The 53,595-nt window shown below is 59.8% G+C and carries 58 protein-coding genes and 1 tRNA gene (2 of these 59 cut by a window edge); 35 read left to right on the top strand and 24 right to left on the bottom strand.

The genetic code is table 11. From position 1 onward, the window contains the following. The 8 genes in view from ACIQ3A_RS00550 to ACIQ3A_RS00515 are tightly spaced (at most 5 nt apart) and all read left to right on the top strand, a layout consistent with a single transcriptional unit that may run on beyond the window. Positions 1-451, top strand: the end of a protein-coding gene (locus ACIQ3A_RS00550) for a 3-isopropylmalate dehydratase large subunit (protein WP_396429791.1). The gene continues 836 nt to the left of window position 1, outside the view; only the last 451 of its 1,287 coding nucleotides appear in the window; the start codon falls outside the window, past its left edge; its stop codon occupies positions 449-451. Next, complete coding sequence (locus tag ACIQ3A_RS00545) at positions 448-951, top strand: 3-isopropylmalate dehydratase (protein WP_396429790.1); 504 nt, start codon at positions 448-450, stop codon at positions 949-951. Before ACIQ3A_RS00550 ends, ACIQ3A_RS00545 begins: the two co-directional genes overlap by 4 nt. A gap of 5 nt (positions 952-956) precedes the next feature. Continuing rightward, positions 957-2,639 (top strand): hydantoinase B/oxoprolinase family protein, encoded by a 1,683-nt coding sequence (locus ACIQ3A_RS00540; RefSeq protein ID WP_396429789.1) that lies wholly within the window; start codon positions 957-959, stop codon positions 2,637-2,639. Beyond that, positions 2,636-4,720, top strand: a complete 2,085-nt coding sequence (locus tag ACIQ3A_RS00535) for a hydantoinase/oxoprolinase family protein (RefSeq protein ID WP_396429788.1) — start codon at positions 2,636-2,638, stop codon at positions 4,718-4,720. The genes ACIQ3A_RS00540 and ACIQ3A_RS00535 overlap by 4 nt, the downstream gene beginning before the upstream one ends. Next, complete coding sequence (locus ACIQ3A_RS00530) at positions 4,717-5,319, top strand: cysteine hydrolase family protein (RefSeq protein ID WP_396429787.1); 603 nt, start codon at positions 4,717-4,719, stop codon at positions 5,317-5,319. Before ACIQ3A_RS00535 ends, ACIQ3A_RS00530 begins: the two co-directional genes overlap by 4 nt. 4 nt (positions 5,320-5,323) lie before the next feature. Further along, positions 5,324-6,727 (top strand): FAD-dependent oxidoreductase, encoded by a 1,404-nt coding sequence (locus tag ACIQ3A_RS00525; RefSeq protein WP_396429785.1) that lies wholly within the window; start codon positions 5,324-5,326, stop codon positions 6,725-6,727. Continuing rightward, positions 6,724-7,605, top strand: a complete 882-nt coding sequence (locus ACIQ3A_RS00520) for an oxaloacetate decarboxylase (RefSeq protein WP_396429784.1) — start codon at positions 6,724-6,726, stop codon at positions 7,603-7,605. The genes ACIQ3A_RS00525 and ACIQ3A_RS00520 overlap by 4 nt, the downstream gene beginning before the upstream one ends. Continuing rightward, positions 7,602-8,093, top strand: a complete 492-nt coding sequence (locus tag ACIQ3A_RS00515) for a GNAT family N-acetyltransferase (RefSeq protein WP_396429783.1) — start codon at positions 7,602-7,604, stop codon at positions 8,091-8,093. The genes ACIQ3A_RS00520 and ACIQ3A_RS00515 overlap by 4 nt, the downstream gene beginning before the upstream one ends. Positions 8,094-8,176: 83 nt before the next feature. Here the strand turns inward: ACIQ3A_RS00515 and ACIQ3A_RS00510 are convergent, their stop codons facing one another. Genes ACIQ3A_RS00510 through ACIQ3A_RS00490 form a run of 5 tightly spaced genes read right to left on the bottom strand, consistent with a single transcriptional unit; the run spans position 8,177 to position 13,101 of the window. Then, the gene (locus ACIQ3A_RS00510) at positions 8,177-8,884 is read right to left on the bottom strand and encodes a hypothetical protein (protein ID WP_396429782.1); all 708 of its coding nucleotides are present in this window, start codon (positions 8,882-8,884) and stop codon (positions 8,177-8,179) included. A 53-nt stretch (positions 8,885-8,937) separates the two neighbouring features. After that, positions 8,938-10,035 carry a VWA domain-containing protein gene (locus ACIQ3A_RS00505; RefSeq protein ID WP_396429781.1) on the bottom strand — a complete coding sequence of 366 codons (1,098 nt, stop codon included), beginning with the start codon at positions 10,033-10,035 and terminating at the stop codon, positions 8,938-8,940. Continuing rightward, positions 10,028-11,095, bottom strand: a complete 1,068-nt coding sequence (locus tag ACIQ3A_RS00500; RefSeq protein ID WP_396429780.1) for a DUF58 domain-containing protein — start codon at positions 11,093-11,095, stop codon at positions 10,028-10,030. Before ACIQ3A_RS00500 ends, ACIQ3A_RS00505 begins: the two co-directional genes overlap by 8 nt. Then, positions 11,076-12,113 (bottom strand): AAA family ATPase, encoded by a 1,038-nt coding sequence (locus tag ACIQ3A_RS00495; protein WP_396429779.1) that lies wholly within the window; start codon positions 12,111-12,113, stop codon positions 11,076-11,078. Before ACIQ3A_RS00495 ends, ACIQ3A_RS00500 begins: the two co-directional genes overlap by 20 nt. A 37-nt stretch (positions 12,114-12,150) precedes the next feature. Continuing rightward, positions 12,151-13,101 carry a S1C family serine protease gene (locus tag ACIQ3A_RS00490; protein ID WP_396429778.1) on the bottom strand — a complete coding sequence of 317 codons (951 nt, stop codon included), beginning with the start codon at positions 13,099-13,101 and terminating at the stop codon, positions 12,151-12,153. A gap of 57 nt (positions 13,102-13,158) precedes the next feature. On the opposite strand from ACIQ3A_RS00490, the gene ACIQ3A_RS00485 reads away from it, so the two are divergent. Genes ACIQ3A_RS00485 through ACIQ3A_RS00470 form a run of 4 tightly spaced genes read left to right on the top strand, consistent with a single transcriptional unit; the run spans position 13,159 to position 17,140 of the window. Continuing rightward, positions 13,159-14,232 carry a VWA domain-containing protein gene (locus ACIQ3A_RS00485; protein ID WP_396429777.1) on the top strand — a complete coding sequence of 358 codons (1,074 nt, stop codon included), beginning with the start codon at positions 13,159-13,161 and terminating at the stop codon, positions 14,230-14,232. Between the two features lie 54 nt (positions 14,233-14,286). Beyond that, a complete protein-coding gene (locus tag ACIQ3A_RS00480) occupies positions 14,287-14,898 on the top strand; it encodes a carboxymuconolactone decarboxylase family protein (RefSeq protein WP_396429776.1) in 612 nt (203 codons plus the stop codon). A gap of 13 nt (positions 14,899-14,911) precedes the next feature. Next, positions 14,912-15,889: a Bug family tripartite tricarboxylate transporter substrate binding protein gene (locus ACIQ3A_RS00475; RefSeq protein WP_396429775.1), complete on the top strand. Its 978-nt coding sequence runs from the start codon at positions 14,912-14,914 to the stop codon at positions 15,887-15,889. A gap of 60 nt (positions 15,890-15,949) precedes the next feature. Next, positions 15,950-17,140 (top strand): MFS transporter, encoded by a 1,191-nt coding sequence (locus ACIQ3A_RS00470; protein WP_396429774.1) that lies wholly within the window; start codon positions 15,950-15,952, stop codon positions 17,138-17,140. A 99-nt stretch (positions 17,141-17,239) separates the two neighbouring features. Here the strand turns inward: ACIQ3A_RS00470 and ACIQ3A_RS00465 are convergent, their stop codons facing one another. Beyond that, the gene (locus tag ACIQ3A_RS00465) at positions 17,240-18,052 is read right to left on the bottom strand and encodes a 2-keto-4-pentenoate hydratase (RefSeq protein WP_396429773.1); all 813 of its coding nucleotides are present in this window, start codon (positions 18,050-18,052) and stop codon (positions 17,240-17,242) included. 121 nt (positions 18,053-18,173) lie between these two features. Here ACIQ3A_RS00465 and ACIQ3A_RS00460 point away from each other — a divergent pair. Beyond that, a tRNA-Met gene (locus ACIQ3A_RS00460) sits at positions 18,174-18,250 on the top strand. Positions 18,251-18,311: 61 nt separating this feature from the next. On the opposite strand, the gene ACIQ3A_RS00455 is transcribed toward ACIQ3A_RS00460, so the two are convergent. Beyond that, the gene (locus ACIQ3A_RS00455) at positions 18,312-19,091 is read right to left on the bottom strand and encodes an enoyl-CoA hydratase (RefSeq protein ID WP_396429772.1); all 780 of its coding nucleotides are present in this window, start codon (positions 19,089-19,091) and stop codon (positions 18,312-18,314) included. Positions 19,092-19,239: 148 nt separating this feature from the next. On the opposite strand from ACIQ3A_RS00455, the gene ACIQ3A_RS00450 reads away from it, so the two are divergent. From ACIQ3A_RS00450 to paaK, 3 genes are all read left to right on the top strand, one after another. Continuing rightward, on the top strand, positions 19,240-20,040 hold the full coding sequence (locus ACIQ3A_RS00450; protein ID WP_396429771.1) for an enoyl-CoA hydratase-related protein: 801 nt from the start codon (positions 19,240-19,242) through the stop codon (positions 20,038-20,040). After that, on the top strand, positions 20,037-20,471 hold the full coding sequence (gene paaI, locus ACIQ3A_RS00445; protein ID WP_396429770.1) for a hydroxyphenylacetyl-CoA thioesterase PaaI: 435 nt from the start codon (positions 20,037-20,039) through the stop codon (positions 20,469-20,471). Before ACIQ3A_RS00450 ends, paaI begins: the two co-directional genes overlap by 4 nt. A 62-nt stretch (positions 20,472-20,533) precedes the next feature. Further along, complete coding sequence (paaK, locus tag ACIQ3A_RS00440) at positions 20,534-21,835, top strand: phenylacetate--CoA ligase PaaK (protein ID WP_396429769.1); 1,302 nt, start codon at positions 20,534-20,536, stop codon at positions 21,833-21,835. Position 21,836: 1 nt separating this feature from the next. Here the strand turns inward: paaK and ACIQ3A_RS00435 are convergent, their stop codons facing one another. Genes ACIQ3A_RS00435 through ACIQ3A_RS00420 form a run of 4 tightly spaced genes read right to left on the bottom strand, consistent with a single transcriptional unit; the run spans position 21,837 to position 26,003 of the window. Continuing rightward, on the bottom strand, positions 21,837-23,597 hold the full coding sequence (locus ACIQ3A_RS00435; protein ID WP_396429768.1) for a M61 family metallopeptidase: 1,761 nt from the start codon (positions 23,595-23,597) through the stop codon (positions 21,837-21,839). 29 nt (positions 23,598-23,626) lie between these two features. After that, positions 23,627-24,082: a DUF3429 domain-containing protein gene (locus ACIQ3A_RS00430; protein ID WP_396429767.1), complete on the bottom strand. Its 456-nt coding sequence runs from the start codon at positions 24,080-24,082 to the stop codon at positions 23,627-23,629. Then, positions 24,079-24,795, bottom strand: a complete 717-nt coding sequence (locus ACIQ3A_RS00425; RefSeq protein WP_396429766.1) for a DsbC family protein — start codon at positions 24,793-24,795, stop codon at positions 24,079-24,081. Before ACIQ3A_RS00425 ends, ACIQ3A_RS00430 begins: the two co-directional genes overlap by 4 nt. 41 nt (positions 24,796-24,836) lie before the next feature. Continuing rightward, positions 24,837-26,003: an FAD-dependent monooxygenase gene (locus ACIQ3A_RS00420; protein ID WP_396429765.1), complete on the bottom strand. Its 1,167-nt coding sequence runs from the start codon at positions 26,001-26,003 to the stop codon at positions 24,837-24,839. 157 nt (positions 26,004-26,160) lie between these two features. On the opposite strand from ACIQ3A_RS00420, the gene ychF reads away from it, so the two are divergent. Further along, on the top strand, positions 26,161-27,252 hold the full coding sequence (gene ychF, locus ACIQ3A_RS00415; RefSeq protein WP_396429764.1) for a redox-regulated ATPase YchF: 1,092 nt from the start codon (positions 26,161-26,163) through the stop codon (positions 27,250-27,252). Positions 27,253-27,313: 61 nt separating this feature from the next. On the opposite strand, the gene ACIQ3A_RS00410 is transcribed toward ychF, so the two are convergent. Next, positions 27,314-28,261, bottom strand: coding sequence for an alpha/beta fold hydrolase (locus tag ACIQ3A_RS00410; RefSeq protein ID WP_396429763.1), 948 nt, complete (start codon positions 28,259-28,261; stop codon positions 27,314-27,316). A 2-nt stretch (positions 28,262-28,263) separates the two neighbouring features. Next, positions 28,264-28,737 carry a YqaA family protein gene (locus tag ACIQ3A_RS00405; RefSeq protein WP_396429762.1) on the bottom strand — a complete coding sequence of 158 codons (474 nt, stop codon included), beginning with the start codon at positions 28,735-28,737 and terminating at the stop codon, positions 28,264-28,266. A 156-nt stretch (positions 28,738-28,893) separates the two neighbouring features. Here ACIQ3A_RS00405 and dusB point away from each other — a divergent pair, with 156 nt between their 5' ends. The 4 genes from dusB to ACIQ3A_RS00385 all read left to right on the top strand — a co-directional run bounded on the left by dusB (position 28,894) and on the right by ACIQ3A_RS00385 (position 33,151). Further along, a complete protein-coding gene (gene dusB, locus ACIQ3A_RS00400) occupies positions 28,894-29,928 on the top strand; it encodes a tRNA dihydrouridine synthase DusB (RefSeq protein ID WP_396429761.1) in 1,035 nt (344 codons plus the stop codon). After that, positions 29,925-30,164 carry a Fis family transcriptional regulator gene (locus tag ACIQ3A_RS00395; RefSeq protein WP_396429760.1) on the top strand — a complete coding sequence of 80 codons (240 nt, stop codon included), beginning with the start codon at positions 29,925-29,927 and terminating at the stop codon, positions 30,162-30,164. The genes dusB and ACIQ3A_RS00395 overlap by 4 nt, the downstream gene beginning before the upstream one ends. 100 nt (positions 30,165-30,264) lie before the next feature. Beyond that, positions 30,265-31,878, top strand: a complete 1,614-nt coding sequence (gene purH / locus ACIQ3A_RS00390) for a bifunctional phosphoribosylaminoimidazolecarboxamide formyltransferase/IMP cyclohydrolase (protein WP_396429759.1) — start codon at positions 30,265-30,267, stop codon at positions 31,876-31,878. 22 nt (positions 31,879-31,900) lie between these two features. After that, the gene (locus ACIQ3A_RS00385) at positions 31,901-33,151 is read left to right on the top strand and encodes a DEAD/DEAH box helicase (RefSeq protein ID WP_396429758.1); all 1,251 of its coding nucleotides are present in this window, start codon (positions 31,901-31,903) and stop codon (positions 33,149-33,151) included. 90 nt (positions 33,152-33,241) lie between these two features. Here ACIQ3A_RS00385 and ACIQ3A_RS00380 read toward each other — a convergent pair whose 3' ends face one another. The 4 genes from ACIQ3A_RS00380 to ACIQ3A_RS00365 all read right to left on the bottom strand — a co-directional run bounded on the left by ACIQ3A_RS00380 (position 33,242) and on the right by ACIQ3A_RS00365 (position 36,518). Next, entirely contained in the window at positions 33,242-33,577 is a 336-nt protein-coding gene (locus ACIQ3A_RS00380; RefSeq protein ID WP_396429757.1) for a DUF6172 family protein, read from the bottom strand. 192 nt (positions 33,578-33,769) lie between these two features. Beyond that, on the bottom strand, positions 33,770-34,252 hold the full coding sequence (locus tag ACIQ3A_RS00375) for a hypothetical protein (protein WP_396429756.1): 483 nt from the start codon (positions 34,250-34,252) through the stop codon (positions 33,770-33,772). A gap of 8 nt (positions 34,253-34,260) precedes the next feature. Further along, entirely contained in the window at positions 34,261-35,556 is a 1,296-nt protein-coding gene (gene hemL / locus ACIQ3A_RS00370) for a glutamate-1-semialdehyde 2,1-aminomutase (protein WP_396429755.1), read from the bottom strand. Positions 35,557-35,573: 17 nt separating this feature from the next. Next, positions 35,574-36,518: a hydroxymethylpyrimidine/phosphomethylpyrimidine kinase gene (locus ACIQ3A_RS00365; RefSeq protein WP_396429754.1), complete on the bottom strand. Its 945-nt coding sequence runs from the start codon at positions 36,516-36,518 to the stop codon at positions 35,574-35,576. A 116-nt stretch (positions 36,519-36,634) separates the two neighbouring features. Between ACIQ3A_RS00365 and ACIQ3A_RS00360 the strand changes: the two genes are divergently transcribed. Further along, entirely contained in the window at positions 36,635-36,805 is a 171-nt protein-coding gene (locus ACIQ3A_RS00360) for a rubredoxin (protein WP_108407137.1), read from the top strand. Between the two features lie 33 nt (positions 36,806-36,838). Here the strand turns inward: ACIQ3A_RS00360 and ACIQ3A_RS00355 are convergent, their stop codons facing one another. Then, positions 36,839-38,317 carry a cryptochrome/photolyase family protein gene (locus ACIQ3A_RS00355; RefSeq protein WP_396429753.1) on the bottom strand — a complete coding sequence of 493 codons (1,479 nt, stop codon included), beginning with the start codon at positions 38,315-38,317 and terminating at the stop codon, positions 36,839-36,841. A 74-nt stretch (positions 38,318-38,391) separates the two neighbouring features. Between ACIQ3A_RS00355 and ACIQ3A_RS00350 the strand changes: the two genes are divergently transcribed. The 6 genes from ACIQ3A_RS00350 to ACIQ3A_RS00325 all read left to right on the top strand — a co-directional run bounded on the left by ACIQ3A_RS00350 (position 38,392) and on the right by ACIQ3A_RS00325 (position 43,133). Then, positions 38,392-38,991, top strand: coding sequence for a YqgE/AlgH family protein (locus ACIQ3A_RS00350; protein WP_396429752.1), 600 nt, complete (start codon positions 38,392-38,394; stop codon positions 38,989-38,991). Beyond that, positions 38,988-39,404 carry a Holliday junction resolvase RuvX gene (gene ruvX, locus ACIQ3A_RS00345; protein WP_396429751.1) on the top strand — a complete coding sequence of 139 codons (417 nt, stop codon included), beginning with the start codon at positions 38,988-38,990 and terminating at the stop codon, positions 39,402-39,404. Before ACIQ3A_RS00350 ends, ruvX begins: the two co-directional genes overlap by 4 nt. Next, positions 39,401-39,901 (top strand): bifunctional pyr operon transcriptional regulator/uracil phosphoribosyltransferase PyrR, encoded by a 501-nt coding sequence (pyrR, locus tag ACIQ3A_RS00340; protein ID WP_396429750.1) that lies wholly within the window; start codon positions 39,401-39,403, stop codon positions 39,899-39,901. Before ruvX ends, pyrR begins: the two co-directional genes overlap by 4 nt. 16 nt (positions 39,902-39,917) lie before the next feature. Beyond that, positions 39,918-40,883, top strand: a complete 966-nt coding sequence (locus ACIQ3A_RS00335) for an aspartate carbamoyltransferase catalytic subunit (protein WP_396429749.1) — start codon at positions 39,918-39,920, stop codon at positions 40,881-40,883. Positions 40,884-40,978: 95 nt separating this feature from the next. Next, positions 40,979-42,274, top strand: coding sequence for a dihydroorotase (locus ACIQ3A_RS00330; RefSeq protein WP_396429748.1), 1,296 nt, complete (start codon positions 40,979-40,981; stop codon positions 42,272-42,274). A 112-nt stretch (positions 42,275-42,386) separates the two neighbouring features. Continuing rightward, positions 42,387-43,133: a lysophospholipid acyltransferase family protein gene (locus ACIQ3A_RS00325; protein WP_396429747.1), complete on the top strand. Its 747-nt coding sequence runs from the start codon at positions 42,387-42,389 to the stop codon at positions 43,131-43,133. 67 nt (positions 43,134-43,200) lie between these two features. Here the strand turns inward: ACIQ3A_RS00325 and ACIQ3A_RS00320 are convergent, their stop codons facing one another. Both ACIQ3A_RS00320 and ACIQ3A_RS00315 read right to left on the bottom strand, forming a co-directional pair. Continuing rightward, entirely contained in the window at positions 43,201-43,602 is a 402-nt protein-coding gene (locus ACIQ3A_RS00320) for a surface-adhesin E family protein (protein ID WP_396429746.1), read from the bottom strand. A 93-nt stretch (positions 43,603-43,695) separates the two neighbouring features. Beyond that, positions 43,696-44,679: a polyprenyl synthetase family protein gene (locus ACIQ3A_RS00315; protein WP_396429745.1), complete on the bottom strand. Its 984-nt coding sequence runs from the start codon at positions 44,677-44,679 to the stop codon at positions 43,696-43,698. Positions 44,680-44,906: 227 nt separating this feature from the next. Between ACIQ3A_RS00315 and rplU the strand changes: the two genes are divergently transcribed. The 4 genes from rplU to proB all read left to right on the top strand — a co-directional run bounded on the left by rplU (position 44,907) and on the right by proB (position 47,909). Beyond that, positions 44,907-45,218: a 50S ribosomal protein L21 gene (gene rplU, locus ACIQ3A_RS00310; RefSeq protein WP_396429744.1), complete on the top strand. Its 312-nt coding sequence runs from the start codon at positions 44,907-44,909 to the stop codon at positions 45,216-45,218. 12 nt (positions 45,219-45,230) lie between these two features. Then, entirely contained in the window at positions 45,231-45,491 is a 261-nt protein-coding gene (gene rpmA, locus ACIQ3A_RS00305) for a 50S ribosomal protein L27 (protein WP_108407147.1), read from the top strand. A 103-nt stretch (positions 45,492-45,594) separates the two neighbouring features. Continuing rightward, the gene (gene cgtA, locus ACIQ3A_RS00300; protein WP_396429743.1) at positions 45,595-46,725 is read left to right on the top strand and encodes an Obg family GTPase CgtA; all 1,131 of its coding nucleotides are present in this window, start codon (positions 45,595-45,597) and stop codon (positions 46,723-46,725) included. 47 nt (positions 46,726-46,772) lie between these two features. Continuing rightward, positions 46,773-47,909, top strand: coding sequence for a glutamate 5-kinase (gene proB / locus ACIQ3A_RS00295; RefSeq protein ID WP_396429742.1), 1,137 nt, complete (start codon positions 46,773-46,775; stop codon positions 47,907-47,909). Between the two features lie 33 nt (positions 47,910-47,942). Here proB and ACIQ3A_RS00290 read toward each other — a convergent pair whose 3' ends face one another. After that, entirely contained in the window at positions 47,943-48,560 is a 618-nt protein-coding gene (locus ACIQ3A_RS00290; RefSeq protein ID WP_396429741.1) for an RNA pyrophosphohydrolase, read from the bottom strand. A 99-nt stretch (positions 48,561-48,659) separates the two neighbouring features. Between ACIQ3A_RS00290 and ACIQ3A_RS00285 the strand changes: the two genes are divergently transcribed. Together ACIQ3A_RS00285 and ACIQ3A_RS00280 are read left to right on the top strand one after the other, a co-directional pair. Continuing rightward, positions 48,660-50,405: a proline--tRNA ligase gene (locus tag ACIQ3A_RS00285; protein WP_396429740.1), complete on the top strand. Its 1,746-nt coding sequence runs from the start codon at positions 48,660-48,662 to the stop codon at positions 50,403-50,405. A gap of 13 nt (positions 50,406-50,418) precedes the next feature. After that, the gene (locus ACIQ3A_RS00280) at positions 50,419-51,084 is read left to right on the top strand and encodes a lytic transglycosylase domain-containing protein (protein WP_396429739.1); all 666 of its coding nucleotides are present in this window, start codon (positions 50,419-50,421) and stop codon (positions 51,082-51,084) included. A gap of 1 nt (position 51,085) precedes the next feature. Here ACIQ3A_RS00280 and ACIQ3A_RS00275 read toward each other — a convergent pair whose 3' ends face one another. Further along, positions 51,086-51,520: a DUF1841 family protein gene (locus ACIQ3A_RS00275; protein ID WP_396429827.1), complete on the bottom strand. Its 435-nt coding sequence runs from the start codon at positions 51,518-51,520 to the stop codon at positions 51,086-51,088. Positions 51,521-51,805: 285 nt separating this feature from the next. On the opposite strand from ACIQ3A_RS00275, the gene pcaF reads away from it, so the two are divergent. Next, on the top strand, positions 51,806-53,008 hold the full coding sequence (pcaF, locus tag ACIQ3A_RS00270; protein WP_396429738.1) for a 3-oxoadipyl-CoA thiolase: 1,203 nt from the start codon (positions 51,806-51,808) through the stop codon (positions 53,006-53,008). 15 nt (positions 53,009-53,023) lie between these two features. On the opposite strand, the gene ACIQ3A_RS00265 is transcribed toward pcaF, so the two are convergent. Beyond that, entirely contained in the window at positions 53,024-53,434 is a 411-nt protein-coding gene (locus ACIQ3A_RS00265) for a hypothetical protein (protein ID WP_396429737.1), read from the bottom strand. Beyond that, positions 53,431-53,595 carry the final stretch of an acyclic terpene utilization AtuA family protein gene (locus ACIQ3A_RS00260; protein WP_396429736.1) on the bottom strand. The gene runs 1,227 nt beyond the window's last position, so only the last 165 of its 1,392 coding nucleotides appear in the window; its start codon lies off the right edge, out of view — the gene reads right to left on this strand; it ends in the stop codon at positions 53,431-53,433. Before ACIQ3A_RS00260 ends, ACIQ3A_RS00265 begins: the two co-directional genes overlap by 4 nt.

Here is a 53,595-nt window from a genome sequence, read left to right as displayed (position 1 = left end):
GGTGGCCGCGCCGCACAGCCCGGCCAACACGCGTGATGTGGCCGAATTTGCCGATATAAAACCCAGCATTGCCTACATCGGTGCTTGCACTGGGGCCAAACTCGAAGACCTGCGGGCTGCAGCCGCTGTGCTCAAAGGTCATCGCGTGGCAGCAGGCGTGCAGCTCATGGTGGCACCTGCCAGCGCCCGTGAACAAGTGCAAGCCACACAGGAAGGTGTGATGCAAATCCTGCAAGATGCCGGGGCCACGGTGCTGCCCAACAGTTGCGGTGCCTGTGCTGGTTATGGCGCGACCTTTCCGGAAGGGTCCACCGTGATTTCCAGCACGGCCCGCAACTTCAAGGCCCGCATGGGCCCCGCCAGCGTGAATGTCTATTTGGCCTCGCCCTACACCGTGGCGGCCTCGGCATTGCGCGGCAGTATCAGTGACGCACGCGAGTTTCTGGCATGAACCCGTGCGCGTTTCAAAACACCCGCGTATGGCGTTTGGGCGCGGATGTGGACACCGATGCACTGGCGCCGGGCGCATACATGAAGCATGGCCTGGATGTGATCGGCCGGCATTGTCTGGAGGCGGTGCGTGCCGACTTTGCAGCGGGCGTGCGCGAGGGCGATGTGATCGTGGCCGGCGCCAACTTCGGCATTGGTTCTTCGCGAGAACAGGCGGCGGGAGTGCTGCGGCACCTGGGTCTTGCGGCCGTGATCGCGCCTTCTTACAGCGGCTTGTATTTTCGCAACGCCTTCAACCTGGGCCTGTTGTTGCTCACTTGCCAAGAGGCTGACAAGATCGAAGATGGCGAGCGGGTTGGCTTGCAGTTGGATGGCGAAATGCCCCAGGTGGTGCGTGCCAATGGCCAGCACCTGATGTGCGCACCCATTCCCCAATTTTTGATGGACATGGTCGATGCAGGGGGCTTGCTGCCTCTGCTCAAACAAAGAAAGCCAACATGAACCCGATGGATTCAGTTCCCCAATCCCCAGTCGCGATGGATCCAGTCACGCTGGCTGTTCTGCGCGGCCGGCTGGAACAAATTGCCGACGAAATGGATGCCACGCTTTACCGCAGCGCCTTCAATCCCATCATTGCCGAGGCGCACGATGCCTGTCACGGCCTGTATGACGCCACCACCGGTGACACCCTGATTCAGGGCAAGTCGGGTTTGCCGGTTTTTGTAGGGGCCATGGCCTTTGCCGTGCGCGCCGCCATGCGGGTAGCCGCAGAGCGTGGCGGCATGCAAGTGGGCGATGTGTGGTTGTTCAACGATCCTTACGAAGGCGGCACACACGCCAACGATTTCAAGCTGGTCAAGCCCTGTTTTCGCAACGGGCAGTTGTATTGCTTTTTGGCTTCTGCCGCGCACTGGCACGATGTGGGCGGCGCAGTGCCCGGCAATTACAACCCGGCAGCCACCGAATGCTGGCAAGAGGCGGTGCAGATTCCGCCGGTTCGAATTCTCCGCGGTGGTGTGCTGGATGAGGACGTTCTGGCCATTTTGCTGGCCAACACCCGCTTGCCCGACAGCCTGTGGGGTGACCTGAACGGCCAGCTGGCTGCGCTGGAACTGGGGGCACGCCGCCTGGACGGTTTGCTCGATGAATACAGCGATGCCACAGTGGCGCAGGCACTGACCGAGTTGCGCAGCCGTGCCGTGCGCCTGATGCGCTCCCACATCAGTAGCCTGCCCGATGGCCGCTACAGCTTTGAAGATGTGCTGGACAACGACGGCGTGAAGGATGTGCTGCTGAGCATTGCGCTTGACATGACCGTGGCTGGTGATCGGATGACGCTGGATTTTTCACGAACATCGCCGCAATGCGCAGGCCCAGTGAACATCTCTCGCGCTACGGCAGTGGCCGCTTGTTATGTGGCCCTGAAGCATGTTTTTCCTGATGTGCCCGCCAATGCGGGTGTGCTCGACGCGGTGGACTTCATCATCCCCGATGGCTTGGTCATCAGCGCTTCGCGCCCGCGCCCAGTGGGTGGTTACACCGAAACTATTCTGCGCATGATCGACGTGATCTTCAGCGCTACTGCCTTGGCCGACCCGCAGCGTGCGGTGGCCCATGCCTACGGCACCATCAACGCCTTGTCGATTGCGGGCCACCGCACCGACAACAAGCGCAAGGGCCAGCGCTGGGTGATGTTCAGTTTTTTTGGTGGTGGCCATGGCGGTCATTCGGACGGAGATGGCTTGTCGCACGGCAATGCGCCCATCTCGACAGCCACCATCCCGCCCATGGAAATTCTGGAAGCAGCCTATCCGGTGCGATTCACGCAATGGGCCTTGCGCCCTGGCTCTGGCGGCGATGGCCAGCATCGGGGCGGGCTGGGCGCGATTTACGAGATAGAGCTGCTCGAGGACAGCGCTGAGGCTTTCATCTTTGGTGAGCGCGGCAAGTCGGCCCCCAAAGGAATTTACGGTGGCCAGCCTGCGCTGCCCAATGTTTTTGAGTACTGCCAAAACGGCGAATGGAAAACACCGCCAATGGTCTCCAAGATGCTTGGCATTCAACTGAAAAAGGGCGACCGTGTTCGCCTGCAAACACCGGGTGGCGGTGGTTGGGGGGCACCAGCAGACCGCACTGCAAAAGACCGTGCCAGCGACACCGCACTGGGCTACACCAAGGAACAAGCATGAGCGAACAAGCAGTGAGCCAGCCAACCCACACGCCCCATTGGGTGGTCGGTGTGGATGTCGGCGGTACCTTCACCGACCTGTTTGTGTTGGATGAAAAAACCGGTCAAGCCCGGATCGTCAAGGTGCCCTCGACGCGTGGCGAGGAAGCACGGGGCTTCATGGACGGCATCGCCAAAGTCACGGGCAGCACCGGCTCTGAAGGGGCCAGGGACATTGCCACCATCGTGCATGGAACGACGGTCGGCACCAATGCTTTGCTGGAAAGAAAAATTGCCCGCACCGGCATCATCACCACACGCGGATTTCGCGATGTGCTGGAAATGCGTCGCCGCGATCGCCCACAAACCTGGGGCTTGCGCGGCAGCTACACCCCTGTCGTGCCGCGGGCCTGGCGCCTAGAAGTAGATGAGCGTGTGTTGGCCGATGGTCAGGTGCACACCCCGGTCGATTTGGGGCAGGTGCGCGAACAAGCCCACGCCCTGCTGGCTGAAGGCTGTGAAGCTGTGTGCGTCTTCTTCGTGCATGCTTATGCCAACCCTTCGAATGAACAAGCTGCTGTGGCGGCGGTGCGCGAAATCTGGCCCAACAGCCATGTGACAGCCGCCAACGAAGTGCTGCCCGAAATTCGTGAGTTCGAGCGCTGCTCCACCGCCACACTCAATGCCGCTTTGCAGCCTTTGGTGGGCAGCTACTTGGAGCGCTTGGACGGTGATCTGCGTGCTCAGGGTTTTGACGGTGAATTGCTGATCGTGCAAAGCAATGGTGGCGTGATGTCTCGCCAGACGGCTTGTGATGTGCCAGTGCGCACGGCCTTGTCGGGTCCTGCAGCGGGCGTGATGGCTTGCGCCGAAATCGCCCGTGCTTCGGGTTTTGACAACGTCATCACCGGTGATATTGGAGGCACTTCATTTGATGTGTCGCTGGTGGCGGGTGGTGAGGCAGCGCTGGCAGCGCAAACTTCCATTGCCTTTGGTTTGGTGGTGCGCTCGCCCATGATCCAGATCGAGACCATCGGTGCTGGGGGTGGGTCGATCGCTTCGGTCGATGCAGGGGGCATGTTGCAGGTTGGCCCCGAGTCCGCGGGCAGCATTCCCGGCCCGGCCTGCTACGGGCGCGGCAACACACGCCCCACCGTGACCGATGCCAATGTGCTGCTCGGCCGCATTGCCGCCGACCGACCCCTTGGAGGGGGTCTGTTGCAGGCACTGGACTCGGGACTGTCTGAAAAAGCCATTGCACAGCATGTGGGCGAGCCTTTGGGTCTGACGGCACTGGCCGCTGCCGAAGCGATCTTGACGGTGGCCAACGCCCGCATGGCGGGTGCGATTCGCCTGGTGTCAATTGAGCGTGGGCACGATCCGCGTCAGTTTGCCTACATGCCTTTTGGGGGCGGTGGTGGCTTGCATGTCTGCGCCATGATGCGCGAGGTGGGCGTGACCACCGGGATCGTGCCGCGTTACCCGGGTGTCACTTCGGCGCTGGGTTGCGTGATGGCTGACATGCGCCATGATGCGGTTCAAACCCTGAACGTGGCCTTGGCCGATGTGGCCTGGCCTGCTTTGCTGGAGCGCGTGGACAGCCTGGCTGAAGCTTGTCAGGTGAGACTGGATTCGGCAGGCGTTCATTTTGTGCGCACGGACGAAGCCATCAGTTTTGACATGCTCTACATGGGGCAGACCCATACCTTGCAAGTGCCGGTGATGCGTGAACATTTAAATGCGGCGGGGGTATTGGCTGCATTTGAAATCGCTTACCAGCACGCCTTTGGCCGCGTACTGAAGGGCCCGGTGATTCGTGTCATGAACCTGCGCTATGCCCGCATCGGGCGTCGTCCCAAGTTTGATTTGGCGGTGCTGGCCCCACAAGGCGAGGGGCGCATCACCCCGGTGGGCGAGCAGCAGGTTTACCACCAAGGCCAGTGGTGGACAGCCCGGCGTTATGAACGTCTGAGTCTGCCCGTGGGCACGCTGGTGCAAGGCCCTGCCATTTTGGAACAGCCTGACACCACGGTTTGGTTGGAGCCCGACTTTGAAGGTCGGGTCGACAAACTGGGCAACTTGCTTGTGGAGCGCACAACATGAAGCTGAAAAACGCCAAACTGGGCATGGTCATCGTTGACTTGCAAAACGACTTTTTGGCCTCTGACGGCGCCTATGCCCGGGGTAACACATTGAGCGCCGAGGCGGTGAAGCTGCCTGAGCGCATGGCCCCTGTGGCGCGGGCCATCAAAGGACGCGGCGGACTGGTCACAGCCAGCCTGTTCACACTGTGGCCTGACGCAAAGGGCGAGCCCATGATTTCGGCGCACCTGAAAGAGCGCCGCCCTTTTTTGCGCAAGGGTGACTTTGCACCGGGAAGCTGGGGCCAGGCCAATGTGGATCTGTTGGCGCCGCTGGTCGATGTGTCGGTGTTCAAAGTAGCCTATTCGGCTTTTTTCAACACGCAGCTTGACTGGGTACTGAAAAAATCGGGCATCGACACCCTGGTGGTGTGTGGCATTGTGACCAACGGCGGTGTGGCCAGCACGGTGCGCGATGCGCATGTGCGCGATTACCACGTCATCGTTTTGTCGGACGGTTGTGCTGCTTTCAGTGAAAGCGCACACCAGGCGGCGCTGGCCGATATGGGCTCGGTGGCAGAGGTCATGACCAGCGCTGATTTTCTGAAGCAGCTGGGCTGAAACCATGAGTGCGAAGTTGCCCAAAGTTTGCCCCGCTGCCGAGCTGCAAGCTGAGGAGAAGACACCGGTGGTGATCGTGGGTGCGGGTGCTTGTGGCCTCACGGCCGCGCTGGCCCTGCACAGGCTAGGCGTGGATTGTGTGGTTCTTGAACGCGATGCGTTTGCAGCAGGCTCGACCGCCTTATCGTCCGGCTTTGTGCCAGCGCCCTGCACGCAGGCGCAACAGTCTCAGGGCATCACCGACAGCGCGGAAGCCTTTGCCGCGGACATCCAGGCCAAGGCCCATGGCCAGGCCGCGCCGCACCTGGTGCAGGCCTATGCCCAACACATTGGTCCGGCGCTTGATGCCTTGGCGAATCATCACGGTCTGCCTTGGCAGGTGCTGGACAATTTCATGTATCCCGGTCACAGCGTTCACCGAATGCATGCCGTGCCTGAAAAAACGGGTGCTGGTCTGATGAGCCGCCTGCAAGCGGCTGCCGATGCCGCAGGCGTGGTGGTGCTCACCCAATCTCAAGTCACCGAGCTTTGGGCCGACAGGCAGCAGCGCATCCATGGGGTGGGTTTTGTCAGGCCTGATGGCCAGGTCGAACGCCTACGTTGCGATGTGGTTCTGCTGGCTTGCAACGGGTTTGGCGGGGCAAAATCCATGGTCAATGAGCTGTTGCCCGAGATGGCAGAGGCCACTTATGCAGGTCATGTGGGCAACGATGGCAGTGCCATCGCCTGGGGCCGTCAGCTGGGTGCGCGTCTGGCCGACTTGGGCGCTTATCAGGGCCATGGCTCTTGGGCTGTACCGCAAGGCGCTTTGATTTCGTGGGCGCTGATGATGGAAGGTGGCGTTCAGATCAATGCCCACGGCGAGCGCTTTCACAATGAAACCCGGGGTTACTCCGAGGCGGCGGTGCAGGTGCTGGCGCAGCCCGGTGGTGTGGCCTGGAATGTGTTTGACGATGCCTTGTTGGCCTTTGCGCAAGACTTCCCAGATTTTGTCTCAGCGCAAAACGCAGGCGCTGTGCAACACGCTGCGGATGCTGCAGCACTGGCGCAACTGATCGGGTGTTCGCTGGGCACCTTGCAAGCCACCTTGAGCGCAATTCGGCCGATGACCGATAAGGCCACGGGCCGCTCTTTCAAACGCGCACTGCAAGCGCCCTTTCATGCCATCAAGGTCACAGGCGCCTTGTTCCACACCCAGGGGGGGCTGGACATTGATGCGCAAGCCCGTGTGCTGCGTGAGGACGGCACACCCTTGCCCAATTTACTGGCAGCAGGAGGCGCAGCGCGGGGCGTCTCGGGGCAGGCTGTGTGGGGCTATTTGTCAGGCAATGGTCTTCTCAGCGCCATCGCGGGTGGGCACATCGCAGCTCAGACTGCGCAACAACTATTGAAGGATGCAGCCTTATGAGCCAACGCCAAACTCTGGCCCAACGTCTCCAACAAAACCAGCCCCTGCTGGCCCCGGGCGTTTACGACGCGCTCACCGCGTTGGTAGCGCAGCAGGCCGGTTTTGAAGCCGTTTATTTATCGGGCGCATCGATTGCCTACACGCGGCTGGGCCGCTCCGACATTGGCCTGACCACAGCCACCGAAGTAGCGCAAACCTTGGCCCACATCACGGACCGGGTGAACATTCCCGTGATCGTTGACGCTGACACCGGCTTTGGCAATGCACTCAATACCCAGCGCACAGTGCGTGACTTCGAGCGGGCCGGGGCGGCAATGATCCAGATCGAAGACCAGACTTTCCCTAAGCGCTGTGGCCATCTGGATGGTAAAGGCGTGGTGTCGGTGGCTGAAATGTGCGGCAAGCTGCATGCTGCACTCGACGCGCGGCAAGACAAGAACACCTTGATCCTGGCGCGCACCGATGCGGTGGCAGTCGAGGGGCTGGACGCTGCCATGGAGCGGGCCGAGCAGTACCTGGAATGCGGTGTCGACGCCTTGTTCATCGAGGCGCTGCGCTCGGAAGAGCAGATGACCCGTGCTTGCGCACAGTTTGCCAAGCGCGTGCCACTGTTGGCCAACATGGTCGAAGGCGGCAAGACGCCAGTGCAAAGCGCAGCCGAGTTGGGCGAGCGCGGATTCAAAATCGTGATTTTTCCGGGTGGCACGGCGCGTGCGGTTTTGCACACCCTGCAGGGCTACTACGCCAGTTTGCACGCACACCAGACCACCCGCCCATGGCAAGACCAGATGCTCGATTTTGATGGCCTGAACGCGGTCATTGAAACGCCGCAGCTGTTGGCTCTGGGCCAGCATTACGAGGGTGGCGGCCAGACATGAAGCAAGGCGTCGTGTTGCGCCCCTTGCGGGTGGGTGATATCGGCTGGGTGACGCACCGCCAGGGCCTGCTGTATGCCCAAGAATATGGCTGGGACGGCACGTTCGAGGCGATGGTGGCCGAGATTGCGTCGCTGTTTGTGAAAAATTTTGACGCTGAAAAAGAATGCGCTTGGATCGCTGAGTGCGAAGGCCGTGTCGTGGGCTCGGTGTTTCTGGTCAAGGTGTCCGATGTCGAGGCCAAGTTGCGCTTGCTTTACGTGGAACCCGAGGCACGCGGCACAGGCCTGGGAAGGCGTCTGACCGATGAATGCATCGCTTTTGCCAAGGACCGGGGTTACCAAAAACTCAGCTTGTGGACCAACGACATCCTTCATGCCGCTCGCCACATTTACCAGCAGGCTGGTTTTGTGCTGTTGTCAGAAGAAAGCCACCATTCGTTTGGCCATGATCTGGTGGGACAGTACTGGGCTTTGGACCTTGGGGACTGACACAAGCGAAGAGGCGCAGGCGGAGATGTCCAGGCCTCTGTTGCGTCACGTTGCAGGCGCATCGAATTTCAAGATCCTAGATGTCAAGCGCTGGCTGGGCACCAGCCCATTTCTAGCCAGTGCGCATAACCTGGCTTGAAGGGCCATGCGGTGTATTGCACCGGGGTGCCTGGGGGCAATACCTGTTCGGTCAGGTGGTCCAGCCAGGGGCTGATCGCACCGATGCGCTGTAACCAGTCTTGTCCTTCGCGGGTCTCCATGGCCAAACCGGCAAGGCTCTTTTGTGCCGTGGGCAGCGGGAGGTCGGTCAGGCTGGGGCCAGACATGCGGTCGTGTACGCTGCCCCAAGCCACAGGTTTCATCTGTTGTTGCAGTTGGCGCAAACGCCGGTTGACTGCATCCAGCGGTTCTTGGACAAAACGCAATTGCCCCAGCACATTGTCAAACCAGAAAAAGGCATCGGGCATGGCCCGCACGCTGTCTGTTAACTGCGCGAGGCCATCGCCCGTGTGCAGGTGCAGTGATGTCCCGTGACGTTTTAGATGTTGCCCATGTCGCCAGCGAAACAGGGGCGCAGCCAAGGGGTCGATGTCCCAAGCGTGGATTTCGCTGAATTGCGCCAGCCACGGTGTGGGCAGCATCCAGCCCGCGCTGGCTCCAATCAGAACCAATCGCTGCCGCGGCATGCTTTGTGCCATCAGCCAATCTGCAATTTGTGCAGACGCTGGCGCCCAGCGCTCTTGTGATCGCCATGCGCGCCAATGCCAATGCCATCCACCTGTCAAATTCATGCGCGTACTTTAAACCGTGGCGCGCATGCGGCGATGGGACTTGGCGATGCTTGTCAAATGATCCTGCCCTGGCGCCACCAGGCCAGTGCACAGCCCCAACTGACCAATAAGATGCCCAGCATGGCGCACAAGGCAGAGACTTCGGTCATTCGGTGTTTTTTCAGCACGATTTTTTGGCTCAGTGCGTTGTAAATCTTCTTCAGCTCAGGGGCGTTGTGGGCGCTGAAATATTCACCACGGGTGATGTCGGCGATCTTTTTCAAAGTGTCTTCATCCAGTTTCACGCGCATTTGCATGCCCTGGGCTTTCAGCAGTGTGCCTTGCACGGTGCCCACGCCCACGGTGTAAACGCGAACCCCCAGATCGGCGGCCACCTGGGCCATTTTGAGGGCATCGGGGCCGCTGTTGCTTTGTCCGTCGCTCAGCAAGACGATGGCAGCCGCCGTGTTGGCGCCTGCAGGCACTTTCGGCAATGTGGCGGGGCGGGTTTTTGCTGGCCCTGTTGCACCTGCGCTGGCGGTGGGGTCGCCCCCCAGAGGGGTGCCAGTGTCTGGGCTAGTTTCGCCGGCTATGAGGCCTCGCACATCAAGCCCTGATCCAGGCAGCATGGCATCCAGCGCAATGACCATGCCGCTGCCCAAGGCTGAGCCAGGCTGCAGGCTCAGGCTGTCGATGGCCTGGAGCATCAGGTCGCGCTGGTCTGTGGGCGTCTGTACCAGCGCTGCTGCACCCGCCATGCTGACCAGCCCCAACTTGACCTGACCGGGTTGGCCCAGTACAAAACTTTTGGCTGCAGCTTGGGCCGCTTCAATGCGACTGGGTTGCACATCGCTGGCCCGCATGCTGCCCGAACTGTCGATGACCAGCATCAGCGTGTCCATGCGGCTGGGCAGCAACAGGATGGCCTGAGGCCGGGCCAAGGCCACCAGCAAACCCGCCAGACCGACCAACACCAGCAACGCAGGGGCATGTTGTGTGAAGCGCCAACTGGGCTTTTCGCCGACGCGCTGGGTGAAACGTGGGGTGACATGCAAGGTGCGCCTGCTGCCTTGTCGCAGCCAGGCGATGTAAAAGCCCAGGCAGACGGGCACGCACACCAGCAGCCACAGCAGGCGCGGCCAGACAAACTGGATCGAATGCCATTCAGGCATGCACGCTCCTGCCGCTGGCAAAGGCCTGGGTTGCCCGATGGGCTTGGGGGCCGCCGCCAGTGTTTAACTGGCTGGCGCGTTTGCGCAGTTGCGCAAATCGCAGCAGGGCCTGGTCAAGCGCTTCGTCGGTGCGCAGCTCCAGGCAGTCCACGCCGGCATGGGCCAGGCTGTCCCGCAGGGCTGTCTCGCGTTGTTGAGCCAGTGCCGCAAAGCGATTGCGAAATCCGGTGTCGTTGCCATCCACCAGCAATTGCTCGCCGGATTCGGCGTCTTGCATCAACACCATGCCGCTGTCGGGCCAGGTCAACTCCAGGGGGTCGTGCAGGCGAACGGCTACGACTTCATGGCGGCGAGCCAGCATGGACAGGTTCTTTTCCCAGCCAGGTGCACTGATGAAGTCAGACACCACAAAGACCACAGAGCGCCGCCTGACCAGCGAATGGGCTTGCGATAGCCATTGGCTCAGCAGCGTGGTCCGGGGGCCAGGCGAAGGGCTTTGTCCAGCATGCAGCAATTGGTGGGCTACGTGCAAAAGATGGCGTCGGCCGGAGCGGGCGGGCAAGACACTTTGGGCATAGGCCTGGCCGGTGAAGAGCATGACACCCACACGGTTGCCATGTTGGGTCAGCATTTTGGACAGCACCAAAACCGTGTCGCAGGCCAGTTGCCGTTTGGTGGTGGGACCTGAGCCGAAGTCGACCGAGCCTGACAAGTCGACGACAAACCACGCGGCCACTTCGCGGTCTTCCTGGTGTTCGCGCACATATGGCGTTTGCATGCGCGCTGTCACGTTCCAGTCGATGTGGCGCACATCATCGTGGGACTGGTATTCGCGCAGATCGGCCAGCACCAGACCCACGCCACGAAAAAGGCTGCGGTAGTCGCCTTGCAACTGGCCATCGAGCCGTTTAATGACGGTCCATTCAAGCCGTTGCAGCCATTTTTTAGCCTGTGCGAATGGGGCCCCGGTGCCTGACGGATCTGCGCTGGCCGCAACGCTTGGCTCGTCTGCGGGCAGCGATGCCGTTGGGGTTTTGGGCTTACGCAGAAAGCTGAACATGGCGGTCCAATGGCTTGTCGGGTGCGGGCACAGCCTGCAAAATTTTCAGGATCAGCGCATCGGCCGTCATGCCGTCTGACAGGGCTTCATAAGACAGCACCAAGCGGTGGCGCAACACATCGGGCGCCAGGTCGATCATGTCTTGCGGCAACGCATAGGACCGCCCGCGCAAGAAAGCCAATGCCCTTGCGCCTTCGACCAGGCTGATGGTGGCGCGTGGGCTGGCGCCAAAGGTCAGGTAGGGGGCCAGTTCGGGCAAGCCACAGCGCACCGGGTCGCGCGTGGCGGAGACCAGTTTGACAGCGTATTGCACCAAGGCGGGATCGACGTAACCCTGCCGACATTGAGCTTGCAGCGCCATCAGTTGTGCCGTGTCTGCCACAGCAGCGGCGGTGGCCGGTATGCCGGTGACCCTTTGCACGATCACGAACTCTTCCTCTTCAGTGGGGTAACCCACCAACACCTTCATCATGAAGCGGTCCACCTGGGCTTCGGGCAATGGGTAGGTGCCTTCTGTTTCAATTGGGTTTTGGGTGGCCATCACCAAAAAAGGCCGGGGCACGGCGTGGGTTTCGCCCGCAATCGTCACTTGCCGTTCCTGCATGACCTCAAGCAAGGCGCTTTGCACTTTGGCCGGTGCGCGGTTGATCTCGTCGGCCAGCAGCAAGTTGGCAAATACCGGCCCCAGCACGGTGCTGAATTCGCTGTTTTTCTGGTTGTACATGCGCGTGCCAATCAGGTCGGCAGGCAGCAGGTCGGGGGTGAACTGAATGCGCTTAAAGCTGCCGCGAACGGCTTGCGAGAGTGTGTTCACTGTGAGGGTTTTGGCCAGCCCCGGAACCCCCTCGATCAGCAGGTGGCCTTGCGCCAGGATGGCCACCAAAATGCGCTCCAGAAAGGCGTCTTGCCCGACCACCACGCGCTTAACTTCGTACAGCACACGTTCCATCAATGCTGCATTCACGCTTGAGTTTTGGGGCGCCGCGCCCTGGTTCCATGCCAAATCAGAGGGGTTCATGCACAAGGCCTTTCTATATCGAATGGTCAGGAAAAAATCAAAATGGTGAGATGCCCATGCCCTGGCTGGCACTTTCAATGGTGGCGGCAAACACGATGCCGATGAAGGTGCGGGCCGAGGTGGGGTTCAAGATGGCGGTGACGATGCCGACCACTTCGCCAGCCATGTTGATGAGGGGCCCACCCGAGTTGCCGGGGTTGGCGGCTGCATCGGCCTGGATGAGGCCGCGCATGATGCTTTTGCCTTCCGCACCGAATTGCCGGTTCAGGCCTGAGACAACACCAGCCGAGACAGAGGGCCCAATGCCAAACGGAAACCCAACGGCCACCACCTCATCGCCTGGCTGCAAGCTTTGGCTGCTGCCCAGCGTGGCGGGTTGCAGGTCATCCGGCAGGCGGCTTGCCTTGATCACAGCCAGGTCGTTTTCGGGTTGTACGGCGACCACCTGCGCATCGGATTCCAGGCCATCGGCAAAAGTCACCCGGATGCGTTTGGCGCCTTGCACGACATGCAGGTTGGTCAAGATGACACCGTCGTCTGAGATGACCACGCCCGAGCCCACACCACTGTCTTGCATCTCGCCTTGGGGGTTCTTCTTGTCTTCGTCCTGGGTTCGCACGCGCACCACGGAAGGGCCGATCAGTTGCGCTGCACGGGCCGCTCTCGATGGCAGGTCTTGGGTGTTCAGTGTGTGCAAAACAGCCGCATTGATGTCAGCCTGTGTCAGTGGTTTGGGTGCATTCAAATGGCGGGTGAGTGCCCAGGTGAGTGCGGCCGTGAGCAGGGCGCACAACAGCAAAGCAGTCCAAAGCGGCCAGCGCTGAAATAGCTTGGTATGGCCACCGCCCGAGGCATTTGAAGCTGTGGCTTGATGGCCAGTGGCCACCGCAGAAGCAGGTGTCTTGGCATGCACAGTCGCGTGCATGCCCGGCGTGTCTTTTTCTCCATGTGCAGTCGGTCGACGGCTGTAGAGTGCGGCGCGTTTCATCGTTGTCAGGGCCTTCGGTGATACAGTGGCAAGTCGTCTTTTAAACCACCACACAACATGCACTTTATCTGGCCCGAGGTGCTTTGGCTATTGCTGCTGATACCCCTGTTGGTGGTGGGGTACATCTGGGCTTTGCGCCGTAAACGCACTCTCGCAGTGCACTACCCCAGCCTGGACTTGATCCGTCCTGCCTTGGGGCCGGGGCATCGGATTCGCAGACACATCCCGCCTGCTTTGCTGCTGTGTGCTTTTTCATTGGTGCTGCTGGGCGCAGCCCGTCCCAGCGCCCGTGTCACCTTGCCTGCCGACTACCTGACCCTGGTGCTGGCCATGGATGTGTCACGCAGCATGCTGGCCGAAGATGTGCCGCCTAGCCGCATCGTGGCTGCACAGCAAGCTGCCAAGTCTTTTTTGCAGGAATTGCCCACCCATGTGCGTGTGGCTGTGGTGTCTTTTGCGGGCAACGCACAATTGGTCCAAGGCGTGACCGATCAGAAAGACGTCCTGCTGGCCGCCATTGACAGTTTTCAATTGCAACGCGGCACAGCCACGGGCAGCGGCTTGCTGGTGGCCCTGAACACCTTGCTGCCGGAGTCGGCGATTGATCTGGAGACGATGCTGTATGGCGCTGAATTCAAATCGGGCATTTTGAGCCCTCAGGGTGGTGCTGCTGCAGGGCGCTCGCTTGACCAGCGTTCTGCACCCGAGGCATCTGAAGTGGCCAAGCCTGCACCCGTCGGGTCTTACACGGCAGGCGCGGTGATTTTGTTGTCAGATGGGCGACGCACCACGGGGCCCGACCCGGTCGAGGTGGCCAAGTGGGCAGCTTCCAAAGGGGTGCGTGTGTACACCGTGGCATTTGGTACACCCAATGGCTTCATTCCAGGCCTGGAGGGTTTTTCGTTTTATGCCCGGGTGGACGAAGAGGCTTTGCAAAAAGTGGCCGAGACCACCGGGGCCGAATTTTTCAGAGCCACCAACGCCACAGACCTGGCCTCGATTTACCAACACCTTTCATCCAAATTCACGCTGGAGCGGCGAGATACCGAAATCACCGCCTTGCTCGCGGCCGCTGCAGCCATTCTGGTGCTGCTGGCCCTGGGGCTGTCGATGCGCTGGTACCGTAGGTGATGCCTGACGGGCCCCTCTTCTTTTGACCGAACCACCTTAAAGGCCGAAAACACCATGACCGAGAGATTTGCGCAAATCACTTACGAAGCCTTGCCCGCCAAGGTCCGGCCTTTGGCCGACGACATCCTCAAGGTATCGAGTGCGGCACTGGGGGGCCCTTACAACGCCTTGTTGCGCAGCCCCGATATGGCGCGCCGTGCGTTTGATTTTTTGGACTATCTGCGCTTCAAGACCTCGGTCAACAAGCGGCTGAACGAGTTCGCCATCCTCATCCAGGCCCGTATCTCCAACGCGCAGTACGAGTGGTGGGCGCATGAGCCGATTGCCCGCAAGGCCGGCTTGTCCGATGCGGTGATGCGCGATTTGCAGCAATGCCAACGCCCCGCCAGCATGCAAGATGATGAGTGCTTGGTGTATGACTTTTGCATTCACTTGTCGCTGAACCACCGGGTGCCCGACGACCTGTGGCAAAAGACTGTGAGCCAAATGGGCGAACAGGCCGTGGTCGACCTCACGGTCTTGTCGGGCACTTATGTGATGGTGTCCATGCTGCTGAACGCCACGCAGGTGGGTATTCCAGGGGGCGGTGCAGAGCCCTTGCAGGTGCTGAGCCCTCTGCAGATTCGCCAGCGTTTATTGGCTGAATCCCCCACACTGGTCAATTAACAAGGAGACATTCATGGGCCATCGTTTCATTCGCACAGGCTTGGCGTTGTGGCTGGCCGCCATGACATTTCAAGCCTGGGCTCAGGATTTTCCCAACCGCGCCATCACCATGGTCATGCCCTATGCGGCAGGCGGTCCGGGCGACACCATCACCCGTGTCTTTGCCGGGGCCATGCAAAAGCACCTGGGTCAACAGATCGTGGTGGACAACACTTCGGGCGCCTCGGGATCAATTGGCACTGCCAAGGTGGCCCGTTCCAAGCCCGATGGCTACACCTTGCTGATGATCCATGTCAGCCACGCGACCAACGTGGCCATGTACAAAAGCCTGCCCTACAACCCGGTGGACGATTTTGAGCCGATTGGCCGTGCCACCAGTGGCCCGATGGTGATCGTGGCGCGCAACGAGTTTCCTGCAAAAAATCTCGGAGAATTCGTCGCTTACGTCAAGGCCAATGCCGCCAAAGTGAGCCTGGCACACGCGGGCGTGGGGTCGGCTTCGCACCTGTGCGGGCTCATGATGATGAACGCCTTGAACGTCAAGCTCAATGAAATTCCTTACAAAGGCACAGGGCCTGCCCTGACCGATTTGATGGGTGGCCAGGTGGACATTTTGTGCGACCAGACATCCGGCACGGTGCCATCGGTCAAGACCGGCAAGATCAAGGCCTACGCCTCAGCAGGCAAGACCCGTTTGCCGCAGTTGCCCGAAGTACCTGCCATTTCAGAGGCGGGTGTAGAGGGCTTTGACATCAACATCTCTTTTGGTTTGTATGCCCCCAAAGGCACGCCCAAGCCAGTGCTCGAGCAGTTGACCTCGGCTTTACAAAAGTCGGTGACCGATGTGGAAGTGCGCCAGCGCCTGGAGGCCATGGGCATCTCAGCCGTGAGTGCCGATCTGGCACGGCCCGAAGCTTTGCGCGCCCACCTGAAAAACGAAATCGACACCTTGGGGGGTCTTCTGGTCAAAGCGGGCGTGAAAGCCAATTGAGCCAGTTCATTCATGCTGGGGCCCTGAAGCGGCTGTCTTGCCCATGCGGGGGATGACCGTTTGAAAAATTGGTGGCCTTTGCTGTTGACCCTGGTGATCCAGGCCATGGTGGCCATGGCTTTGCTCACATTGCCCGTGATGGCCCCCGTGGTGGCCGAGGCCATGCAGGTCTCACCCGCACTGGTGGGTCTGTATGTCTCGGTGACTTATGCCGGCGCCATGGTCTCCACTTTGATGGGCGGTGCCACGGTGGCCCGTTTGGGTGCCATCCGTGTCAGCCAGTGGGGCTTGCTGTTGTGTGCTTTGGGCTTGCTCCTGTGCGCGGTGCCCTGGTTCCCTGCGATGGTGCTTGGCGCGGTACTGATCGGGCTCGGCTATGGCCCGATCACCCCGGCCAGTTCGCATTTGCTGGCACGAACCACGCCAAAGCACCAGATGTCGCTGGTTTTTTCTCTGAAACAAACAGGCGTGCCTTTGGGCAGCATGTTGGCCGGTGCGCTGGTGCCGCCTTTGTTGTTGATCGTGAACTGGCAGGCCAGTCTGGCGGCAGTGGCTTTGGTGTGCGTCTTGTGCGCCTGGGTGTCGCAAGGCTTGCGCGCTGATCTGGACAGTGACCGCCAGTCCGATGCCCCGGTGCACTGGCGCAGCCTGATCCAGCCCATTCGCCTGGTGTTGGCGCATCGGGCCTTGCTCACCATGGCTTCGTGTTCGTTCATGTTTTCCATGGTTCAACTGTCTTTGACCACCTACCTGGTCACCTTTTTGCATGATGACTTGTCCTATGGTTTAGTGGCCGCAGGACTGGCCTTGTCGGTCACGCAAATCGGGGGCATTGGCGGGCGCATCGCCTGGGGTTATGTCGCCGATCGCTGGATGGGTGCGCAACGCATGCTGTTGTTATTGGCCAGCATGATGGCCTTGGGGGCATTGGCCTCGGCATTTTTGACGGTAGACACCCCTCAAGCCATGGTCGTGCTCATTTTGGTGGCCTTTGGCGCTTCAGCCATTGGCTGGAATGGGGTGTACCTGGCCGAGGTGGCGCGTCGCGCACCGCCAGGCACAGCCAGCCTGGCCACGGGCGGCACCTTGGCCTTCACGTTCTTGGGGGTGGTGGTGGGGCCGCCCATGTTCGGCGCACTGTCGGGTTTGTTTGGTACTTACCGCGCCGGTTTTATCGGCCTGATGGTGATGGCCAGCCTCAGTGGCATGGTCTTGTTCTGGAGCCAGAGAACGGCCCGCCACGCGGCTTGATGCCATGACCTGCTTGCAGGTGCTGTTGCCACCAGGGCCGCCACTTTCTTTCAGTGTGTCGCTGTCTGTGACATTGCCGCTGTTGGTTTTTTGGGTGGTTCAAGCCGAAAAAGTCATGCGGACACGGCCCAGAGGACCGTAATCTGCAGTGGCGGTGTCGCCAGGCTCGAGCTCAAGCGGCACCATGCAGGTGCCCGTGGTTACCACTTGGCCTGTTTCTAAGGTGATGCCCAGGCTGGACAGCTGGTTGACCAGCCAGGTCAATGCGATGCGTGGATCGCCCAGCACATTCGCGCCCGTGCCTTCGCGGGTGTATTCGAGGCGTGTGCCACGCTCCACCCGGGCTTGCACGGCGTAAGTGCTCAAATCCAGCGTGCGCCAAGAGTCGGGCGCAGCCTGTCCCAACACAAAGTAATGGGCGCAAGCATTGTCGGCCAGCAACTGGGCTTCACCGGCTTGGGTGAATGGCACCAGACGGGAGTCGGGTATTTCGATGGCCGGGTGCAGTGTGGCCACGGCGGCCATCACCTGCTGCAAGGTGTAGGGCGCGGGCCTGGGCGGCAGGTCTTGCCCCATCGTGAAAGCAAATTCGGGTTCGGCCACACGCATGCGGTTGCCAGCCGATGGCACTGTGGCGCCACTCTTAAAAACCTGGCCAGACAACAAGCGCCCAGCCAAAGGGCCGCTGACGTTGATGTGGGCTTGGCCATTGCTGCTGGTGGCTGCGATCTTCCAGCCCACGACGTCGCGGTCAGACACCCAGGGCAATTGCGCCTGCGCTTGGTAGCCTTGCTGCACGGTCAAGGGCCTGCATTCTTCAGGCAATTGCTTGAGCGCTTGCCCCGATTGCCAATGCGCCCAGATGATTTGGGCGGCTTGCGATGCAGGGCTTTCTTTTTGGGACTTTTGCATGATCAACTGTGGATTGTTACTTGCAACTGGGGCGGGCTTCATTTTATTTTGTGTATAATTTTTGGCTTGGTGACTCGTGTCATACAAGCTCAAGCGGCTTGTTTCGGGTCAGCGTTTTTCAGGTGATATAGCTCAGTTGGTTAGAGCGCAGCATTCATAATGCTGATGTCGGTGGTTCAAATCCACCTATCACCACCAAATCAAAAGCCCACAGTTTCACGACTGTGGGCTTTTTGTTGGTGATGCCCGTCGAGCGTGGTTAAGCGTTCACAAAATTGGGCGCCCGCTTGTTCAAAAAGGCGTCCATGCCTTCTTTCTGGTCCGCGGTGGCAAACAGGCCATGAAACAAGCGGCGCTCGAACATCACCCCATCTGACAGGCCGCTTTCAAAAGCGCGGTTCACGCTTTCTTTGGCCGCCATCACCGACAACTGGCCGTAGCCGCAGATCATGAGGGCTGCGCCCAAGGCTTCGTCCATCATTTTGTCCAGCGGTACCACGCGGCTGACCAAGCCGGCACGTTCGGCTTCGATCGCATCCATCATCCTGCCGGTGAGCACCAAGTCCATGGCCTTGGATTTGCCCAGGGCGCGAGGCAGGCGCTGTGTCCCGCCGGCGCCGGGGATGATGCCGATCTTGATTTCAGGTTGGCCAAATTTGGCGTTGTCAGCGGCGATGATGAAGTCGCACATCATGGCCAGTTCGCAGCCACCGCCCAATGCAAAACCACTCACGGCAGCGATCACGGGTTTGCGGATCGATCGGATGGTTTCCCAGTTGCGGGTGATGAAGTCGTTTTTATAGACCTCGTTGAAGTTGAACTTGGCCATGGCCGAGATGTCGGCGCCAGCGGCAAAGGCTTTTTCGCTGCCCGTGATCACGATGCAGCCAATGGCTTCGTCGGCGTCAAACGCCTTCAAAGCCGTGCCCAACTCGTCCATGAGTTGGCCGTTCAGGGCGTTCAGCGCCTTTGGGCGGTTCAGGGTGACGATGCCGACTTTTCCGCCTTCGGTGCGGACTTCAATGTTTTCGTAGCTCAAATGTTTCTCCAAAAAGCTGTGAACTTGTACCTTCACTATAACCACGGCTGCTGGCCTCAGGCTGTCAAGTCAGGCACTTGTATGAGGGAAAACATTAACCAACCGTGCGGTCGGGTAATGGTACATTCTTGGATTCAGGAGACAAGCCATGACCGAATCCACCGCATCGGTGTTGTACGAAGTGCGAGGTGCCGTGGCACTGATCACGCTTAACCGCCCGCAAGCGCTCAACAGTTTCACCCGCGAAATGCACCATGCCCTCTGGGCCGCACTGGACCTGGCCGAGGCCAATGTGGATGTCCGCGCTGCGGTCATCACCGGAGCCGGTCGAGGCTTTTGTGCCGGAGCCGACTTGTCGGATTTCGATTTCACCCCAGGCCCGGACCGCGTTGAACGTGCCGATCCGGGTCCCATCATTGATCAGGCATTCAACCCCAGCACCAGACGCTTGCAGTCTCTGCGCATGCCGACCATCGCAGCGGTCAATGGCGTGGCTGCAGGTGCAGGGGCCTCCCTGGTCATGGCGTGCGACATCGCGATCGCTGCGCCTGGGGCGAACTTCATTCAGGCCTTTGCCAAAATCGGCTTGATTCCGGATGCGGGTGGCAGTTGGCTTTTGGTCGAGCGCCTGGGTTTGGCCCGCGCCTTGGCGTTGGCCATGACAGGCGACAAGCTGTCGGCGCAACAAGCCAAGGATTGGGGCATGATTTGGGATGTCAACGAGGACCCCCTGGCCAGCGCGCTCGCACTCGGTGAGCGCCTGTCGAAAATGCCCACCAAGGCTTTGGTGGCGACGCGGGCCTTGATGCAAGCGGCCACCACACGCAGCTTGTCTGAGCACCTGGACGCTGAACGAGACACCCAGTCAGCTTTGGGCAGAACGCATGACTATTTCGAAGGCGTTCAGGCCTTTCTCGAAAAACGCCCCGCACAATTCAAAGGCGAATGATGAGTGATCCCCAAACCTTGGCCCGCTTGGTGGGTGAAACCATGTTTGCGGTGGATGTGGCCTCGAAAGACACCATGGGCATGGAGCTGCTGGCTTGCGAGCCTGGCCGTGCCTTGATGCGCATGACCGTGAAGGCGCTGCACTTGAACGGTCACCAAATCTGCCACGGGGGTTTCATCTTCACGCTGGCCGATTCCACGTTTGCCTTTGCCTGCAACAGTTACAACAAGAATGCGGTGGCTGCGGGCTGCAGCATTGAATTTCTCAAGCCCGGCAAGCTCGGCGATGTCTTGACCTGCGAAGGTCTGGAGCAGACCTTGATTGGTCGCCATGGCATTTACGACATGAAGGTCAGCAACCAACATGGCGAAGTGATTGCCATGTTCCGCGGGAAAAGTGCCCAGATCACGGGCTCCGTGCTGCCGTCCTAAATAACTTTGGGGACAGATCTTCAGCCTTGTCCCCAATTGAATAAAAAGTAAAAGGAGTTGTCATGAGTCAAAAAGCATTCCCCCTGGAGCCGATTGAAAAGGCCAGCATCGACGAACTGCGCAGTTTGCAGCTCAAGCGCTTGCAGCAAACCCTTCAGCATGCCTATGCCAATTCGCCGGTGTACCGCGCCAAGTTCGATGCCGCCGGTGTGCACCCCGACGATTGCAAAACGCTGGCCGACATTGCCAAATTCCCTTTCACCACCAAATCGGATTTGCGCGACAGCTACCCGTTTGGCATGTTCGCCGTGCCGCGTGAAAGTTGTGCCCGCATTCATGCATCCAGCGGCACCACCGGCAAACCTACTGTGGTGGGCTACACGCTCAAGGACATCGATACCTGGGCCAACGTGGTGGCCCGCAGCATCCGCGCTGGGGGTGCCAGGCCGGGCGACATGGTGCACATCAGCTACGGCTACGGTCTGTTCACAGGCGGTATGGGCGCGCACTATGGCGCAGAAAAACTCGGCCTCACCGTGGTGCCTTTTGGCGGCGGCCAGACCGAGCGTCAGGTGCAACTGATTCAGGATTTCAAGTCCAACATCATCATGGTCACACCCAGCTACATGCTGGCGATTGCCGATGAGTTCGAGCGCCAGGGCATTGACCCGAAAACCAGTTCGCTGCGCATCGGCATCTTCGGCGCTGAACCCTGGACCAACGACATGCGCCAAGCCATTGAAAAGCGCATGGCCATTGACGCGGTCGACATCTATGGTCTGTCCGAGGTCATGGGCCCCGGGGTGGCCAGTGAATGCATCGAGACCAAAGACGGCCCGACCATCTGGGAAGACCATTTTTATCCCGAGATCATTCACCCAGAAACGGGTGAGCCCGTGGCCGATGGTGAAATGGGCGAGCTGGTGTTCACCAGTCTCACCAAGGAGGCGCTGCCCATCATCCGTTACCGCACCCGCGACTTGACACGCCTGTTGCCAGGCACGGCCCGCAGCATGCGCCGCATGGAAAAAATCACGGGCCGCAGTGACGACATGATGATCATCCGGGGTGTCAACGTATTTCCCAGCCAGATTGAAGAGTTGATTTTGAAACGCTCCGAGTTGGCGCCGCACTACCAGTGCGTGCTGACGCGTGATGGCCCGATGGACGACCTGAAGGTGCTGATCGAAACCAAGCCCGGCGTGTCACCCGACAGCATCGAGGCCCGTGCGGCAGCGAAGATGCTGCAGCACGAGATCAAGGTTTACATCGGCTCCAGTGTGGCGATTGAGCTCAAGCCCGAAGGCGGCGTGGAGCGCAGCCAGGGCAAGGCCAAACGCGTGGTGGATTTGCGGGGCAAGTGAATCAAACAGCAGGCCATTGGCCTGCTTTGCGGTCAGCGGCCACAGCCAATCGCCAGTGGCTGGCTTGCGCAGGAACGGTCAGTGGCAAGCGCAGCATGCGTTTGTCGCGTGACACCAGTGCCACCCCTTTGTGCTCGCGCCCCATCAGGGCGGGCAACTCGTCCAGCTTGCCAAGGCGCCAGCTGCCGCCTTGCGCTTTGGCGCCCACTTCCACAGCCAGCCATTCATCGCCTGCGGCCAGGCCCGCTGCTTCAGCGGCGCTGCTGCGCAACACGGCTTTGATTTGCACACTGCCACTTGTCTCGCTGACGCGCAGACCCAGGCGTTGCGCCATGCTGGCTATATCGGCGTGGACTTCAATGCCTTGGCGCGTCAGCACATCGCGCAGCGGCAACTCTTGGGTGCTGTGCACCCAGGCCTGGATTTCTTTTTGCCAGCTGCGGCCTGACATGGCTTGCAACTCGTCCAGCAGGTCTTGTTCGCGCATCGGTCCCGCTTGGCAACGTTTCCAGAGACCCCGCATCACCGCTTGCAGCGTGTGGCCTTCTTGGCGCAAAGACAAGTCCAGGCACAAGGCGACCAGGGCCCCCTTGGTGTAGTAACTCACCGTGGCATTGGGCGTGTTTTCGTCTTGGCGGTAGTACTTCACCCAGGCGTCAAAACTGGCCTGCGCCACGCTCTGCACATGGCGACCGGGTGTTTGCTGCACCTGGGTGATGGTTTTACCCAGCAGCTTGATGTAAGTGGCGTTGTCGATCAGCCCGGCATGGCGCAGCAGGATGTCGTCGAAATAGCTGGTGAAGCCTTCAAAGAACCACAGCAGTGTGGTGTAGTTCTCTTGCGTGTAGTTGTAGCGGGCAAATGCATCGGGGCGCAGTTGCTTGACGTTCCAGGTGTGAAAGTACTCATGGCTGATCAGGCCCAGCAGCGTGGTGTACCCCTCGTTCGTGCGTGGGCTGGTTTGGCGCGGCAGGTCGGCGCGGTTGCAAATCAGGGCGGTGCTGTTGCGGTGCTCCAGCCCGCCATAGCCATCGTGCACAGCGTTCAGCATGAACAGATAACTTTGATGAGGCGCTTTGTGGCCCGCCATCTTGCCCTGGCCGTGCCAGAAGCGGATGGCGGCTTCGCAGATCTTTTGCGTGTCGGCCAGCAGGCGTGCGCCGTCGAACGAGGGCAGGGCACCGCTCACCACAAAGTGGTGTGGGATGCCGCAGGCTGTGAAGCTGCCGCGCCAAAATGCACCCATCTCCACCGGGCAGTCCGCCAGCTCGTCGTAGTTGCTGGCCTGGTACAGGCCAAAACCGCGCCTGTCGGTCTTGACTGGGGCAAGGCCCGTGGCTGCTTGCCAGTTGGGCTGGTTTTTGACAGCTTGCAACTGCAACCGGTGCGGCTGTTCTTCTTGGCCGTGCACGCGCAGGCAGAGGCTGGTGCCATTGAAAAATCCCCGCTGGCTGTCCAGCCAGGCGGTGCGCACCGAGTTGTCAAACGCATAGACCTCATAGCTCAGAACTAGAGGCAGGCCTTCTTTGCAAGCGATGTCCCAGGTGCATTTGTCTCGTTGGATGATGCTGGCGCTGCGCCGCCCCTGTTTGGCTTGCAGCTGTTGCAGGTTTTTGGAAAACTCGCGCACCAGGTAGCTGCCCGGAATCCACACCGGCAAAGACACGGTTTGGAGGGGCAGTGGCTCGGCAATCGTCAGGGTGACTCGAAACAGGTGCGCATGCAGGTCAGCGGCTTCAACGGTGTAATGGATGGGGTTCATGCGCCGTGGTTTTGAATGGAGGGATTGGGTCAGGTGGCGCCAGCGGCCAGAAAGCAACTCATCGACGCCACAAGGGTCAGTTGCAAGCGCATGGGCAGCCAGGGGGCCAGGCCCGCAGCAGGCCAGGTTCGGCGGTCCATCACATAGCAACCAATCAACACAAACCCCAGCAAGGGCAAACCGGCAAACGCAGGCATCATCACGCCCACCCAGGCCAGCAGCGAGGGGACCACGCCCCAAGTGAAATGGATCGAGGGGGCGTTGGGTGAGATCAACGCGTTGCGAAAACCCACGCCCCAATGAATGCCACCCAGAAAGGACACGATGACGGCGCCATAGCCTTGCATGGACAGCGCCACATAAGGGTGCAGGTCAGGGCCCACTACCCACAGACACAGGGCCAAAAATACAAACGGGATCAGCCCAGCGTAGCCCAGGTGGCGAATCAATCGCCAGGTCGGGTCTTCGGTTTGGGGTGCGATCATTTGATGTCAGCCAGCATTTTTTCGACTTGGGCCATCGGCACTGCACCAGGCACGCGCGTGCCATCGGTGAACAAGAGCATGGGCGTTCCGGTGATGCGTTGTTTCTTGCCAAATTCCACAATGGTGTCGACGGCCGAAGCATCGCAATTGGCGGTGGCAGGTGGGGTGCCGTTGATCATCCAGTCGTTCCAGGCCTTGGCCTTGTCTTTGGCGCACCAGATGTTCTTGGATTTGATTTTGGAGTCATCACCCAGGATGGGGTACAGAAAGTGATAAATGGTCACGTTGTCCAGCTTTTGCAGGTCTTTTTCAAAGCGCTTGCAGTAGCCGCAATTGGGATCGGCAAACACGGCCAACTTGCGCTTGCCGTTGCCGCGCACCTGGGTGAAGGCGGTTTTCAGAGGCAACTGGTCAAAGGGGATGGCTGAGAGTTTTTCCATGCGCTCTTCGGTCAGGTTGCGCTTTTGCCTCACGTCGATCAGCGCCCCCTGGATCAAAAAGTTGCCCTCGGCATCGCTGTACATCACCTCGTTGCCCATGCGAACTTCGTACAAGCCGTTCATGGGGGTTTTGCTGACTTCATCGATCTTGGGCAAATTGGTCAATCGCTCGCTCAGGTTTTTGCGGATGGTCGCTTCTTGCGCAAAAACAGGGCTTGTGAAAAGAGAGGCCAGTGCCAGGAGCGATGCCAGCATCAATCGGACAAACTTCATCGGATTTCTTTCAGATTCAAAGAGGGAGAGGTTTTGTGGATTCAGTTTGAACCAGGTGCAGATTTGCCCATGGCCTGTTGTGTCATCCAGTGTTTCAGTGGGCCGCTGCGGTCAAAGCCACGCATGCCCCAGTTACGCAGGTTTTGCCAGATCGGACCGGGTTGCGCAAACAGGCGCTGCAAGCCATCGGTCACCAGGCCCATGGCTTGCACCTCAGCCTGGCGAGCGCGTTCGTAGCGGCGCAGCAGTTTCATGTCGTGTAAGGGGCGCCAGAATTCCTTGGCACGGATGACGCGCACCAGTTCGGCCACATCAGCGAGTCCGACATTCAGGCCCTGGCCTGCCAAGGGGTGCAGAGCGTGGGCGGCATCGCCGGCCAAGGCAAAACTTTGCTTGGCTGCGCCGGGCAGGGCGCCAATCCAGCGTTCGGCACGGGCCAACTGCAGCGGCCACAAGGCGCGCTCTGAGGACAGGCGCATGGTGCCGAGAGCCTGCGCACAGGCCTGCTCCAGTTGCGTGGCGAAGGCCTCGGCGGGCAGTGCCATCAGTTCTTGCGCACGCAGCGGGTGCACCGACCAGACCAGCGCCACCTCTCGCCCACCTTCACCCCCCAAAGGCAGCAAAGCCAGAATTTCTGCTTGCGCTTGCGACAGGCCGGGCACCTGGCTCCAGCCAAACCACTGGCGCGCAATGCCCCCATGGGGGTGATCGCAAGTCAGCCGCGCGGCCACAGCATGCTGGTCGTAGTGGTTGATGTCAAAGTTCACGCCCAGCTCGGCGCGGGTCTGGCTGGCGCGACCTTCGCACACCACAGTGAGTGGCGCTGCCAACGGGGCCTGCACCACTTCAATATGGGGTTGAAACTTGACGGCTTGGGCCAAGCGATCTTCCAGCACCGGCACGTCCACCATCCAGTTGAGTTCTCCCACGCCGTTTTCCAGTGCCCCAAAATTCAGCTGGCCGCCGTGGTCGCCCCACACCTGCATCTGTTGCACGGGCGTGACCGCAGGACTGTCGGGCCAGCAGCGCAGGTCTTGCAGCAAGGCCCTGGCCGCACCGTTCAGGGCGTAAGCCCGCACATCAGGGTTCTTCGTTGGGACGGGTGCGTCGACCAGAGCGACGTTGAGCCGCTCTCGGGCCAGCAGAAGGGCCAAGCTGCGGCCCACAATGCCAGCGCCACGGATGCAAATATCAGGGGGTAAAGCCATGCGTGCATTGTAGGATGCGGCGCATCTCGGCCCTTTCAGCAGGCCTTTGCCATGCCGGATGGCTTGGGTATCTGGTGCCGCGCCTTGTTGTGGCTGTTCTAGCGCAGCACGACCCGTTAAAATCGACGGTTGTTTCCCGAATCACCGAAAGCCTTTCATGAGTCTCAAATGCGGCATCGTGGGTTTGCCCAACGTTGGCAAATCCACCCTTTTCAACGCCCTGACCAAAGCTGGCATTGCCGCTGAAAACTACCCCTTTTGCACCATCGAGCCCAATGTGGGCGTGGTCGAAGTACCAGATGCACGCCTCAAGCAGCTGTCGGACATCATCACGCCCGAACGCGTGGTGCCCGCGATCGTGGAGTTTGTCGACATCGCTGGCCTGGTGGCCGGTGCCAGCACGGGCGAAGGCCTGGGCAACAAGTTTTTGGCCCACATCCGAGAAACCGACGCCACCATCAACGTGGTGCGCTGCTTTGAAGACGACAACGTGATCCACGTCGCGGGCAAGGTCGATCCGATTTCGGACATCGAGGTCATCCAGACCGAGCTGTGCCTGGCCGACTTGTCTGCTGTCGAAAAAGCCCTGCATCGGGTCACCAAGACCGCCCGCTCGGGGGACAAAGAGTCGATCAAGCTGGTGGCGATATTGGAAAAGTGCCAGGCCGCGCTCAACGACACTAAGCCCGTGCGCACCATCGATTTCAGCAAGGAAGAGGCGCCGCTTCTCAAGCAGTTTTTCCTCATCACCGCCAAGCCCGCCATGTTTGTGGCCAACGTGGCGGAAGACGGGTTTGAAAACAACCCCCTTTTGGACCGCCTGATGGCCTACGCAAGCGCTCAAAACGCCCCCGTGGTGGCCATTTGCGCCAAACTCGAAGCCGAAATGAGCGAGATGAGCGACGAAGACCGCCAGATGTTTCTGGAAGAACTCGGCCAGGAAGAGCCCGGCCTGAACCGTCTCATCCGCTCGGCCTACAAGTTGCTGGGCTTGCAAACTTACTTCACCGCCGGCGTCAAAGAGGTGCGTGCCTGGACCATCCATGTGGGCGACACGGGCCCGCAAGCGGCTGGCGTGATCCACACCGACTTTGAAAAAGGCTATATCCGCGCCCAGACCATTGCGTTTGATGACTTTATTGCCTTCAAGGGCGAGCAGGGCGCCAAAGACGCGGGCAAGATGCGCGCCGAAGGCAAGGACTATGTCGTGAAAGACGGCGACGTGATGAACTTTTTGTTCAGCTCCTGACTTCCCCTGGCTTCAAGAAAAAACCGCTCCCTACGAGCGGTTTTTTTGTGACCGTCCCCGGTCAGCGCCCGGACACCAAAAACTGTTTGACCACGCCCACGCTTCGCTCTGGATCTTCTTCTTGCGGCACATGACCCAGACCTTCCAGCACCACATATTGGCTGCCTGCAATGTCCTGGTGGAACAGCTGACCTGAAGCTTCGGTGATCAGTCGGTCTTGCGCACCCCATAAGATCAAGGTGGGCTGCCGCACGGTTTTGATCAGATCCCTATCTTTTGCATCGGTCTCGCGCAGTCGTATGCGTTGCGTCAAGCTCTCCCGATTGCCAGACCGCAGTGTCAGTTCGTAATAGCGGTCCACCAGTTCGGTTGTGACCTTGTCCGGGTTGGCGTACACATTGCGCACGCTGGCCTCGATCATTTGCCTGGGCAAGAGTCGGCTCATCACAGGTTTGAGCCAGGTGATCTGAGCCAGACGAAAACCCAGCGGCACCGAGGTGGATTGCAGCGGGTAGCCGCTTGCGTCCACAAGCACCAGTCGGCTCACCCGTGCGGGGTGCTGCACGCCGGTACGCCAAGCTACCCCGCCCCCCAATGAGTTGCCAGCCAATACGGCTTGGCGAACGCCCAGTTGATCCATCAGGGCAACTATGAAGTCGGCATAGCGCTCTACCCGGTAGTCGCCATCCGGTGCGGGTCCGGTCAGACCAAATCCGGGCAGATCCATCCGGATCACGCGCCGTTCGCTTTGCAAGGCTGACGTCCAGCCGTCCCAAGTGTGCAGACTTGCCGAAGTGCCGTGGATCAGCACGATGGGATTCGGATCATCGCGGGGGCCTTCGTCACGAAAATGGACCTGCATGCCCTGCAGGTCCATAAATCGGGAAGGTGCAGTGGCCCAACGTGTTTTTAAGGTGTCCACAGGTCGATCAGGCGCCCAGGACAAGGCGATCCCAACCCCAGCTGCCGTCAGTACCAGCATGAGGCCTGTCAAAAGTGTTTTGGTCATGTTCATGGAGATGGAAACAACCACAGCAGCGCCCCTGTCATGACCAAGTACCGGCCAAATTTTCCAATGGCCATGTACAGGGTACAGGGCCAAAACGGCAATTTGAGCCAACCAGCCACAGCGCAGATCGGGTCGCCCACAACCGGCAGCCAAGACAACAGGCAGGCTTTTGGGCCGAGTTTTTCGAGCCATTTCAAGGCTCGCCTGTCCGTGCTGGATTGTCGCCAGCGGTCAACCGCCTTGTGCGTGCCCCAACCCATCCACCAACTGAGCATGCCGCCCAGGGTATTGCCCACGGTGGCCACTCCAATGGCCGACCAAAACAGCTCCGGGTTGATTTTGACCAGGCCAAAGACTGCCGGCTCGGAGCCCATGGGCAGCAAGGTGGCGGAGATGAAGGACACCACAAACACGGTGCTCAGGCCGTGTTGTGGCAATGCCAGCCATTGGAGCAGTTGATTCAGCCAAATTTCCATCCGACTCAGTGTAGCGGGGGGACCAAGGCCGCACACGAGGGGGTATTTGCCTTGCATTGGCCCATAGCACATTCAGCTTTCATTTGCTGAAATATTAAGCAACTACAATCGTGCCTCCTTTTTAAGCATTCCACTTTCCTGCACCTGTCCACCGTCATGCAAGTTGGTCCTTACCTTTTGCCAAACAACTTGTTTGTTGCCCCCATGGCGGGGGTGACGGACCGGCCTTTTCGCCAGTTGTGCAGGCAGTTTGGGGCGGGCTATGCGGTGAGTGAGATGGTGACTTCGCGCCCTGACCTGTGGGATTCACTCAAGACCTCGCGCCGCGCCAACCACGATGGCGAGCCAGGCCCGATCGCGGTGCAAATCGCTGGCACAGAGGCGCAAATGATGGCCGATGCCGCGCGTTACAACATTGACCGGGGTGCGCAGATCATTGACATCAACATGGGTTGCCCAGCCAAAAAAGTCTGCAACAAATGGGCTGGATCGGCCCTGATGCAAGATGAACCGCTGGCGCTGGAAATCATCACTGCCGTGGTCGAAGCGGCCTTGCCGCATGGGGTGCCCGTGACGTTGAAGATGCGCACTGGCTGGTGTGATGCCCAAAAGAACGCCTTGAGCCTGGCCCGCGCCGCTGAGAGCGCTGGCGTGCAGATGGTCACAGTGCATGGCCGCACCCGCGAGCAAGGTTACAAAGGCCTGGCCGAATACGACACCGTGGCTGCTGTTAAAGCCGCGCTGAGCATTCCGGTGGTGGCCAATGGCGACATCGATTCTCCCGAAAAAGCCCGCGACGTGTTGAGGTTCACGGGGGCAGATGCCGTGATGGTGGGCCGCGCCGCACAGGGCAGCCCCTGGATCTTCCGCGAGATCGCGCACTTTTTAGCCACGGGCGAACACCTGGCCCCGCCGCTGGTGGCCGAAGTGCGCCGCGCCTTGCTCGAGCACCTGCAAGACCACTACAGCCTGTATGGCGAATACACCGGCGTGCGTTCGGCGCGCAAACACATCGGCTGGTATGTGCACACGCTGCCTGGCGGTGACGCCTTCCGAAAACACATGAATGCGCTGGAGACTGCCGCCCAACAGCTGGGCGCTGTAGCCGCTTATCTGGAGGGTCTGGCCAGCCAGATGGACCGCTTGCCCCGGCGCGTTGAAGCCATTACCGATTGTGAGACCACGTCATGAGCGAACCCCAATCCATTGAAAACTGCATCCGCGACAACCTGGAAATTTATTTCCGTGACCTGGACGGCACCGATCCAACAGGCTTGTACGACATGCTGGTCAAGCTGGTCGAAAAACCGCTGCTCGATGTGGTGATGAGCCAATCGGGCCAGAACCAGTCGCGTGCCGCCGAATGGTTGGGCCTGAACCGCAACACCTTGCGCAAAAAGTTGCTGGAACACGCGCTGTTGAAATGAAATTTGAGCGGTCAGGCCTTGTCTGGCCCGCGCGAATACTTGCCGGAACCCTCAACACCGGCCCGCCTTGAACACCTCTGAATTTTGAAGAAAGCTTTTAATGCGCGCCCTCATCTCCGTCTCTGATAAAACCGGCATCGTCGACCTGGCCAAAGACCTGCACGCCCTGGGCGTGGGCCTGATCTCCACCGGCGGCACGGCCAAGCTCTTGGCCGAGCAAGGCCTGCCCGTGACCGAGGTGGCCGAAGTCACGGGTTTCCCGGAAATGCTGGATGGCCGTGTCAAAACCCTTCACCCCAAAGTGCACGGTGGCCTGCTGGCGCGCCGCGACACGCCCGAGCACATGGCGGCTTTGCAGGCACATGGCATCGACACCATCGATTTGTTGATTGTGAATTTGTACCCGTTTGAAGCCACCGTGGCCCAACCCGGCTGTACGCTGGCCGACGCGATCGAGAACATCGACATTGGCGGCCCCGCCATGGTGCGCTCTGCCGCCAAAAACTGGCAAGACGTGGGCATCGTCACCGATGCCAGCCAATACCCTGCCGTGATCGCCGAACTGAAAGCCAGCGGCAAGTTAAGCGACAAACTGCGTTTCGCCTTGTCGGTGGCCGCCTTTAACCGCATCAGCCAGTACGACGGCGCCATCAGCAACTACCTCTCCAGCGTCAACTTTGAAGCCGAGAAGCTGAGCGAAAGCTATGTGCCTGAGCGTGCCCAATTCAGTGGCCAGTTCAACGAGCAATACGTGAAAGTGCAAGACCTGCGTTACGGCGAAAACAGCCACCAGCAAGCCGCTTGGTACCGCGACCTGGCCCCTGCTGCAGGCTCGCTCGCCACGGGCGTGCAGTTGCAAGGCAAAGAGTTGAGCTACAACAACATTGCCGATGCCGACGCAGCCTGGGAATGCGTGAAGAGCTTTGACACGGGCGCCAACGGCGATCCTTCACAGCTCGCAGCGTGTGTCATCGTCAAACACGCTAACCCCTGCGGCGTGGCCGTGGGCGCCACCGCCTTGGAGGCCTACAGCAAAGCCTTCCAAACCGACCCCACCAGCGCTTTTGGCGGCATCATTGCTTTCAACCGACCTGTGGACAAAGCCGCTGCCGAAGCCGTGAGCAAGCAATTTGTCGAAGTCTTGATGGCCCCCGACTTCAGCGCCGAAGCGCTGGAAGTGTTCAAGAGCAAAGTGAATGTGCGTTTGATGAAAATCGCCTTGCCTGCCCAATATGGCCAGGTGCGCAACGCGCTCGAAACCAAGCGCGTAGGCTCGGGCCTGTTGCTGCAAAGCGCTGACAACCACGAGCTGGCGCTGGTCGATCTGAAGATTGTCACCGTCAAACAACCCACACCTGAAGAACTGAGCGACCTGCTGTTCGCCTGGAAAGTGGCCAAGTTCGTCAAATCCAATGCCATCGTGTTCTGCAAAAACGGCATGACCATGGGCGTGGGCGCAGGCCAGATGAGCCGCCTCGACTCTGCCCGCATCGCCAGCATCAAGGCCGAAGCGGCCAAGCTCAGCCTGCAAAACACCGTGGTCGCCAGCGACGCTTTTTTCCCCTTCCGCGACGGCCTGGATGTGGTGGTCGATGCTGGGGCCACCTGCGTCATTCAACCGGGTGGCTCCATGCGCGATCAGGAGGTGATCGATGCCGCCAATGAACATGGCGTGGCGATGGTGTTTTCTGGCGTGCGGCACTTCCGCCATTGATGACCTGTTTGATCGGACTGCTTTGAACTTTGACATCCTCGGCCTGACCCCCGCGCTGTTGCGCGCTGTGGGTGACATGGGCTTGTACGCTCCCACCCCCATCCAGGCTGAGGCGATTCCTGCTGCCTTGAAATCTGCCGATGTGTGGGCGACTGCCCCCACAGGCTCGGGCAAAACGCTGGCCTTTGCACTGCCGTTGCTGCAGCATTTGCTGGCTGCGCCGCGCCAGACCAACTTTCGCCGCCCAGTGCGCACGCTGGTGCTGGTGCCCACCCGTGAGCTGGCAGTGCAAGTGGGCGATGTGTTGGCCAATCTGGCCTACCCACTGCCGCAGTCGCTCAAAGTGATCACTGTGTTTGGCGGCGTCTCGGTCAACCCGCAAATGATGGCGCTGCGTGGCGGTGCCGACATCGTGGTGGCTACGCCTGGCCGCTTGCTCGACTTGATTGACCAAAACGCCGTGCGCCTGGCCGATGTTCAGCACCTGGTGCTGGACGAAGCCGACCGCCTGCTGGACCTGGGCTTTGCCGACGAGTTGCAGCGCGTGCTGGCGCTGTTGCCGCCCAAGCGTCAGACCTTGCTTTTTTCGGCCACGTTTGCCCCCGAGGTGGAAGCCCTGGCGGCCAAGTTGCTGCGCGATCCGCTGCGCATCACCGTCGAGGCCTTTGAGGGCCACAAGCCTGACATCACCCGACGCGCCATCGCGGTCGATGAGAAAAGCCGCACGGCCTTACTGCGTCACTTGATCACCGAAAACGGCTGGAAGCAGGTGTTGGTGTTTGTGGCCACGCGCTATGCATGCGAGCATGTGGCCAACAAACTCTACAAAGCGGGCGTGTTTGCCACGCCCTTTCATGGCGAGATGAGCCAAGGCGCACGCCAGGAAGTCTTGAGCGAGTTCAAAGCTGGCCGCTGGGACGTGGTGGTCACCACCGACCTGGCCTCACGCGGCATTGACATTGCCATGCTGCCCGTAGTCGTCAACTACGACCTGCCACGTTCAGCCACTGACTATACCCACCGCATCGGCCGCACGGGCCGTGCCGGTGCGCATGGCGACGCGGTGAGTTTTGTCACCGCCGCTGCGCTGGCACACTGGCAGCTGATCCAAAAACGCGAAAGCTTGGAACTCGCTTTAGAGCAAATTCCAGGCTTTGAGCAAACCGAAACCCCACCGCCACCATCACCCGGTGACGGCGGCATCAAGGGCTCACGCTTGAGCAAGAAAGACAAGTTGCGGGCTTTGGCTGCGGCGCAAACCACGCCAAAGTGAACGCTAAAGGGCGGTGTTGAGACCGCGTCCGACGTGATCGGGCGTCCATTGCGGCTCGCCTGCGTGACAAAAATCTCAGGCAGTTGAAATTCAGTCGTTTGCCTGATCGTCGAGGCGGTCTTCAGCACCACTTTGGTCTTGCGCCTTGATCACGCGCACGCCGTGCTTGCTCATGATTTCCACATACACCGAGGGCGCGCTTGTCTTGGCCACTGCGTCCACAGCTTCCACAACGCCGCTCACACGCACCACTTCGGCGGTGTCTGCGCTCAAGCCCACTTTGCAGTCAAAGTCCCAAAAGTCCACGCCTTTGGGCAAGGCGCGGTTGCGTTCGCGCTTGAAGTATTTGCGGATCTCATGCTTGACGGCTTCAAGCACACGGTCGTTGTGTTTGCCTTCGGCTTGCAGGAGGAAGTTCTTTTTCATGGGGGTCCTTGGGGATCGGGCAAGCGCCCGGTCCGGACGTGAATGCAGCTGCGCATTATCGCCGGTTTGGCCAATGCCTTTTGGGCCGATTGGGTGAAATTAACCCACTGGCGCAGGCGCGCTTGACTTGCTGTCTTCTGCCAATCCAGCTGGGGCTGCTGGCAAATGAACTGCGGGTTGGCCGTAAGGGGTTCAGTCTTTGAAACGAAACTTGAGCTGGAAACTGACGGCGCCATAAAGGCGGTCTTTGAGGGGGGGCACCAGCGCCACGTTGAGTCCCCATTGCCCATGTTCGAGGCTGGCCGTCGGGATGACCGCTGGAAACCAGCCACCGTTGAATGCTTTGGGGTAACCGTTGAAGGCCCCACCCACGACCCCGAGTTTTACCGGGCCGATGTGCCACGGCTGGAAGTAGGCCCCCACATAGCTGGAATGGGCATTGTCGCTGTTGATGAAGCGTCCAGCAGTGGCACTCCAGGAATCATCCAGTTTGTATTCAAAGCCCAGCCCTGGGTTGGCATTGCGCAGGCCCTTGTGGGTGTCAAAGTGGGCCGAATAAAACCCGGCGTTGACCCACAGGCGGCTGGTGTCCCACTCTGCACAGGCGGGCACGCTCAGCCAGGCCAGGCTGGCGCAGAACAGTTGGCCCCAGACCGGGCAAGTCAGGCGCTTCATGCGTCAGATCAGAGGGTTTTGAACACAGCAGCCGCCACACGCACCGTCTCGGCAATGTCGGCTTCGGTGTGGGCGGCACTCACAAAACCGGCTTCGTACAAGGCGGGCGCGATGTAGACCCCGCCGTCCAGCAGGCCGTGGAACAGCTTGTTGAATTTAGGGCTGTCGCTGGTCATGACTTTGGCGTAATTTTGCGGCAACTCAGGCAGCAAAAAGAAGCCGAACATGCCGCCTTGGCAATCGCCCACAAAGGGCACGCCTGCCGCAGCGGCAGCGCCTGTCAGGCCATCCACCAGGCTTTGGGTGCGGGCGCTCAGGGCATCCCAAAAACCGGGTTTGGCAATTTCGCGCAAAGTGGCCAGGCCGCAAGCCGTGGCCACCGGGTTGCCACTCAAGGTGCCTGCCTGGTAGACCGGGCCGGTGGGGGCCAACTGCGTCATGATGGCGCGGGGGCCACCAAAGGCGGCCAGGGGCATGCCACCGCCGATGACCTTGCCAAGCACGGTCATGTCGGGCTTGAAGCCGGGAATCAAACCGGCATAGACGCTTTGGGCGCTGCCCAAAGCCACACGAAAACCAGACATCACTTCGTCAAACACCAGCAAGGCGCCGTGTTGGCTGCACAGTTCACGGCAGCGCTTCATGAAGGGCACGCTGGCCCGGACAAAGTTCATGTTGCCCGCAATCGGCTCGATCATGACGCAGGCCAGTTCTTTGCCGTGCAAGGCAAAGGCTTCTTCGAGCTGAGCGATGTTGTTGTACTCGAGCACCAAGGTGTCTCGTACCACTTCGGGCGGTACGCCTGCGCTGGTGGGGTTGCCAAAAGTGGCCAGGCCGGAGCCTGCCTTGACCAGCAGGGCATCGGCGTGGCCGTGGTAGCAGCCTTCAAATTTGATGAACTTGCTGCGGCCTGTGGCACCGCGCGCCAAGCGCAGCGCACTCATGCCCGCTTCGGTGCCCGAGCTGACCAGGCGCACCATCTCCATCGAGGGCACATGCTTCAGAATTTCTTCGGCCAGCTCGATCTCGCGCTCTGTGGGGGCGCCAAAAGAGAAGCCATCCAAGGCAGCTTTTTGTACCGCTTCGAGTACGGCGGGATGGCCGTGGCCCAAGATCATTGGGCCCCAGGAGCCGATGTAGTCGATGTATTTCTGGCCGTTGGCGTCCCAGAAATAAGCGCCCTGTGCACGCTGCACAAAGCGCGGCGTGCCGCCGACGGCGCGAAAGGCGCGAACGGGGGAATTGACCCCGCCCGGGATCACTTGGGCTGCGCGGTCAAAGAGGGTTTGGTTGCGGTCTGTCATGGGGGTGGTCTCGGGCTTCAATGCTTGGTTTCGTTGAAAGGCACTTCAAAGTAGTCAGCGCCAGGGTGCACTTCTGGGCCTGCATCAGCGTCGGTGTCTTCGTCATCGGGCAGCGCCCAGAACAGGCGGTCCGGAATGACTTGGCCCATGCCGGGCCGAAAGCCCTCGTCAAGACAACGGTCCAGGTAATGCAAGGCTTCGTTGGCGGCTTCGGGCAGGTCCATCCCCGTGGCCAGCAAGGCGGCCAGCGCAGCGGTCAGAGTGTCTCCTGCGCCTGCAAAAACGGCTTCGATGCGTTCAAACTTTTCGTGGCTGAGCACGGTTTCGGGGGATGCCAACGCGTTGTCAATGTGTTGATCGGGCAAGGGCAGGCCAGTGACCAGGGTGTAGGGCACGCCCAGCTCGGCGGCGGCTTTGGCGATGTCGCGCGGGCCGGGGTTGCGCTCGCCCGTCCATTCAGGCAGCAACCAACGGCGCAAGGTGCTGTGATGCCCCACCAACACGCTGGTTTGGGGCAGCAGCAGTTCCCTGAAAGCGTCCAGATAAGCGTCGATCTTGTCGTCTTCCCACCAGGACAGGTTGGGCATGTAAGCCACCAGGGGCACGCCGTCGTAATCGTCGGCCAGCTCGGCAATGGTGGCCAGACTTTCGGGGGTGCCGACAAACCCGACCTTGATGACCTGGACCGGTACATCTTCGGCAACGGCGCGGGCTTGGTCGTTGACAGCCTCTTCATCGAGTGGGTAGAAATCGGTGATGCCGCTGGTGTCCCGCACATAGGCGCCCGTGCACACGGGCAGGCAATGGGCGCCCACCGACGCCATGGCGGTGGCATCACACGTTAATCCACCAGCGCCGCTGGGGTCGTTGGCATTGAAGGAAAGCACACAGGCCAGGCCCGCAGATTCTTCAGCCTCAAGGGCGTCGGTTTCAGTCAGGGATTCGGGGTGATGATCGGTCATGGGATGCGAATTGCAGGGGGCTTCAGAAGGTCTTCAGCAGGGCGCAAAATCTGTCGATGGTTTGCGGCACGATACAATCATTTCATTCTATTCGACTCTCAGATTGCGACAATGTGATGGAACACAAAACCTGGATGTGCCTGATTTGCGGCTGGATTTACGACGAAGCCACAGGCGACCCTGAGCATGGCATTGCGCCTGGCACCAAGTGGGAAGACGTGCCCATGAACTGGACTTGCCCGGAGTGCGCAGCGCGCAAGGAAGACTTTGAGATGGTGGCGATCTGATTTGAAGACAGACCGGATTGCGCCCGAGCCGTCTTATTCAGACGGCTTTTTCTTGACCACCGCATACCGGGCCAAGGTTTTTTCGCGGGCTTCGGCATGGTCAACGATGGGTGCCGGGTAGGTTTTGCCAATCACCACGTTGGCGGCCTGCAACTCCAGCGGTTTGGCCAACCAGGGGGCGTGCAGGTCTTTCGTGGACAAACCCGCCAATTCGGGCACATACCGTTGGATGAATTTACCTTCTGAGTCAAACTTTTCGCTTTGACTGATGGGGTTGAAAATCCGAAAGTAAGGCTGCGCGTCGCAACCGCTGGAGCTGGCCCACTGCCAGCCGCCATTGTTCGCTGACAGATCAAAATCGTTCAGGTGCTCGGCAAAGTAGCGTTCGCCCCAGCGCCAGTCAATGCCCAGGTCTTTCACCAAAAAGCACGCCACCACCATGCGCAGGCGGTTGTGCATGTAACCGGTCTGGTTGAGTTGACGCATGGCTGCATCCACCAAAGGGTAGCCCGTGCGAGCCTGGCACCAGGCGTCAAACAGTTTGTGGGCATGCGTGCCATGTTCCCAGCGGATGGCATCGTAATCGGGCTTGAAGCTTCGCCCTTGGCCCACATGCGCAAAATTGTGCAAAACCTGCACATAAAAGTCCCGCCAAATTAGCTCGGACAACCAGACACTGGCGCCAGGGCTGCCCGACAGCATGCGGGCGTGGGCTTCGCGAGCCAGTTGACGGATCGAGACCGTACCAAAGCGCAAATGCACGCTCAAGTAGCTGGGGCCTTTGACCGCCGGAAAGTTGCGCGTGTCTTCGTACTGGTCAATTCGGGTCAAAAAGTCTTGCAGCAAGGCCTGGGCACCCGATTCACCGATGGGAATTTTCAGAGCCTGGAGGTTGGTGGGCTCAAAACCAATGTCTTGCAAGCTGGGCACGGGGTGGGCCAGATCGTCAGGTCGGGGTGCCAAGCGCGAGGCCAGGGCTTCCACCGGGTGGGCCTGCAAGTCCTGGGGCGTGATTTTTTTGAGCCAGGCATTTTTGTAAGGCGTGAACACGCTGAAGGGCTTGGCCATTTGGGTGAGCACTTCGTTGCGCTCAAACACCACATGGTCCTTGAAGGTGTGCAGCACGATGCCCTGGTCGGCCAGATGCCCGCGCACCTGAATATCACGCGCCAGCGCCAGGGGTTCGTCATCGTGGTTGGCAAATACCGCCTGGGCCTGCAGGTGTTGAGCCAATTTGACGATTTTGTCTTTGGCCACGCCGTGACGCACGATCAGGCCCGCCTGTCGGTGGCCCGCCAGTTTGCGCAATTGGGCATCCACTTCCACCAGCGATTCTCGAATGAACTCGACCCGTCGGTCGGCGCGGGGCAGTTTGTCCAGAATGTCGGTGTCAAACACGAACACCACATGCACCCGTTGGCAGTGCTGAAGGGCTTGGTGCAGGGCTGCATGGTCGCTCACTCGCAAGTCGCGCCGCAGCCAGACCAAGCCACAAGAAAAAGGGGTTGCCATGAGGGTTTGCCGTGTTGGATCAATCAATGCACCCATGGACCCACCCGCAGGGACGGGGCCGCTAAAATCGGCGCATGACAGATTGTGCCTCCATCGACCTCAAGCATCATTTCCTGATCGCCATGCCGGGTTTGGAAGACGAGACATTTGCCCGCAGTGTCATCTACATGTGTGAGCACGGCCCCCGTGGCGCCATGGGCCTGATCATCAACAAGCCGGCAGACATCAGCATGCGCCTGTTGTTTGACAAGGTGGATTTGCGCTTGCGCCGTGAAGACCTGGTGCAAAACCCGGTGGGCCAGGGCGGCCCGGTGCAAACCGAACGCGGCTTTGTCTTGCACGATCCCTTGCGCATGGACAATCCTGAGGAGGATGGGGGCTCGATTTACGCTTCCACCCTCATCGTGCCGGGCGGGCTGGAAATGACCACTTCCCGCGATGTGCTCGAAGCCCTTTCTTCTGGGGCGGGGCCGCGTCGGGTATTGGTCACTTTGGGGTACTCGTCCTGGGGTGAGGGGCAGCTTGAATCCGAGTTGAGCGAAAACACTTGGCTCACGGTGCCCGCTTCAGCCGATGTGATTTTTGAGGTGCCCATGGCCGATCGCTATGACCGGGCGCTGGACTTGCTGGGGCTTAAAAGCTGGATGCTTTCTCCAGATGCGGGGCACGCATGAGCGCTGTGCCTGATGAAGTGGTGCCGGCATCTCAGCAAACCTTCCTCGCTTTTGACTATGGCCTCAAGCGAACTGGCGTCGCCATGGGCAATCGGTTGATCAAATCCGCGACCCCGCAAGCCACGATTGCTGCCGAAGGCGATGCCCGTTTTGAGCTGATTGCCAAACGCATCAAGGAATGGCAGCCGGATGCGCTGGTGATCGGCGTGCCCACTCACCCCGATGGGGGCGAGCACGAAAACACCCTGCGCGCCCGCAAATTTGGCCGCCAGCTGCGAGGCCGCTTTGGCCTTGCCGTGTATGAGGTGGACGAGCGCTACACCACGACCGAAGCCCTTGCCAATGGCGCCAAAGACGCTGATGCGGCGGCAGCAGCGATCATTCTTGACCAATTTTTGAGGAGTCTGCCATGAGTGCTTTGGCGTTGGATGCAGAAGCCCTGTACCAGGAGCTGCTGCAAGGCGTGCGCAGTTTGTGCAAGGCCGATACCCGTCTGGTGGGCATCACTTCCGGGGGGGCTTGGTTGGCCGAGCGACTGCACGGCGACCTCGCCCTGCCTGGTGAATCAGGCCGGGTGTCTTCGGTCATGCACCGAGACGATTACGCTCAGCGCGGCCTGTCGGCGGGCGGTCAGACCCACTTGCCCTTTGAGGTCGATGGGGCGGACATTGTGCTGCTGGACGATGTGCTTTACACCGGACGAACCATCCGCGCTGTGATCAACGAGATTTTTGACTACGGCCGTCCCGCCCGCGTGCAGTTGGCCGTGCTGGTGGACCGGGGCGGGCGTCAGCTGCCAGTGGAGGCAGACTTTGCCGCTGCCCGCGTGGCCTTGCCCGAGACCCAATCGCTGGCGCTGGCCCGCGATGCCTCGGGCAATTTCAGTTTTGAAGTGGAGAACAAGGCCTGAAACGGGCGAGAACACCATGCTCTACAAACGCAACAATCCCCAACTCAACAAAAACGGTGAACTGATTCACCTGCTGTCTACGGAGGGCCTGTCCAGGGACATCCTCACGCACATCCTCGACACGGCGGCGAGCTTTGTCAGCGTGCAGGAGCGGGAGGTGAAAAAAGTACCGCTTTTGCGCGGCAAGAGCGTCTTCAACCTGTTTTTTGAAAATAGCACCCGCACCCGCACCACTTTTGACATCGCTGCCACCCGCTTGTCGGCCGATGTGTACACCCTCGACATTGCCCGGTCTTCGGCCAGCAAGGGGGAGTCGTTGCTCGATACGATCGCCAATTTGTCGGCCATGGCAGCGGATATTTTTGTGGTGCGTCACAGCGAGTCGGGCGCACCGTATCTCATCGCGCAACATGTTGCGCCCCATGTGCATGTTGTGAACGCCGGTGACGGGCGCCACGCACACCCCACCCAGGGGCTGCTGGACATGTACACCATCCGGCACTACAAAAAAGACTTTTCCAACCTCACGGTGGCCATCGTGGGCGACGTGCTTCACTCGCGTGTGGCCCGCTCTGACATCCATGCGCTGACCACGCTGGGTTGCGCCGAAGTGCGCGTGGTTGGCCCCAAGACCTTGGTGCCTGCCGACATGGCACAAATGGGCGTACGGGTCTTCAACAATCTGGAAGAAGGCATCAAGGGCTGTGATGTGGTGATCATGCTGCGCCTGCAAAATGAACGCATGGCGGGCGCACTGCTGCCATCCAGCCAGGAATACTTCAAGAGCTTTGGCTTGACGCCCGAAAAACTGCAACTGGCCAAGCCCGACGCCATCGTGATGCACCCCGGACCGATCAACCGGGGCGTGGAGATCGACTCCGCCGTGGTCGATGGGCGGCAAAGCGTGATTCTGCCGCAGGTGACTTTTGGCATCGCTGTGCGCATGGCGGTGATGAGCATCGTCGCGGGCAACGAGGCATAAGGAAAAAACATGAACCTTCACGCCCCTCTCTTTGTTTGTTCACAGATGCCCACGATGGCCCTGCACGCTTTGAGTCAACCTGATGGAGTGCAGCCATGAAAATCCTCATTCAAAACGGCAGGGTGATTGACCCCGCAAATGGCGTTGACCAAACAGCGGATGTGGCGATTGCCGCTGGACGCATTGTGGCGGTGGGTCGGGTGCCAGCCGACTTCACACCCAATCGCACAATCGATGCGACAGGTGCCGTTGTGGCCCCTGGCTTGGTGGACTTGGCAGCGCGCCTGCGTGAGCCTGGCCAGGAGCATGCCGGCATGCTGGAAAGCGAAATGGCCGCTGCCGTGGCGGGCGGTGTGACCAGCCTGGTCTGCACGCCCGATACCGATCCGGTGCTGGACGAACCAGGCTTGGTCGAAATGCTGCGCTACCGCGCCGAAAAGTTGCACCAGGCACGCGTGCTGCCTCTGGGCGCACTCACCGTGGGCCTGCGGGGCGAAGTGCTGACCGAAATGGGGCAGCTCACCGCCGCGGGTTGTGTGGGTTTCAGCCAGGCCGAAGTCCCGATTCCCAGTACCCAGGTGCTGCAGCGTGCTTTGCAATACGCCAGCACCTTTGGCTACACCGTCTGGCTGCGCCCGCAAGAGCTGCACCTGGGCAAGGGCGTGGCAGCCAGCGGCCCGCTGGCCACGCGCATGGGTTTGTCCAGTGTGTCGGTGGCCGCTGAGACGATTGCGTTGCACACGATTTTCGAGCTGGTGCGCAGCACCCGCGCCCGTGTGCACCTTTGCCGCATCAGCAGTGCCCAGGGGGTGGAACTGGTGCGCCAGGCCAAAGCCGAAGACCTCCTTGTGACGGCCGATGTGAGCATCAACTCGCTGCACCTGACGGACGCCGACATGGGGTATTTCGACAGCCGTGCGCGCCTCCTGCCCGTGCTTCGTCAGCAGCGCGACCGCGATGCCCTGCGCGCCGGTCTGGCCGATGGCACGCTGGATGTCCTGGTGTCTGACCACACCCCGGTCGATGCCGATGCCAAGGCCTTGCCATTTGCCGAAGCCGAACCCGGTGCCACGGGCATGGAACTGCTCTGGAGCCTGGCCCTCAAGTGGGGACAGGATGCCGGCTTGCCTTTGGCACAAGTGATTTCACGCATCACCGCAGACCCGGCCCGTGTGCTCGGCATCGCGCTGGGCAGCTTGCAAGGCTCAGTGGGGCAGTTGGCGGTGGGCGGTTTGGCCGATGTGTGCGTGCTGTCCGATCAATGCCATTGGCGCGTCACCGACACGTCTTTGCGCAGTCAGGGCAAAAGTACACCCTTTTCAGGCTACGAATTGCCGGGACGTGTGCTGGCCACGGTGGTTGGTGGCAACGTCGCATTTGAAGCGCGCTGATCCGTGGTGATTTTGACTTTTTGTGTGAGTTGGCACCCTGCGCGTCATCTGCCGCTGAGTCAGATGGGTTTGCCATTGGGTCGCAGCGTAGCGCCTCCAATTTGGACATGACATGCGCACGCTGATCGCCCTCTGGAAATTGCTGCGTGGTTTATGGCACGTCCTCATCGGCATGTGGACAATTTATGCCAGGTTTCCCCAATGGACCCCTGAGCAACGCGAGATGCGCGTGCAAGCCTGGGCCTTGCAGTTTTTGGCCTTGTGGGACATCCACCTCAAGGTATTGGGAAGGCCTGTGTCCAATGGCCCGGCCCTCATCGTGGCCAACCACATTTCATGGCTGGATATTTCGGTGATTCATGCGGCGCGGCATTGCCGATTTGTCTCCAAGTCCGACATCCGGGATTGGCCCTTGGTGGGCATGTTGGCCACGGGCGCTGGCACCCTCTACATTGAACGCACCAGCCGCAAAGACGCCCTGCGCATGGTCAAGGACATGGCCGATGCCATGAAGAATGGCGATGTGGTGGCGGTATTCCCTGAAGGCACCACCAGCGATGGGCGTGATTTGCTGCCCTTTCACGCCAACTTGATCCAGTCGGCTATTCAAGCGGAGGCGGCCGTGCAGCCCATGTCGCTTCAATTCCTGGATGCCCGAAGTGGTGAGCCGAGTTTTGCGCCTTGCTACATTGGTGACGACACATTGGTCGGCTCCATCTGGCGCACCCTCACTGCGCCCAGAATCACGGCTGTGGTTCACTTCGGCGAGCCGCAACTTGCCCAAGGGCGAGATCGCCGTGTTTGGGCGCTTGATTTACGCGACGAGGTGATCCGTCTGCGCGATGCTAATAAGAACTGAGTGGCGGCAGTTGATTTCGCCATTGCGGGGGCTGGGTTTCGAATTGCCCTTCAGGCCAATCACTCCCTTAACAAATCCGACGGGCAATTTTTTGAATGGGTGAAGTCGGTTCAATGTTCAGCCACTCGTGCAACATGCCTTGCCGACTCACGACCTGGCCCGTGAGCATCGGACCGGTGTAGTAAGTCAGGTGCATCACCCGGGCCATCTTCAACTTGCAGTTGAGTTGAATCTGGGAATGGGTCGACAAGTACAACTTGCCATCGCCCGTACTTTGGGCTTTCTTGTAATCCAAGGCGGTCCAGACCCATTTCCGGCCATCTTCTTCAGTGATGGATTTGGGGTCAATGTAAAACAAACCCAGGTCGTTGAGCGTGATGGCCTCCCACTTGGCGCTGGCTTTGACCACTGAGCACATCACGCAGAGGAGGCCGATGAAGGCGTAGCGGGCAGTTTTTCGCAGTTTCATGGCGTGCAATCTGATCTGTCGATGAAGCTGGGTGCAAAGTTAAATGGGTGTGGCGTGCTTGAGCACACAGGTACAAGTTGGCGCAAAGACCTGTCAGGTTCGGCGATTGAGCAGTTCTGACGCCAGCACCACCATGGCTTGCCGGTAAGCATTGTCTGGCAGTTGCATGGCCGCATCGATGGCGCGTTGGGCTTCTGAGGCCGCTGCATTGCGGGTGGCCTCCAGTGCGCCTGTGTCGCGCACGATGGTCACGATGTCGGCCAATCGGGCGATGCTGCCCGTTTCTATGGCTTCACGCAGGGTCTGTCTTTGAGCCTCACTGCCCAGTTGCATGGCCAAAATCAGGGGCAGGGTGGCTTTGCCCTCGCGCAAATCATCACCCAAATTTTTACCCATTTCGGAGGCATTGCCATCGTAGTCGAGCACATCGTCGATCACCTGAAAAGCAGTGCCCAAGGCCTGACCGTAGTCAGCGCAAGCGTTTTGAATGGAGGCCGAGCTGCCCGCCAAAATTGCGCCCAGGCGGGCGCTGGCCTCAAATAATTTGGCTGTTTTGGAGCGGATCACACGCAAATAGCCATCTTCGTTCAGTGAGGCATCGTGCATGTTCATCAACTGCAGCACTTCGCCTTCGGCAATCACATTCGTGGCATCGGCCAAGGTTTGCATGACTTGCATGCTGTCTGCATCCACCATCATCTGGAAGGCGCGCGAGTACATGAAGTCACCGACAAGCACGCTGGCAGGGTTGCCAAAACGCTCGTTGGCGGTGGGTTTGCCACGCCTCAAGGTTGACTCGTCCACCACATCGTCGTGCAGCAGGGTCGCGGTGTGTATGAATTCGACCACGGCGGCGAGCGTGTACTTTTGTGCGCCGGTGTAGCCCAGAGCCCCGCAAGTTAGAAGCAGCAAGACCGGGCGCAGGCGTTTGCCGCCAGCCGAAATGATGTATTTGGCCACCTCACCCACCAAGGGGACGCCTGACTCGAGTCGCTTAGCGATGACACGGTCGACCTGTTCCATGTCGGGCGACACAAGTTCAAGAACGGCGGCGGTGCTGTTTTCGTGAGCAGACAACTTGATGTATCCAGCTGGGTGGCTGGCCAGGGCCGAGGCGAAAGGGGGGCGTTATTGGGCGCATTGCAATGCATCTCTATTATAGGGACGGCCAAGTGACGCCCCCCTGTCGTCACCCTTAACGGGCGCTGGCGGCGTCAGCCGATTGCCTGCCAGGGTATGTCGTGCTAAAATCTTTGGTTCCTTGGGGATCAGCCCTTGGAAACTTCCATCCAAAGAGGTCATTTATGTACGCGGTCATAAAAACCGGCGGCAAACAGTATCGTGTTGTCGCTGGCGAAAAAATTAAAGTAGAACAGATTGCTGCGGACGTTGGCCAGGAAATCGTGATTGATCAGGTTTTAGCCGTCGGTACCGGCGCTGAACTCAAGATCGGCACGCCCCTGGTGTCCGGCGCCACAGTCATAGCCACAGTTTTGGCGCATGGCAAGCACGATAAAGTGCACATCTTCAAGATGCGCCGTCGCAAGCACTATCAGAAACGTCAGGGTCATCGCCAGCAGTTCACCGAACTGCAAATCGGCGCGATCTCTGCCTAAGGAGAATAGGTCATGGCACAGAAAAAAGGCGGCGGCTCTACGCGCAACGGTCGTGATTCCAAGCCAAAGATGCTTGGCGTTAAGGCTTTCGGTGGTGAACTGATCAGCGCTGGCTCGATCATCGTTCGTCAACGTGGTACCAAGTTTCATGCTGGCAACAATGTCGGTATCGGCAAAGACCACACTTTGTTTGCCCTGGTTGACGGCCATGTGTCGTTTTCCACCAAAGGCGAGCTCAGCAAGCACATGGTGAACGTGACCAAGGCTGTTTAAGCCAGTCTCGTCCATGGCGAAGAGGAGCCCCGCAAGCCGGGGCTTTTCGCATTTTGGCCCGCTTGTATTTTGACGGCGGACCCCAAGCTACACTGGAATTCTCATGAAGTTCGTTGACGAAGCCTATATTGACATCTCCGCAGGAGACGGCGGGAACGGCTGTGTCTCGTTCCGCCACGAGAAATACAAGGAATTTGGTGGTCCCAATGGAGGTGACGGTGGTCGGGGTGGGCATGTCTTCGCTTTTGTCGACATCAACCTGAATACTTTGGTTGACTTCCGTTACTCGCGTCGCCACGAGGCCAAGCGGGGTCAGCACGGTATGGGCTCCGACATGTTTGGGGCTGCTGGCGACGATGTCATTTTGAAAATGCCCGTAGGCACCATCATCACCGACGCGGAAACGGGCGAAGTGCTCTACGAATTGTTGGAGCCAGGCGAAACCATCATGATCGCCAAGGGCGGCGATGGTGGTTTTGGCAACATGCGCTTTAAAAGTGCCATCAATCGGGCCCCACGCCAAAAAACACCGGGTTGGCTTGGAGAAAAGAAAGAGCTCAAGCTCGAGTTGAAAGTGTTGGCCGATGTGGGCCTGCTGGGTATGCCCAACGCGGGCAAGTCCACTTTCATCGCGGCCGTCTCCAACGCACGGCCCAAGATCGCCGATTACCCCTTCACCACCTTGCACCCCAACCTGGGTGTGGTTCGTGTCGGCCCTGAGCAAAGCTTTGTGGTCGCCGATGTGCCGGGTCTGATTGAAGGGGCCTCTGAAGGCGCGGGTTTGGGGCATTTGTTTTTGCGCCATTTGCAGCGCACCCGTTTGTTGTTGCACGTGGTTGACTTTGCACCGTTTGACGAGAACGTCGACCCTGTTCAGCAAGCCAAGGCCATCGTGGCCGAGCTCAAAAAATACGACCCAGGCCTTTACAACAAGCCGCGCTGGCTGGTGCTCAACAAGCTGGACATGGTGCCCGCTGAAGAGCGCGAGGTCCGCGTGAAAGATTTCATCAAGCGCATGCGCTACAAAGGCCCAGTCTTCCAGATTTCGGCCTTGACGCGTGAAGGTTGTGAACCATTGATCAAGGAAATCTACAAGCACATCCGGGCCCAGCAAATCATTGAGCAAGGTGTTGTGGACATTGATCCTCGTTTCAAGGAACAAGACAAGCCGCAAGCGCCTGATGCCGATGATCCGCGATTCAAAACGCCGTCTTCCGAGCCCAACGACGCCTAGTATCTGGCCCTGAGACCTGCGTGCAAAAGCAAAGTACACCCCCAAGCATGACCACCCCTGCCGTTTCCAATCTCTTGCGTGACGCCCGTCGTATCGTTGTCAAAGTGGGTTCCAGCCTGGTGACCAACGAAGGTCGCGGTCTGGATGAGGATGCAATTGGCGAATGGTGCCGCCAGATGGCGCTGCTCAGCGCCCAAGGCAAAGAGGTGGTCATGGTGTCCAGTGGTGCCATTGCCGAAGGCATGAAGCGCCTGGGCTGGGCCACACGTCCCAGCGAAGTGCCGGCCTTGCAGGCCGCCGCCGCAGTGGGCCAGATGGGTCTGGCGCAAGTGTATGAAACCAAGTTGCGAGAACACGGCATGGGCAGCGCCCAGGTTTTGCTGACACATGCCGATCTAGCCGATCGTGAGCGCTACCTCAATGCCCGCTCCACCTTGCTGACCTTGCTGCAACACCGCGTGTTGCCGGTCATCAACGAAAACGACACGGTCGTCAACGACGAGATCAAGTTTGGTGACAACGACACATTGGGCGCTTTGGTGGCCAACTTGATCGAGGCGGACCTGCTGATCATCCTCACCGATCAAAAAGGCCTGTACACCGCTGATCCCCGCAAAGACCCCTCGGCCACGTTTGTGCACGAGGCCCGCGCAGGCGATGCGGCACTCGAAGCCATGGCTGGTGGTGCTGGCTCCAGCATTGGCAAAGGCGGCATGATCACCAAAATCCTGGCGGCCAAACGGGCCGCGGGTTCGGGCGCATCCACGGTGATCGCCTGGGGCCGTGAGCCAGATGCGCTGCTGCGCTTGAGTCAGGGCGACAACATGGGCACCTTGCTGGTGGCCCAAACGGCCAAACAACAAGCGCGCAAGCAGTGGATGGCCGATCACCTGCAGTTGCGTGGGTCGGTCACGGTCGATGCCGGGGCTGCACACAAAGTATTGACCGAAGGCAAAAGTTTGCTGCCCATTGGCATGAACGGTGTCGCCGGGGATTTTTCACGCGGTGATGTCATTGCCATCCGGGATGAGCAAGGGACAGAAATTGCCCGTGGTTTGGCCAATTACGCCAGTGCCGAAGCGCGCTTGTTGTGCCGCAAACCCTCGCATGAATACGAGGCTTTGTTGGGCTACACCGCTGAGCCCGAAATGGTGCACCGGGACAATCTGATTTTGACCCGCTGAGCGCCAGGCTGACCAGCAAAAGCTTGACGGCCTTTAGCCTTGTGGATTCGGATCGAAGCTGGCCCCGGGAGACAGTTCCATGTGCAAGGGTGGCGCCATTTCCAGGGTGCCGTTGTCAGAGTCCAAACCTTCACGCAGGCTTCGGCTGCCGCCGCGCAAATAACGGTTTTGCCTTTCTTGGCGCGGTAAAAACCTGGCCAACTCGGTCAGTGCCATTTCGTACACACCGCGTTTGAACTCCACCACCACATCGAGTGGCACCCAATAGTCGTTCCAGCGCCAGGCGTCGAACTCGGGGTGGTCGGTGGCGCGCAAGTTCAGATGGTGGTCGTGCCCCATCAATTGCAGCATGTACCAGATCTGTTTCTGGCCTTTGTAAAAACCACGAGCATCCCTGCGGATGAAGCGGTCTGGCACCTCATAACGCAACCAGTCACGGGTTCGGGCCACGATGCGCACATGCTCCGGTTGGAGCCCCACTTCTTCATGCAGTTCACGGAACATGGCCTGTTCAGGACTTTCGCCCCGGTCAATGCCGCCTTGCGGAAACTGCCAGCTGTGGGTTCGTATGCGTTTGCCCCAGAAAACCTGGTTTCTCTGGTTGAGCAGAATGATGCCGACGTTCGGCCTAAAGCCTTCACGGTCAAGCATAATCAACCCCAAATTTTTAAATTGTGTTCATTATGCACGCCACATTGGCGCTCGCTCTTGGATGTTTCCCTGATTCCCTTGTTTTGTTAGTGTGCTGCAATGAAAGCTTCCCAATTCCTGATTTCCACCCTCAAAGAGGCGCCGGCTGATGCCGAAGTCGCCAGCCACAAATTGATGACGCGGGCAGGGCTGATCAAGAAACTGGGCCCTGGCATTTACAACTACATGCCCATGGGTTTGCGTGTGATTCGCAAAGTCGAGGCCATTGTGCGCGAGGAGATGAATCGCGCTGGCGCCATCGAGATGACAATGCCTGTGGTTCAGCCCGCCGAGCTGTGGCAGGAAACAGGGCGTTTTGACAAGATGGGCCCTGAGTTGTTGCGCATCAAGGACCGCCATGGCCGCGACTTCGTGATCCAGCCGACCAGCGAGGAAGTGGTCACCGACGTGGTGCGCCAAGAAGTGCGCAGTTACAAGCAACTTCCAAAGAATTTTTACCAGATTCAGACCAAATTTCGGGACGAGCGCCGCCCACGTTTTGGCCTGATGCGGGGCCGTGAATTCACCATGAAAGACGCGTACAGCTTTGACCGCGACGTGACCACTGCCAAGGCCAGCTATCAGGTGATGGCAGGGGCTTATCGCAAAATTTTTGACCGCTTCGGATTGACTTACCGCGCCGTGGCTGCCGACAGCGGTGCCATTGGGGGTGACCTGAGTGAAGAGTTTCAGGTGATCGCCGCCACCGGTGAAGACGCCATTGTTTATTGCCCCAGCAGCAACTATGCCGCCAACCTGGAAAAGGCCGAGGCCTTGGCTCCCAGCCAGCCAAGGGGCGCAGCCAGCCAGGCCCTGAGCAAAACAGCAACGCCCGGTCAAAGCACCTGCGAAGACGTCGCCAACTTGCTCAACGTGCCGCTGTCCTCCACGGTCAAGTCGCTGGTGCTGGCCACCGACCAGTTGAACGCGCAAGGCGAAATCGTCCAATCGCAAGTCTGGTTGCTGCTGCTGCGCGGTGACCACGACATGAACGAAGTCAAGGTCGGCAAGCTGCCCGGCATGGAGGGCGGCTTCCGCTTCGCCACCCTGAGCGAGATCGAAGAACACTTTGGTTGCAAGCCCGGTTACCTGGGCCCGCTCAATTTAAAAAAACCGGTTCACCTTGTGGCTGATCGCGATGTGGCCGTCATGGCCGACTGGATTTGCGGTGCCAATGAAGAAGGCTTCCACACCACGGGCGTGAACTGGGGGCGGGACTTGCCCGAACCGGCTTTGGTCGTCGACCTGCGCAACGTGGTGACGGGTGACAAGTCGCCAGACGGTCAAGGCGAGCTGGCGATTGAGCGCGGCATTGAAGTGGGCCATGTGTTTTATCTGGGGACCAAGTACTCCAAGGCCATGAACGCCACCTTCCTGGACGAGAACGGCAAACCCCAGTTCTTGGAGATGGGTTGCTATGGCATCGGCATCACCCGCTTGCCCGCCGCTGCCATTGAGCAAAACCACGACGAGCGCGGCATCATTTGGCCCGATGCGATTGCGCCGTTCACAGCTGTGATCTGCCCCATCGGCATGGACCGCAGCGAAGCCGTGAAGGCTGAGGCCGAACGCATTTACGCCGCCTTGTTGGCCGACGGTGTGGACGTCATCCTGGATGACCGGGGTGAACGCCCCGGCGCGATGTTTGCGGATTGGGAATTGATCGGGGTGCCGCACCGCATCACCATCGGAGACAAGGGACTCAAGGATGGCCTGATCGAATACCAGCACCGCCGCGATTCAGAAGCCACCAAGGTGGCTGTTGCAGACATCCTGGCGCACATCAAGTCCCGCATGGCCGCCTGATTCGCGTTGGGGCATGTCGACTGTCGTTCCCCTTCATTTTGAACCGCGTACCCGTCGCCAGGCGTTGCAGCGACTGGCACACAGCGCCCTGTTTGGCACCGGCCTCGGCGTTTTGCCTTTCATGCCGGTTCAAGCTGGGACACAAGTCGAAGAGCAATTGTCAACGGCCGTGCGCACGGCCCTTAGTGCGGCAGTGGCTGGCGCAGCACCGCCAGAGCCCGTGCTGACCACCACTGCTGATCAACAGGCCTATGCCCAATGGCTGGCAGTGACTGGCCAGGGGCTGGTGCGTTTTCAGCGCAACCCTGTTGAGCGGCAAGAGTTCTTGCAAACCCTTTGGTACGAGGCCCGCCGGGCAGGTCTGTCCTTGTCATTGGTGCTGGGATTGGTGCAGGTTGAAAGCGCGTTTCGCAAACACGCTGTGTCGTCCGCAGGGGCGATGGGATTCATGCAGGTCATGCCGTTTTGGGCGCGCTCCATTGGTGATGGTGATCACACCCGACTGTTTCACATGCAAACCAATTTGCGTTTTGGGTGTGTGATCTTGCGGCATTATCTGGACCGTGAGCGCGGTGACCTGTTTCTTGGCCTGGGGCGTTACAACGGCTCCCGAGGCCAGGCCGCGTATCCCGATGCTGTGCTGAAAGCGCAGCGGGCTTGGGTACACGCGGTGGACTGAATCAGTCTCGGGTGGCGTGGCGTTGCACGCATGCAATGTAGGCTTCGCCATCGGGCATGCGGCCGGCGTGCTGGCTCTCGTGAACCATTCGGCCCAGACATTCCATGGTCTGGTGGTGTGCATCGTGCAGCGAGTTGAGTTTGTGGGTGAGCAACTCCACCGCTTGGCGAATGCCCCGGGGTTGGTCAATGCTGCATTGCTCACTGATGGACAGGTGCATCGACAAGTGCAGAAAAGGGTTTTCTTGGTTCGGGTTGGCTTGGTGCATGCTGGCCAGAGCCGCATCGACATCGGCCAGTTCAGCGTGGTATTCGGGGTGCTCGTTGATCCATTGGCTGACGAGAATTTCCATGGGTTCCAGAGCGGCGTCCGTACGGGCTTTGGCGTAGACACCGCAAAAAAAACGCCGGACATCGGCTTGGGAGGGTTGAATCAGCATGGGGTGGATTGTCTCTCAAGTACAGCTGTTTTAAGCAGTGAGAGGCCGGGGTCTGGGGCCAGGGCTCAGAGGCGCTTCGCTTTGCCACATCGCCCCGGCCCCAGACCCCGGTCTCTCACATGGTTTGATGGATGGCACCGACGTCTCGCCTTGCGGCCAGACGCCAGACTTTGAATTCGTAAACAGGCGTACCGAAACTTCAATCCTGGCCCTAGAATGCAAAATGGCACCTCCATATCATGCAATATAATGCATCAAGACCACCTTCACGAAACGACCAACATGAACCAAGCCTACATTTGTGACGCGATCCGTACCCCCTTTGGCCGCTACGGCGGTGCCTTGAGCAGCGTTCGTACCGACGATCTGGGCGCTGTGCCCTTGCGCGCACTGATGGCCCGCAACCCGAAAGTGGACTGGGCTGCCGTGACCGACGTGCTCTATGGCTGCGCCAACCAGGCCGGTGAAGACAACCGCAATGTGGCGCACATGAGCAGCTTGCTGGCAGGTTTGCCTGTGGATGTGCCAGGCGGCACCATCAACCGATTGTGTGGCTCGGGGCTTGACGCCATCGGTACCGCCGCCCGCGCCATCAAGGCAGGGGAAGCCGGGCTGATGATTGCCGGTGGGGTGGAAAGCATGAGCCGCGCCCCGTTTGTCATGCCCAAAGCAGAAAGCGCCTTCAGCCGCGCCAATGCGGTGTATGACACGACCATCGGCTGGCGGTTTGTCAACAAGCTGATGAAAGTGCAATACGGCGTAGACTCGATGCCCGAGACCGCAGAAAACGTGGCGACCGACTACAAGATAGAGCGCGAAGCGCAAGATTTGATGGCCTATAACAGCCAACTGCGCGCCGTGGCTGCGATCAAGGCGGGTCATCTGGCCCGCGAAATCGTGGGTGTGAGCATTCCCCAGAAAAAGGGCGACGCCATCCTCGTGGACACCGACGAGCACCCGCGCGAAACCAGCCTCGAAGCCTTGGCCAAGCTCAAAGGTGTGGTGCGCCCTGATGGCACCGTGACCGCTGGCAATGCCTCGGGTGTGAACGATGGCGCGTGTGCCTTGCTGCTGGCAAGCGAATCCGAAGCGGCCAAAAACGGCCTCACGCCCAAAGCGCGTGTGGTGGGCATGGCCACTGCGGGTGTGGCGCCGCGCGTCATGGGCATTGGCCCCGCGCCGGCCACGCTCAAGGTGCTGGCCCAAACAGGCTTGACCATTGACCAGATGGACGTGATCGAGCTGAACGAAGCCTTTGCGGCACAAGGCCTGGCCGTGATGCGCATGCTGGGCCTGAAAGACGACGACGCGCGTGTGAACGCCTGGGGGGGAGCCATCGCCTTGGGGCATCCGCTGGGCGCTTCAGGTGCCCGCTTGGCCACCACGGCCATCAACCGGTTGCACGCCACGGGCGGTCGCTATGCCCTGTGCACCATGTGCATTGGCGTGGGTCAGGGCATTGCACTGATCATCGAGCGCGTTTGACAGCTACCCCCGGGATCAAGCCCGGGGTGACAAAGGCTCTGGCCACCAGCCCCTTCGGGGGCTTTTTTGTGCCTGCTGCCATTCTTGCGCGCTGACCTCGATGTCCATGCGCAGCAGTGCAGCGCCCATGGCTTTGCCCAGGTTGTCCAGCCGCAGATTGCGTGCGCCGCCACCTTGCAGGGCGCCTTCCAGCACGAATTTCATGGCCAGGATGTTGGGCAACGCCCAGGCTTGCACCTTGCCTGGCAGCCAGGGGGCAAAGTGGGCTTGTACTTTGTTTGCCGTGACTTCACGCTGAAGGATTCGATAGCCGTCTTCGTTCCAGGCAAACAGGCCAAAGTCCACCCAGTCGGCTTTGTCACCGCTGCGGGCGTGGGCCAAGCGGGCCAGGGGCATGCGCAAGAGGCTTGGGATGGCGGTGTTCATGTGCTGGACTCCAGAATTTCAAGGCGGGCCTGAACCCTGTTGCGAGGAATCAGCGTGGGCCAGATGCCCAGCAATTCGCTGCTGCTGTTCATGCCCTGAAAGCCACAGGTGTAGGCTGGCCCACTCAAAGCCATCCAGGGAAAGAGGCGGCCAAAGCCATC

This window comes from Limnohabitans sp., from assembly GCF_044361985.1.
Taxonomy (GTDB): Bacteria; Pseudomonadota; Gammaproteobacteria; order Burkholderiales; family Burkholderiaceae_C; genus Limnohabitans_A.
The sequence above is the reverse complement of the archived record's forward strand: the minus strand, read 5'-3'. Positions and strand labels throughout refer to the sequence as shown.

Excerpts from the sequence above, each read along its gene's own strand:
- ACIQ3A_RS00490 (WP_396429778.1), bottom strand. The coding sequence starts at position 13,101 with ATGAAACGCGCCGCACTCTACAGCCGTCGACCGACTGCACATGGAGAA.
- ACIQ3A_RS00405 (WP_396429762.1), bottom strand. The coding sequence starts at position 28,737 with ATGGAAATTTGGCTGAATCAACTGCTCCAATGGCTGGCATTGCCACAA.
- ruvX (WP_396429751.1), top strand. The coding sequence starts at position 38,988 with ATGAGCGCTGTGCCTGATGAAGTGGTGCCGGCATCTCAGCAAACCTTC.
- ACIQ3A_RS00450 (WP_396429771.1), top strand. The coding sequence starts at position 19,240 with ATGACCGAATCCACCGCATCGGTGTTGTACGAAGTGCGAGGTGCCGTG.
- ACIQ3A_RS00480 (WP_396429776.1), top strand. The coding sequence starts at position 14,287 with ATGACCGAGAGATTTGCGCAAATCACTTACGAAGCCTTGCCCGCCAAG.
- ACIQ3A_RS00530 (WP_396429787.1), top strand. The coding sequence starts at position 4,717 with ATGAAGCTGAAAAACGCCAAACTGGGCATGGTCATCGTTGACTTGCAA.
- ACIQ3A_RS00335 (WP_396429749.1), top strand. The coding sequence starts at position 39,918 with ATGCTCTACAAACGCAACAATCCCCAACTCAACAAAAACGGTGAACTG.
- rplU (WP_396429744.1), top strand. The coding sequence starts at position 44,907 with ATGTACGCGGTCATAAAAACCGGCGGCAAACAGTATCGTGTTGTCGCT.
- ACIQ3A_RS00320 (WP_396429746.1), bottom strand. The coding sequence starts at position 43,602 with ATGAAACTGCGAAAAACTGCCCGCTACGCCTTCATCGGCCTCCTCTGC.
- paaK (WP_396429769.1), top strand. The coding sequence starts at position 20,534 with ATGAGTCAAAAAGCATTCCCCCTGGAGCCGATTGAAAAGGCCAGCATC.
- dusB (WP_396429761.1), top strand. The coding sequence starts at position 28,894 with ATGCAAGTTGGTCCTTACCTTTTGCCAAACAACTTGTTTGTTGCCCCC.
- pyrR (WP_396429750.1), top strand. The coding sequence starts at position 39,401 with ATGAGTGCTTTGGCGTTGGATGCAGAAGCCCTGTACCAGGAGCTGCTG.
- ACIQ3A_RS00525 (WP_396429785.1), top strand. The coding sequence starts at position 5,324 with ATGAGTGCGAAGTTGCCCAAAGTTTGCCCCGCTGCCGAGCTGCAAGCT.
- paaI (WP_396429770.1), top strand. The coding sequence starts at position 20,037 with ATGATGAGTGATCCCCAAACCTTGGCCCGCTTGGTGGGTGAAACCATG.
- ychF (WP_396429764.1), top strand. The coding sequence starts at position 26,161 with ATGAGTCTCAAATGCGGCATCGTGGGTTTGCCCAACGTTGGCAAATCC.
- ACIQ3A_RS00485 (WP_396429777.1), top strand. The coding sequence starts at position 13,159 with ATGCACTTTATCTGGCCCGAGGTGCTTTGGCTATTGCTGCTGATACCC.
- ACIQ3A_RS00520 (WP_396429784.1), top strand. The coding sequence starts at position 6,724 with ATGAGCCAACGCCAAACTCTGGCCCAACGTCTCCAACAAAACCAGCCC.
- ACIQ3A_RS00505 (WP_396429781.1), bottom strand. The coding sequence starts at position 10,035 with ATGCCTGAATGGCATTCGATCCAGTTTGTCTGGCCGCGCCTGCTGTGG.
- ACIQ3A_RS00500 (WP_396429780.1), bottom strand. The coding sequence starts at position 11,095 with ATGTTCAGCTTTCTGCGTAAGCCCAAAACCCCAACGGCATCGCTGCCC.
- ACIQ3A_RS00330 (WP_396429748.1), top strand. The coding sequence starts at position 40,979 with ATGAAAATCCTCATTCAAAACGGCAGGGTGATTGACCCCGCAAATGGC.
- pcaF (WP_396429738.1), top strand. The coding sequence starts at position 51,806 with ATGAACCAAGCCTACATTTGTGACGCGATCCGTACCCCCTTTGGCCGC.
- proB (WP_396429742.1), top strand. The coding sequence starts at position 46,773 with ATGACCACCCCTGCCGTTTCCAATCTCTTGCGTGACGCCCGTCGTATC.
- ACIQ3A_RS00265 (WP_396429737.1), bottom strand. The coding sequence starts at position 53,434 with ATGAACACCGCCATCCCAAGCCTCTTGCGCATGCCCCTGGCCCGCTTG.
- ACIQ3A_RS00465 (WP_396429773.1), bottom strand. The coding sequence starts at position 18,052 with ATGCAAAAGTCCCAAAAAGAAAGCCCTGCATCGCAAGCCGCCCAAATC.
- ACIQ3A_RS00375 (WP_396429756.1), bottom strand. The coding sequence starts at position 34,252 with ATGAAGCGCCTGACTTGCCCGGTCTGGGGCCAACTGTTCTGCGCCAGC.
- ACIQ3A_RS00495 (WP_396429779.1), bottom strand. The coding sequence starts at position 12,113 with ATGAACCCCTCTGATTTGGCATGGAACCAGGGCGCGGCGCCCCAAAAC.
- ACIQ3A_RS00325 (WP_396429747.1), top strand. The coding sequence starts at position 42,387 with ATGCGCACGCTGATCGCCCTCTGGAAATTGCTGCGTGGTTTATGGCAC.
- ACIQ3A_RS00280 (WP_396429739.1), top strand. The coding sequence starts at position 50,419 with ATGTCGACTGTCGTTCCCCTTCATTTTGAACCGCGTACCCGTCGCCAG.
- ACIQ3A_RS00510 (WP_396429782.1), bottom strand. The coding sequence starts at position 8,884 with ATGAATTTGACAGGTGGATGGCATTGGCATTGGCGCGCATGGCGATCA.
- ACIQ3A_RS00475 (WP_396429775.1), top strand. The coding sequence starts at position 14,912 with ATGGGCCATCGTTTCATTCGCACAGGCTTGGCGTTGTGGCTGGCCGCC.
- ACIQ3A_RS00410 (WP_396429763.1), bottom strand. The coding sequence starts at position 28,261 with ATGACCAAAACACTTTTGACAGGCCTCATGCTGGTACTGACGGCAGCT.
- ACIQ3A_RS00290 (WP_396429741.1), bottom strand. The coding sequence starts at position 48,560 with ATGCTTGACCGTGAAGGCTTTAGGCCGAACGTCGGCATCATTCTGCTC.
- ACIQ3A_RS00360 (WP_108407137.1), top strand. The coding sequence starts at position 36,635 with ATGGAACACAAAACCTGGATGTGCCTGATTTGCGGCTGGATTTACGAC.
- ACIQ3A_RS00285 (WP_396429740.1), top strand. The coding sequence starts at position 48,660 with ATGAAAGCTTCCCAATTCCTGATTTCCACCCTCAAAGAGGCGCCGGCT.
- ACIQ3A_RS00515 (WP_396429783.1), top strand. The coding sequence starts at position 7,602 with ATGAAGCAAGGCGTCGTGTTGCGCCCCTTGCGGGTGGGTGATATCGGC.
- purH (WP_396429759.1), top strand. The coding sequence starts at position 30,265 with ATGCGCGCCCTCATCTCCGTCTCTGATAAAACCGGCATCGTCGACCTG.
- ACIQ3A_RS00395 (WP_396429760.1), top strand. The coding sequence starts at position 29,925 with ATGAGCGAACCCCAATCCATTGAAAACTGCATCCGCGACAACCTGGAA.
- ACIQ3A_RS00430 (WP_396429767.1), bottom strand. The coding sequence starts at position 24,082 with ATGATCGCACCCCAAACCGAAGACCCGACCTGGCGATTGATTCGCCAC.
- ACIQ3A_RS00535 (WP_396429788.1), top strand. The coding sequence starts at position 2,636 with ATGAGCGAACAAGCAGTGAGCCAGCCAACCCACACGCCCCATTGGGTG.
- rpmA (WP_108407147.1), top strand. The coding sequence starts at position 45,231 with ATGGCACAGAAAAAAGGCGGCGGCTCTACGCGCAACGGTCGTGATTCC.
- hemL (WP_396429755.1), bottom strand. The coding sequence starts at position 35,556 with ATGACAGACCGCAACCAAACCCTCTTTGACCGCGCAGCCCAAGTGATC.
- ACIQ3A_RS00420 (WP_396429765.1), bottom strand. The coding sequence starts at position 26,003 with ATGGCTTTACCCCCTGATATTTGCATCCGTGGCGCTGGCATTGTGGGC.
- ACIQ3A_RS00540 (WP_396429789.1), top strand. The coding sequence starts at position 957 with ATGGATTCAGTTCCCCAATCCCCAGTCGCGATGGATCCAGTCACGCTG.
- ACIQ3A_RS00425 (WP_396429766.1), bottom strand. The coding sequence starts at position 24,795 with ATGAAGTTTGTCCGATTGATGCTGGCATCGCTCCTGGCACTGGCCTCT.
- ACIQ3A_RS00355 (WP_396429753.1), bottom strand. The coding sequence starts at position 38,317 with ATGGCAACCCCTTTTTCTTGTGGCTTGGTCTGGCTGCGGCGCGACTTG.
- ACIQ3A_RS00435 (WP_396429768.1), bottom strand. The coding sequence starts at position 23,597 with ATGAACCCCATCCATTACACCGTTGAAGCCGCTGACCTGCATGCGCAC.
- ACIQ3A_RS00380 (WP_396429757.1), bottom strand. The coding sequence starts at position 33,577 with ATGAAAAAGAACTTCCTCCTGCAAGCCGAAGGCAAACACAACGACCGT.
- ACIQ3A_RS00545 (WP_396429790.1), top strand. The coding sequence starts at position 448 with ATGAACCCGTGCGCGTTTCAAAACACCCGCGTATGGCGTTTGGGCGCG.
- ACIQ3A_RS00365 (WP_396429754.1), bottom strand. The coding sequence starts at position 36,518 with ATGACCGATCATCACCCCGAATCCCTGACTGAAACCGACGCCCTTGAG.
- cgtA (WP_396429743.1), top strand. The coding sequence starts at position 45,595 with ATGAAGTTCGTTGACGAAGCCTATATTGACATCTCCGCAGGAGACGGC.
- ACIQ3A_RS00350 (WP_396429752.1), top strand. The coding sequence starts at position 38,392 with ATGACAGATTGTGCCTCCATCGACCTCAAGCATCATTTCCTGATCGCC.